The 57671-nt window shown below is 70.6% G+C and carries 51 protein-coding genes and 1 tRNA gene (2 of these 52 running past the window's edge); 13 read left to right on the plus strand and 39 right to left on the minus strand.

Features of this window, described 5'->3' with window-relative positions; genetic code table 11:
- From FBY22_RS27740 to FBY22_RS27780, 8 genes are all read right to left on the minus strand, one after another.
- Nucleotides 1–490, minus strand: partial view of a shikimate kinase gene (locus FBY22_RS27740; RefSeq protein ID WP_142150461.1) — the 5' portion only. Its footprint begins 26 nt before the window's first position; only the first 490 of its 516 coding nucleotides appear in the window; it begins with the start codon at nt 488–490; its stop codon lies off the left edge, out of view.
- Nucleotides 487–1671 (minus strand): chorismate synthase, encoded by a 1185-nt coding sequence (gene aroC, locus FBY22_RS27745; RefSeq protein WP_142150463.1) that lies wholly within the window; start codon nt 1669–1671, stop codon nt 487–489. The genes FBY22_RS27740 and aroC overlap by 4 nt, the downstream gene beginning before the upstream one ends.
- A gap of 155 nt (nt 1672–1826) precedes the next feature.
- Nucleotides 1827–2642: a shikimate dehydrogenase gene (locus FBY22_RS27750; RefSeq protein ID WP_142150465.1), complete on the minus strand. Its 816-nt coding sequence runs from the start codon at nt 2640–2642 to the stop codon at nt 1827–1829.
- On the minus strand, nt 2642–4312 hold the full coding sequence (gene mltG / locus FBY22_RS27755; RefSeq protein ID WP_142150467.1) for an endolytic transglycosylase MltG: 1671 nt from the start codon (nt 4310–4312) through the stop codon (nt 2642–2644). Before mltG ends, FBY22_RS27750 begins: the two co-directional genes overlap by 1 nt.
- 129 nt (nt 4313–4441) lie before the next feature.
- A complete protein-coding gene (ruvX, locus tag FBY22_RS27765; protein ID WP_058926501.1) occupies nt 4442–4906 on the minus strand; it encodes a Holliday junction resolvase RuvX in 465 nt (154 codons plus the stop codon).
- A gap of 35 nt (nt 4907–4941) precedes the next feature.
- Nucleotides 4942–7614, minus strand: coding sequence for an alanine--tRNA ligase (gene alaS / locus FBY22_RS27770; protein ID WP_142150469.1), 2673 nt, complete (start codon nt 7612–7614; stop codon nt 4942–4944).
- Entirely contained in the window at nt 7614–7976 is a 363-nt protein-coding gene (locus tag FBY22_RS27775; RefSeq protein WP_142150471.1) for a hypothetical protein, read from the minus strand. The genes alaS and FBY22_RS27775 overlap by 1 nt, the downstream gene beginning before the upstream one ends.
- A 9-nt stretch (nt 7977–7985) precedes the next feature.
- Entirely contained in the window at nt 7986–8429 is a 444-nt protein-coding gene (locus FBY22_RS27780; RefSeq protein WP_142150473.1) for a DUF948 domain-containing protein, read from the minus strand.
- Nucleotides 8430–8580: 151 nt separating this feature from the next.
- On the opposite strand from FBY22_RS27780, the gene FBY22_RS27785 reads away from it, so the two are divergent.
- Nucleotides 8581–10734, plus strand: coding sequence for an AAA family ATPase (locus FBY22_RS27785; RefSeq protein ID WP_174267274.1), 2154 nt, complete (start codon nt 8581–8583; stop codon nt 10732–10734).
- Between the two features lie 24 nt (nt 10735–10758).
- Here FBY22_RS27785 and rpsD read toward each other — a convergent pair whose 3' ends face one another.
- The 3 genes from rpsD to FBY22_RS27805 form a co-directional block, all read right to left on the minus strand.
- The gene (gene rpsD, locus FBY22_RS27790) at nt 10759–11373 is read right to left on the minus strand and encodes a 30S ribosomal protein S4 (protein ID WP_142150476.1); all 615 of its coding nucleotides are present in this window, start codon (nt 11371–11373) and stop codon (nt 10759–10761) included.
- 297 nt (nt 11374–11670) lie between these two features.
- Nucleotides 11671–13026, minus strand: coding sequence for a replication-associated recombination protein A (locus FBY22_RS27800; RefSeq protein WP_142150480.1), 1356 nt, complete (start codon nt 13024–13026; stop codon nt 11671–11673).
- Nucleotides 13027–13082: 56 nt separating this feature from the next.
- Nucleotides 13083–13742, minus strand: a complete 660-nt coding sequence (locus FBY22_RS27805) for a vitamin K epoxide reductase family protein (RefSeq protein WP_142150482.1) — start codon at nt 13740–13742, stop codon at nt 13083–13085.
- Between the two features lie 146 nt (nt 13743–13888).
- Here FBY22_RS27805 and FBY22_RS27810 point away from each other — a divergent pair, with 146 nt between their 5' ends.
- Genes FBY22_RS27810 through FBY22_RS27825 form a run of 4 tightly spaced genes read left to right on the plus strand, consistent with a single transcriptional unit; the run spans nt 13889 to nt 17431 of the window.
- Nucleotides 13889–14755, plus strand: a complete 867-nt coding sequence (locus FBY22_RS27810; protein WP_142150484.1) for an ABC transporter ATP-binding protein — start codon at nt 13889–13891, stop codon at nt 14753–14755.
- Complete coding sequence (locus tag FBY22_RS27815) at nt 14752–15597, plus strand: ABC transporter permease (RefSeq protein WP_142150486.1); 846 nt, start codon at nt 14752–14754, stop codon at nt 15595–15597. The genes FBY22_RS27810 and FBY22_RS27815 overlap by 4 nt, the downstream gene beginning before the upstream one ends.
- Nucleotides 15555–16811 (plus strand): sensor histidine kinase, encoded by a 1257-nt coding sequence (locus tag FBY22_RS27820; protein WP_174267275.1) that lies wholly within the window; start codon nt 15555–15557, stop codon nt 16809–16811. Before FBY22_RS27815 ends, FBY22_RS27820 begins: the two co-directional genes overlap by 43 nt.
- The gene (locus FBY22_RS27825; protein WP_142150488.1) at nt 16808–17431 is read left to right on the plus strand and encodes a response regulator transcription factor; all 624 of its coding nucleotides are present in this window, start codon (nt 16808–16810) and stop codon (nt 17429–17431) included. Before FBY22_RS27820 ends, FBY22_RS27825 begins: the two co-directional genes overlap by 4 nt.
- 43 nt (nt 17432–17474) lie before the next feature.
- Here the strand turns inward: FBY22_RS27825 and hisS are convergent, their stop codons facing one another.
- A complete protein-coding gene (hisS, locus tag FBY22_RS27830; RefSeq protein WP_142150489.1) occupies nt 17475–18737 on the minus strand; it encodes a histidine--tRNA ligase in 1263 nt (420 codons plus the stop codon).
- Nucleotides 18738–18748: 11 nt separating this feature from the next.
- On the minus strand, nt 18749–19456 hold the full coding sequence (locus tag FBY22_RS27835; RefSeq protein ID WP_142150491.1) for an MBL fold metallo-hydrolase: 708 nt from the start codon (nt 19454–19456) through the stop codon (nt 18749–18751).
- Nucleotides 19457–19645: 189 nt separating this feature from the next.
- Between FBY22_RS27835 and FBY22_RS27840 the strand changes: the two genes are divergently transcribed.
- Together FBY22_RS27840 and FBY22_RS27845 are read left to right on the plus strand one after the other, a co-directional pair.
- The gene (locus FBY22_RS27840) at nt 19646–20464 is read left to right on the plus strand and encodes a peptidylprolyl isomerase (RefSeq protein WP_142150493.1); all 819 of its coding nucleotides are present in this window, start codon (nt 19646–19648) and stop codon (nt 20462–20464) included.
- A 156-nt stretch (nt 20465–20620) separates the two neighbouring features.
- Nucleotides 20621–21850, plus strand: coding sequence for a DUF349 domain-containing protein (locus FBY22_RS27845; protein ID WP_142150495.1), 1230 nt, complete (start codon nt 20621–20623; stop codon nt 21848–21850).
- 64 nt (nt 21851–21914) lie between these two features.
- Here the strand turns inward: FBY22_RS27845 and FBY22_RS27850 are convergent, their stop codons facing one another.
- Entirely contained in the window at nt 21915–24449 is a 2535-nt protein-coding gene (locus tag FBY22_RS27850) for a bifunctional (p)ppGpp synthetase/guanosine-3',5'-bis(diphosphate) 3'-pyrophosphohydrolase (RefSeq protein WP_142150497.1), read from the minus strand.
- A 274-nt stretch (nt 24450–24723) separates the two neighbouring features.
- On the opposite strand from FBY22_RS27850, the gene FBY22_RS27860 reads away from it, so the two are divergent.
- Complete coding sequence (locus FBY22_RS27860) at nt 24724–25089, plus strand: hypothetical protein (protein WP_142150501.1); 366 nt, start codon at nt 24724–24726, stop codon at nt 25087–25089.
- 97 nt (nt 25090–25186) lie between these two features.
- Here the strand turns inward: FBY22_RS27860 and FBY22_RS27865 are convergent, their stop codons facing one another.
- From FBY22_RS27865 to pgsA, 14 genes are all read right to left on the minus strand, one after another.
- Nucleotides 25187–25726 (minus strand): adenine phosphoribosyltransferase, encoded by a 540-nt coding sequence (locus FBY22_RS27865; RefSeq protein WP_142150503.1) that lies wholly within the window; start codon nt 25724–25726, stop codon nt 25187–25189.
- Nucleotides 25723–26832, minus strand: coding sequence for a protein translocase subunit SecF (gene secF / locus FBY22_RS27870; RefSeq protein ID WP_142150505.1), 1110 nt, complete (start codon nt 26830–26832; stop codon nt 25723–25725). Before secF ends, FBY22_RS27865 begins: the two co-directional genes overlap by 4 nt.
- A 3-nt stretch (nt 26833–26835) precedes the next feature.
- Entirely contained in the window at nt 26836–28626 is a 1791-nt protein-coding gene (gene secD, locus FBY22_RS27875; protein WP_142150507.1) for a protein translocase subunit SecD, read from the minus strand.
- A gap of 133 nt (nt 28627–28759) precedes the next feature.
- The gene (gene yajC / locus FBY22_RS27880) at nt 28760–29251 is read right to left on the minus strand and encodes a preprotein translocase subunit YajC (protein WP_399212556.1); all 492 of its coding nucleotides are present in this window, start codon (nt 29249–29251) and stop codon (nt 28760–28762) included.
- Between the two features lie 187 nt (nt 29252–29438).
- Entirely contained in the window at nt 29439–30506 is a 1068-nt protein-coding gene (ruvB, locus tag FBY22_RS27885; protein WP_058926482.1) for a Holliday junction branch migration DNA helicase RuvB, read from the minus strand.
- A gap of 25 nt (nt 30507–30531) precedes the next feature.
- On the minus strand, nt 30532–31137 hold the full coding sequence (gene ruvA / locus FBY22_RS27890) for a Holliday junction branch migration protein RuvA (RefSeq protein ID WP_142150511.1): 606 nt from the start codon (nt 31135–31137) through the stop codon (nt 30532–30534).
- On the minus strand, nt 31134–31694 hold the full coding sequence (gene ruvC / locus FBY22_RS27895) for a crossover junction endodeoxyribonuclease RuvC (protein ID WP_058926480.1): 561 nt from the start codon (nt 31692–31694) through the stop codon (nt 31134–31136). The genes ruvA and ruvC overlap by 4 nt, the downstream gene beginning before the upstream one ends.
- A 126-nt stretch (nt 31695–31820) precedes the next feature.
- Nucleotides 31821–32573, minus strand: a complete 753-nt coding sequence (locus tag FBY22_RS27900; protein ID WP_142150513.1) for a YebC/PmpR family DNA-binding transcriptional regulator — start codon at nt 32571–32573, stop codon at nt 31821–31823.
- Between the two features lie 52 nt (nt 32574–32625).
- The gene (pdxT, locus tag FBY22_RS27905) at nt 32626–33228 is read right to left on the minus strand and encodes a pyridoxal 5'-phosphate synthase glutaminase subunit PdxT (RefSeq protein WP_142150515.1); all 603 of its coding nucleotides are present in this window, start codon (nt 33226–33228) and stop codon (nt 32626–32628) included.
- Between the two features lie 13 nt (nt 33229–33241).
- Nucleotides 33242–34153, minus strand: coding sequence for a pyridoxal 5'-phosphate synthase lyase subunit PdxS (gene pdxS, locus FBY22_RS27910; protein WP_058926477.1), 912 nt, complete (start codon nt 34151–34153; stop codon nt 33242–33244).
- 140 nt (nt 34154–34293) lie between these two features.
- The gene (locus FBY22_RS27915) at nt 34294–34836 is read right to left on the minus strand and encodes a LemA family protein (protein ID WP_142150517.1); all 543 of its coding nucleotides are present in this window, start codon (nt 34834–34836) and stop codon (nt 34294–34296) included.
- A 44-nt stretch (nt 34837–34880) separates the two neighbouring features.
- Entirely contained in the window at nt 34881–36050 is a 1170-nt protein-coding gene (locus FBY22_RS27920) for a glycosyltransferase family 4 protein (RefSeq protein WP_142150519.1), read from the minus strand.
- Nucleotides 36047–36967 carry a phosphatidylinositol mannoside acyltransferase gene (locus tag FBY22_RS27925; RefSeq protein WP_142150520.1) on the minus strand — a complete coding sequence of 307 codons (921 nt, stop codon included), beginning with the start codon at nt 36965–36967 and terminating at the stop codon, nt 36047–36049. Before FBY22_RS27925 ends, FBY22_RS27920 begins: the two co-directional genes overlap by 4 nt.
- Complete coding sequence (gene pgsA, locus FBY22_RS27930; RefSeq protein ID WP_142152538.1) at nt 36964–37707, minus strand: phosphatidylinositol phosphate synthase; 744 nt, start codon at nt 37705–37707, stop codon at nt 36964–36966. Before pgsA ends, FBY22_RS27925 begins: the two co-directional genes overlap by 4 nt.
- A 218-nt stretch (nt 37708–37925) precedes the next feature.
- Between pgsA and FBY22_RS27935 the strand changes: the two genes are divergently transcribed.
- Both FBY22_RS27935 and FBY22_RS27940 read left to right on the plus strand, forming a co-directional pair.
- Complete coding sequence (locus FBY22_RS27935) at nt 37926–40124, plus strand: elongation factor G-like protein EF-G2 (protein ID WP_142150522.1); 2199 nt, start codon at nt 37926–37928, stop codon at nt 40122–40124.
- Between the two features lie 297 nt (nt 40125–40421).
- On the plus strand, nt 40422–42083 hold the full coding sequence (locus FBY22_RS27940; protein ID WP_142150524.1) for a hypothetical protein: 1662 nt from the start codon (nt 40422–40424) through the stop codon (nt 42081–42083).
- 122 nt (nt 42084–42205) lie between these two features.
- Here FBY22_RS27940 and FBY22_RS27945 read toward each other — a convergent pair whose 3' ends face one another.
- Nucleotides 42206–42766, minus strand: a complete 561-nt coding sequence (locus tag FBY22_RS27945; RefSeq protein ID WP_142150526.1) for an HIT domain-containing protein — start codon at nt 42764–42766, stop codon at nt 42206–42208.
- 67 nt (nt 42767–42833) lie between these two features.
- Here FBY22_RS27945 and FBY22_RS27950 point away from each other — a divergent pair, with 67 nt between their 5' ends.
- Nucleotides 42834–43493, plus strand: a complete 660-nt coding sequence (locus FBY22_RS27950) for a potassium channel family protein (protein ID WP_142150528.1) — start codon at nt 42834–42836, stop codon at nt 43491–43493.
- 32 nt (nt 43494–43525) lie between these two features.
- On the opposite strand, the gene thrS is transcribed toward FBY22_RS27950, so the two are convergent.
- From thrS to FBY22_RS27965, 3 genes are all read right to left on the minus strand, one after another.
- The gene (gene thrS, locus FBY22_RS27955; RefSeq protein WP_142150530.1) at nt 43526–45502 is read right to left on the minus strand and encodes a threonine--tRNA ligase; all 1977 of its coding nucleotides are present in this window, start codon (nt 45500–45502) and stop codon (nt 43526–43528) included.
- Nucleotides 45503–45612: 110 nt separating this feature from the next.
- A complete protein-coding gene (locus tag FBY22_RS27960; protein ID WP_142150532.1) occupies nt 45613–46782 on the minus strand; it encodes a hypothetical protein in 1170 nt (389 codons plus the stop codon).
- A gap of 53 nt (nt 46783–46835) precedes the next feature.
- Nucleotides 46836–47402, minus strand: a complete 567-nt coding sequence (locus tag FBY22_RS27965; RefSeq protein ID WP_142150534.1) for a DUF4365 domain-containing protein — start codon at nt 47400–47402, stop codon at nt 46836–46838.
- A gap of 169 nt (nt 47403–47571) precedes the next feature.
- Between FBY22_RS27965 and FBY22_RS27970 the strand changes: the two genes are divergently transcribed.
- A complete protein-coding gene (locus tag FBY22_RS27970; RefSeq protein ID WP_142150536.1) occupies nt 47572–48297 on the plus strand; it encodes a 3'-5' exonuclease in 726 nt (241 codons plus the stop codon).
- A 38-nt stretch (nt 48298–48335) separates the two neighbouring features.
- Here FBY22_RS27970 and FBY22_RS27975 read toward each other — a convergent pair.
- Together FBY22_RS27975 and FBY22_RS27980 are read right to left on the minus strand one after the other, a co-directional pair.
- Nucleotides 48336–48407 (minus strand) — tRNA-Val (locus tag FBY22_RS27975).
- Nucleotides 48408–48446: 39 nt separating this feature from the next.
- Nucleotides 48447–48893 carry an SRPBCC family protein gene (locus FBY22_RS27980; protein ID WP_142150538.1) on the minus strand — a complete coding sequence of 149 codons (447 nt, stop codon included), beginning with the start codon at nt 48891–48893 and terminating at the stop codon, nt 48447–48449.
- 102 nt (nt 48894–48995) lie between these two features.
- Between FBY22_RS27980 and FBY22_RS27985 the strand changes: the two genes are divergently transcribed.
- A complete protein-coding gene (locus FBY22_RS27985; protein ID WP_260845185.1) occupies nt 48996–51581 on the plus strand; it encodes an SCO7613 C-terminal domain-containing membrane protein in 2586 nt (861 codons plus the stop codon).
- Between the two features lie 84 nt (nt 51582–51665).
- Here FBY22_RS27985 and FBY22_RS27990 read toward each other — a convergent pair whose 3' ends face one another.
- The 5 genes from FBY22_RS27990 to FBY22_RS28010 all read right to left on the minus strand — a co-directional run.
- On the minus strand, nt 51666–54401 hold the full coding sequence (locus FBY22_RS27990) for a Tat pathway signal sequence domain protein (RefSeq protein ID WP_142150542.1): 2736 nt from the start codon (nt 54399–54401) through the stop codon (nt 51666–51668).
- A 116-nt stretch (nt 54402–54517) separates the two neighbouring features.
- Nucleotides 54518–55108 carry a hypothetical protein gene (locus tag FBY22_RS27995; protein ID WP_142150544.1) on the minus strand — a complete coding sequence of 197 codons (591 nt, stop codon included), beginning with the start codon at nt 55106–55108 and terminating at the stop codon, nt 54518–54520.
- Between the two features lie 10 nt (nt 55109–55118).
- Nucleotides 55119–56006, minus strand: a complete 888-nt coding sequence (locus FBY22_RS28000) for a carbohydrate ABC transporter permease (protein WP_142150546.1) — start codon at nt 56004–56006, stop codon at nt 55119–55121.
- Entirely contained in the window at nt 56003–56959 is a 957-nt protein-coding gene (locus FBY22_RS28005) for a carbohydrate ABC transporter permease (RefSeq protein ID WP_142150548.1), read from the minus strand. Before FBY22_RS28005 ends, FBY22_RS28000 begins: the two co-directional genes overlap by 4 nt.
- A 32-nt stretch (nt 56960–56991) precedes the next feature.
- Nucleotides 56992–57671 carry the 3' portion of an ABC transporter substrate-binding protein gene (locus FBY22_RS28010; protein ID WP_142150550.1) on the minus strand. Its footprint extends 610 nt past the window's final position, so 680 of the gene's 1290 nt are visible here — the last part of the coding sequence; its start codon lies off the right edge, out of view; its stop codon occupies nt 56992–56994.

The following is a 57671-nucleotide window of genomic DNA, read 5'->3' on the forward strand; positions in this document are numbered from 1 at the left end:
CCAGGGCGACTTGCGCGACCTCTTCGGGGGTACGGCCGTCGGTCGCGACGACGACCGTGGCGACCTCCTCGTACAGCGAGCGCCGGGCCTCCATCAGCTCGCGCCACTGCTTGCGCGGGTTGACCGCGAGCAGCGGGCGGGCGGTGTTCAGCCCCGTGCGCTTGACGGCCTCCTCGACGTCCATCGAGAGGTAGACGACCCGGTGCCCGGCCAGCAGCGCGCGGGTGTCGGCGTCGAGGATCGAGCCGCCGCCCAGCGCCAGCACGCCCTCGTGTCCGGCCAGTGCCTCGCGCACGGCGGCCTTCTCGATCGCCCGGAAGGCCGGCTCGCCGTCGTCGACGAAGATCTCGGCGATGGTGCGGCCCTGGGCGGCGACGATGTCGTCGTCGGTGTCCCGGTAGCCCACGCCCAGGCGCTCGGCCAGCAGCCGCCCCACCGTGGACTTGCCCACGCCCATCGGTCCGACCAGGACGACCTGCGCAGCGGTCATCGGATGGCCAGGTTCTCGAGGTAGGAGCGCACGTTGCGGCGGGTCTCGGGGACGCTGTCGCCGCCGAACTTCTCCGCCACCGCGTCCGCCAGGACCAGGGCCACCATCGCCTCGGCGACAATGCCGGCGGCCGGCACCGCGGAGACGTCGGAGCGCTGGTGGTGGGCCTGGGCGGCCTCGCCGGTGGCCACGTCCACCGTCTGCAGGGCCCGCGGCACGGTCGCGATGGGCTTCATCGCCGCCCGCACCCGCAGCAGCTCACCGGTGGACAGACCGCCCTCGGTGCCGCCCGAGCGGCCGGAGACCCGTCGGATGCCCTCGTCGGTGCCGACGATCTCGTCGTGCGCCTTGGAGCCGGGGACGCGGGCGAGTTCGAAGCCGTCGCCGAGCTCGACGCCCTTGATCGCCTGGATGCCCATCAGCGCGCCGGCCAGGCGGGCGTCCAGCTTGCGGTCCCAGTGCACGTGCGAGCCCAGGCCGACCGGCACGCCGTAGGCCAGGATCTCCACCACGCCACCGAGGGTGTCGCCGTCCTTGTGGGCCTGGTCGACCTCGGCCACCATCGCCTTCGAGGCGTCCGCGTCCAGGCAGCGCAGCGGGTCGGCGTCCAGCCGCTCCACATCGGCCGGCGTCGGGTACACACCCTGCGGCGCCTTCACCGAGCACAGCTCCACGACATGGCTGACGATCTCGATGCCGGCCGTCTCCTTCAGGTACGACCGCGCCACCGCGCCGAGCGCGACACGGGCCGCGGTCTCCCGGGCCGAGGCGCGCTCCAGGATCGGGCGGGCCTCGTCGAAGCCGTACTTCTGCATGCCCGCCAGATCGGCGTGACCGGGACGGGGCCGGGTCAGCGGGGCGTTGCGGGCCAGCCCGGCGAGGATCTCCGGGTCGACCGGGTCCGCCGCCATGACCTGCTCCCACTTGGGCCACTCGGTGTTGCCCACCATGATCGCGACCGGGGAGCCGAGGGTCAGGCCGTGCCGGACGCCACCGAGGAAGGTGACCTCGTCACGCTCGAACTTCATGCGCGCACCGCGACCGTAGCCGAGCCGGCGCCGGGCCAGGTGGTCGGCCACCATCTCCGTCGTGATCGGCACGCCCGCGGGAAGGCCCTCCAGCGTCGCCACGAGTGCGGGGCCGTGGGACTCCCCCGCGGTCAGCCAGCGCAACCTGCTCAACGGTGCTCCTCAAATACTCGCGCGCCGGTACAGCCCTGCGTACGCGCGTCCTCGCGTACGGCGACGGCGCGACCGGATGCGCGGCTCCGGCCCGCCACCCCCGATCCTCCCATGTCCGGGATGCGACTCCGATCCGCGTCCGGCAAACGGACGGATCAGGCCGTCCGCGCGGCCTCGCGCATCGCGGCCAGCGGCGAACGCGGGTCCCCCGTGAACCGGCGGAACTGGAAGACCGCCTGGTGCACCAGCAGATCGAGGCCGCTGAGCACCGGGCCACCGCGGTCCTGCCAGGCGGCGGCGAGCGGCGTGGGCCACGGCTCGTAGAGGACGTCGAAGAGCGTGCCGACCCGGGCGGGGAGCCGCTCGGCGAGGTCGTCGGTGCCTCCGGCGGGCGTCGTGGAGATCACCAGGGGCGCGTCGAAGGCGCGTATCGCGTCGGCCCAGTCGGCCGGCCGGACCTGGACGCCGAGCCGTTCGCCCCACTGCCGCATCTCGTCGGCGCGCCGCTCGCTGCGCACGTACACCGTGACCTCACCGGTGCAGAGCCGGGCCAGTGCCGCCAGCGCCGACGAGGCGGTGGCGCCCGCGCCCAGGATGGCCGCCGACTCGACCTTCTCCACGCCTCGCTCCTGCAGCGCGGCGATCAGCCCGGGGATGTCGGTGTTGTCGCCGACGCGCTTGCCGTCCGCGCGGAAGACGACGGTGTTGACGGCCTCCACCGAGGCCGCCGTGTCGGTGATCTCGTCGAGCAACGGGATCACCGCCCGCTTGAGCGGCATGGTCAGGGACAGTCCCGCCCACTCGGGACCCAGCCCCTCGAGGAAGCCGGGCAGCGCGGCCTCGTCGATCTCGAACCTGTCGTACGACCAGTCGTCCAGGCCGAGCGCCCGGTAGGCCGCGTTGTGCAGCCGCGGGGACAGGGAGTGGCCGATGGGCGAGCCGAGCACGGCCGCCCTGTGGGTTGCTGCCATCAGTTCTTGTTCCTCGACGCATTGAATTCGTCGACCAGCTTGTTGTGCTCGGCGAGCGTCTTGGTGAACTTGCTGGTCTTGCCGTCCAACGAGATGAAGTAGTACCACCCGTCGTGCGTGGGGTTGAGCGCGCCCCTGAGGGCTTCCTCGCCGGGGTTGTCGATCGGGCCGGGCGGCAGGCCCTTGACGTAGTACGTGTTGTACGGGTTGTTGTACTTGCGCAGCTCGGAGATGCTCAGGTCGATCTTGCTCTGGTTCTTGATGTAGTTGTACGTCGAGTCGAACTCGAGCGAGCCGTAGGTCTCGGGGTTGCCGCGCTTGAGACGGTTGTAGACGACCTCGGCCATCTTGCGGAAGTCGTCGTGGCTGACCCCCTCGGCCTGGACCAGGCTGGCCACGGTGAGCAGCTGCCAGGGGTTGTCGAGACCGAGGCTCTTGGCCTTGTTCGCGAGGCCGAGCGCGGCGTACTTGTCGCTGGCCCGGGTGACCATGTCCTTCAGGACTTCCTCGGGCTTCTGGCCCTTGCTGGCCGCGTAGCTGGAGGGGTAGAGGAACCCTTCCAGCGGATCTTTGAGGTTGGGGTGGTTCAGCGCCCAGGACGGCAGACCGAGCTTCTTGTAGTCGTTCTTCGCGACCTTCGCCGTGGTGCCCTCGGGCACACCGAGGCGGGCGTCGAGCAGCGCGTAGACCTGCGAGTTGCGCAGGCCCTCCCGAATGATCAGGTTGTCGCGGCTCTTCGGGCTCAGCATCAGATCGACCGCGCTCGCGGCCGACATGTGCTTCTCCAGCGTGTAGACGCCGTCCTGGATCTTCTTGCCGTCGGGGTTGGACTGCTGCGCCGAGACGAACGCGTCGACGCTCTCGACGACGCCCGCCTCCTTCAGCTTCTGCCCGATCACATAGCCGCCGGCGCCCTTGGGGATGACGACGGTGACCGACTGGCCGTTGCCGTCGCCCGCGAAGTCGGGGGCCGGGCCGAAACGATCCTGGTAGAACTGCCAGCCGAAATAGCCGACGCCACCGAGGCCGCCGCCGAAGACCAGCACGAGCACGAGGCAGGCGCAGCCGTTGCGGCTCTTCTTCGGTTTCTTGCCGCCGCGCGCCTTGCGGCCCCCGGCGGGGTCGTCGTCCTCGTCCTCTTCGTCGTCACCGCCCGCGAAGAAGGCGTGCTCTCCCTGGTCGGGCCCGGGGTCCCAGTCAGTGTGCTGCGGTTCGGGCTCGGCCTGCCTGCGGCTGGGCGGCTCGGGCGGCGGGTAGGCGTCCGGGGTGCCGTAGTAGTCGGACTGGTCACCGCCGTAGGAGGCGGCGGCCTGCTGGGCGTAGGGGTCCTGCGGGTCCGTGTACCTGACGTCGGTGTACTGGGCGTGGGTGTCGGTGCCCTGGCCCCAGGCCTGCTGGTCGTACGACTGCTGCTGCTGTGTGTGACCCGCGTAGTACTGCTGGTCGTACTGCTGGTACTGCTGCGCCTGCCCGTATCCGGTCTGTTGGCCGTCGTGCCAGCCGCCGTGGTTCTGCTGCTGCTGCGGCTGCTCTGGATAGTGCTGCGGCTGGCCGCCGTAGGGGGACTGCGGGCCCACCTGGGCCTGCTGTCCACCCCATCCGTCGTCCCCGTAGTACGGGTCCTCCGGATGCCACGGTTCGGAGCCTTGGCCCCGGCCATACTCAGTCATCAAACCCCTAGAGCCGCGAGGCGGTTGATCGCGCGGCCTCGGTGGGGGCCCGCTCACGGTTCCGCCTCTTGCTGTGCACCGGCTGTTCGATTCAGCGGCGCAATCGCGCGGAACGTTACCGTATCGCGATCAGATGACCACTTCGACGCCCTCGCCGGGTGCTTTACCTGACACCCGTTCGGATTCCAGGGCCTGCTGCAGGATGATCACAGCGGCTGCCTGGTCGATGACCGAGCGGCCCTTCTTGGACTTCACGCCCGAGGCGCGCAGTCCCTGACTGGCCGTCACCGTCGTCATCCGCTCGTCCACCAGGCGGACCGGTACGGGCTTGATGCCCCTGGCCAGCTCCTGCGCGAAGGCGCGGACCTTCGCCGCGGCGGGGCCCTCGCCCCCCTTGAGGGAGCGAGGGAGGCCGACGACGACCTCGATCGGCTCGTACTCCTCGACCAGCTGCCTCAGTCGGCGGTGCGCCGCCGGAACGTCCCTGCCGGGGACGGTCTCGACGGGGGTCGCGAGGATCCCGTCGGGGTCGCAGGACGCGACCCCGATCCGGGCGTCCCCGACGTCCACGGCGAGGCGGCGGCCCCGGCGCATCACCGGGCCGCTCTCACCGGATTCCTGCCCTGCGCTCACTTGGCCGTGTCCGCCACGAGCCGCTCGACCGCGTCGACGGCCTCGCCGACGGCGGCCGGGTTCTGGCCGCCGCCCTGCGCGACGTCGGGCTTGCCGCCACCGCCGCCGCCGAGGGTCTTTGCGGCGGTGCGAACCAGGTCACCGGCCTTCAGGCCGCGCTCGCGGGCGGCCTCGTTGGTCGCGATGACCGTGAGCGGCTTGCCGTTGTTGACGGCGAAGAGGGCCACCACGGCGGCGCGTCCGCCATGGATGCGGCCGCGCACGTCGAGGACCAGCTTGCGCAGGTCGTCGGGGGTGGTGCCGTCCGGGACCTGCCCGGTGACGACCGCGATGCCGCGGACGTCCTTGGCGGTCTCGACGAGGCCGGCGGCGGCCTGCAGCACCTTCTCGGCGCGGAACTTCTCGATCTCCTTCTCGGCGTCCTTCAACTTGCCGAGCATCGAGGAGACCTTCTCCGGCAGCTCCTCCGGGCGGCCCTTGAGCAGCTCGGTCAGCTGGTTGACGACCGTGTGCTCGCGAGCCAGGAAGCTGTAGGCGTCGACGCCGACGAGGGCTTCGATACGGCGGACGCCGGAGCCGATGGAGGACTCGCCGAGCAGCTTCACCAGGCCCAGCTGGGCGGTGTTGTGCACGTGCGTGCCGCCGCACAGCTCCTTGGAGAAGTCGCCGATGGTCACGACGCGGACGCGCTCGCCGTACTTCTCGCCGAACTCGGCGATGGCGCCCTGCTTCTTGGCCTCGTCGATGCCCATGACGTCGGCACGGACGTCGAGGTCACGGGCGAGCACCTCGTTGATCTTCTGCTCTACGTCGGTCATCACGGCCGTGGGGACGGCGGACGGCGAGCCGAAGTCGAAGCGGAAGCGGCCGGGCTGGTTCTCGGAGCCGGCCTGGGCGGCCGTCGGGCCGAGCGCGTCGCGCAGCGCCTGGTGGGTGAGGTGGGTGGCCGAGTGGGCGCGGGCGATGGCCTTGCGGCGGCGGGCGTCGATCGAGGCGACGGCCTTGGCGCCGACGGTGACCTCGCCGACCTGGACGACGCCCTTGTGGACGTAGACGCCCGGGACCGGCTTCTGGCAGTCGCGGACCTCGATGACGGCGCCGGAGTCGGCCTTGATCTTGCCGGTGTCGCCGATCTGGCCGCCGCCCTCGGCGTAGAAGGGGGTGCGGTCGAGGACGATCTCGACCTCGTCGCCCTCGGTGGCGGCCGGGGAGGAGGCGCCGTCGACGAGGATGCCGACGATCGTGGACTCGCCCTCGGTGTCGCTGTAGCCGATGAAGTCGGTCTCGCCGACCTTGTCGGCGATCTCCCGGTAGGCGCCGGCGCCGGCGTGGCCGGTCTTCTTGGCCTGGGCGTCGGCCTTGGCGCGCTCCCGCTGCTCCTTCATCAGGCGGCGGAAGCCGTCCTCGTCCACGGACAGCCCCTGCTCGGCGGCCATCTCCAGGGTGAGGTCGATCGGGAAGCCCCAGGTGTCGTGGAGCAGGAACGCCTTGTCGCCGGGCAGGACGGTGCCGCCGGACTGCTTGGTCTCGGTGACGGCGGTGTCGAGGATGTTGGTGCCGGCCTTCAGCGTCTTGAGGAAGGCGTTCTCCTCGGCGACGGCGACCTTCTCGATGCGCTCGCGGTCGGTGACCAGTTCGGGGTACTGCTGCCCCATCATGCCGATCACGGTGTCGACGAGGTCCAGCACGACCGGGCCGGTGGCGCCGAGCAGGCGCATGTTGCGGATGGCGCGGCGCATGATGCGGCGCAGGACGTAGCCGCGGCCCTCGTTGCCGGGCGTGACGCCGTCGCCGATGAGCATGGTGGCGGTGCGCATGTGGTCGGTGACCACGCGCAGGGAGACGTCGGAGGCGTGGGCGGCGCCGTAGTGGACGCCGGTCAGCTCGGTGGCCTTCTTGATGACGGCCATGGAGGTGTCGATCTCGTACATGTTCTGCACGCCCTGCAGAATCATGGCGAGGCGCTCCAGGCCGAGGCCCGTGTCGATGTTCTTGCTCGGCAGGTCGCCGAGGATCTCGAAGTTGTCCTTGCCGGTGCCCTCGCCCCGCTCGAACTGCATGAAGACGAGGTTCCAGATCTCCACGTACCGCTCGTCGTTGACGGCGGGGCCGCCCTCGGCGCCGAACTCGGGGCCGCGGTCGTAGTTGATCTCGGAGCAGGGGCCGCACGGGCCGGGGACGCCCATGGACCAGAAGTTGTCCTTCATGCCCAGGCGCTGGATGCGCTCCATGGGCACGCCGACGACCTCGTGCCAGATGCGCTCGGCCTCGTCGTCGTCCTTGTAGACGGTGATCCAGAGCTTCTCCGGCTCCAGGCCGTAACCGCCCTTGTCCTGGGGGCTGGTGAGCAGCTCCCAGGCGAGCTTGATGGCGCCTTCCTTGAAGTAGTCGCCGAAGGAGAAGTTGCCGCACATCTGGAAGAAGGTGCCGTGCCGGGTGGTCTTGCCGACCTCTTCGATGTCGGGCGTGCGCACGCACTTCTGCACGCTGGTGGCGCGCGGGAAGGGCGGCTTGACCTCACCCAGGAAGTAGGGCTTGAAGGGCACCATGCCGGCCGGAACGAGGAGCAGAGTCGGGTCGTCCGCGATGAGCGACGCCGAAGGGACGACGGTGTGCCCGCGCTCCTCGAAGAAGCTCAGCCAGCGGCGGCGAATCTCGGCCGACTCCATCAGTGGTCCTCATTCCGGTTGTACGAGTTGTTCGAGTACGTCTGGTACGTCGAGCCCTCGACGTACTTCGGGTTGTTGCGGTTCTCGATGGCGGTGTGGCGCCGGGGCGCGGGGAGTTCGGGGGCCGCGTTGATGCCCAGGGCCTCCCCCAGCTCCTCCTCCCGCTGGGCCATGTTGTCGCGGACGTCGAGCGCGAAACCGACCGCGCGGTCCTTGATGCGGTGACCGGCCTCGATCGCCTTGTTGGCCGCGGCGGCGGCGAGGCTCTCGGGGGTCAGCTGCTTGAGCTTGCGGTTGACCTTGGTGGTGGCCCACACACCGGCGGCCACGCCCGTGCTGAACCAGAACGTACGGCGGAACATCGCTAGGTCTCAGTCCTTCTTCCGCTTGCCCCGCCGGGATGCCGGGACGGTCCGGCCCACGATCACGGTACGCCTCGGCTCCTTCGTGGGCATGTCGTCCCGACGGGTACCCAGGGCCCTGCGGACGCCGTAGCCGAAGGCCGCGACCTTGACCAGGGGGCCGCCGAAGGTGGAGGCGACGGTGGTGGACAGCGCCGAGGCGTTCGAGGTGACCTCCTGGACGTCGGTCGCGATCGCGTCGACCCGGTCGATCTGGGTCTGCGCGGAGCGCACCGCGGCGGAGGCGTCGGCCAGCAGCGGGACGGCCTGGTCGGTCACGTCCGCGACCAGCTTGGTTGTCGCTCTCAGCGTCTGGGCCAGCCTCGCGAGGGCCACCGCGAGGAAGGAGACCAGGATTGCCCAGAACACCGCCACCAGGATCCCGGCCACCTCACCACCGGACACCACGCGCACCCGCTCCCTCTGCTTGCCCGAACACTGGAAAGTCGTAGGCCGAGCCTATCGCGCCAGGGGTGGCGCTCCGCACCGGATTCCCTTCCACACGCTGCCGAGTTGCGCAAGGAGATTGTACGGAATGAACACGGTTCAGTACGCTCCGTATTCCATGCGGCAACATCAGCGCGACGGCGGTCCGACGGACGGCGACCTCCCTGAGGAGCTCGACGCCTTCGTGGGGCGCTCGGCCGAACTCGCCGGGCTGGCGCGGGCACTCGACGCCGCGCGGCTGGTCACGGTGACCGGCGCCGGCGGGGTCGGCAAGTCGCGGCTCGCGGCTCGGGCGGCCGCCCGGCACGCGGCGCGCGACGGCGTCCGGCGGGTGGAGCTGGCGTCGGTGCGGGATCCGCAGTTCGTGGACCACGCCGTCGCGGAAGCGCTGGGTCTGACCGATCACACGGCCCGGCCGCCGCGCGAGGCGCTGCTCGCCCATCTCGCCGAGGGTCAACTCCTGCTGGTGCTGGACGGGTTCGAGCATCTGGTGGACGCGTGTGCCGAGCTGGTGGGCGAGTTGCTGCGGTCCGTTCCCGGGCTCCGGGTGCTCGCGGCGGGGCGCCGTCCGCTGGGTGTGCCGGGAGAGCGGGTGTTCCCGCTGGCGCCGCTCGGCGAGGACGAGGCGGTGGAGCTGTTCACCGAGCGGGCCGCGCTGCACGCCGTGCCGGTCACGGAGGACCGGGACGTGCGCGCGCTGTGCCGGCGTCTGGACGGGATTCCGCTCGCGATCGAGCTGGCGGCGGGCAGGCTGCGGGCGCTGTCGCCCGGCCAGTTGCTGGAGCGGCTGGAGGACCGGTTCCGCCTGCTGACCGGCGGCGGCCGGGACGGGCTCCCCCGGCACCGGACGCTGCGTCTGGCGATCGGCTGGAGCCATGAACTGTGCACACCGCGCGAGCGGTTGCTGTGGGCGAGGCTGTCGGTGTTCGCCGGGCGCTTCGACCTGGAGGCCGTCGAGTACGTGTGCGGCGGGCACGGTCTCGACGCGGACGACGTCCTCGACGTACTGACGGAGCTGCTCGCGCAGTCGGTGATCGCGCGGGAGGAGACGCCGGCCGGGGTGCGCTACAGGATGCTGGACACCGTACGGGAGTACGGAGCCGACTGGCTGGAGGCGACGGGGGACGCAACCAGGCTGCGGCGGCGGCACCGGGACTGGTACCTGGGCCTGGCGATCTGGTGCGAGCTGGACTGGTTCTCGCCGCGCCAGGCCGAGGTGGCCGCGCGGGTGGAGGCGGAGCTGCCCAACCTGCGCTGCGCCCTGGAGCACTGCCTCACCGAGCCGGAGGAGGCCCATCTGGGCCAGTACCTCGGGGGCTCGCTGTGGTTCTGCTGGGTCGGCTGCGGGCGGCTGGCCGAGGGGCGGCACTGGCTGGAGCAGGTCGTGGAGCTGGACTCGGGCCACGACCGCTCGCGGCTGAAGGCCCTGTGGGTGCTCGGTTACGTGGCGGTCCTGCAGGGCGACCCGGTGGCCGCGCTGGCGGCGCTGGCGGAGTGCCGGGAGGCGGCGGAGCGCTGCGGGGACGCGACGGCGGTGGCGTACGCGGAGCACCGCACCGGCTGTCTGGCGCTGGTCACGGACGACATGCCGCGCGCGGAGCGACTGCTGCGCTCGGCGCTGGAACGCTACGAGGAGATCGGCGAGCTCAACAGCAATGTGCTGATGGGCCGGGTCGAGCTGGCGATGACGCGTGCCTTCCGGGGCGATCTGCCGGGCGCGGTGCGGATGTGCGAGGACGTGCGCCGGGTCTGCGAGGACCACGGCGAGCGCTGGGCGCGCACCTACGCGCTGTACGTCCTGGCGTACGCGGCCTGGGCCGACGGCGATCCGGCCCGGGCCCGCGCCCTGCTCGGCGACTGCCTCACCGCCGCCCACGCCTTCCACGACCTGCTCGGCTCGGTGCTGGCGGTCGAGCTGCTGGCCCTGGTCACGGTGGTGGAGGGCGATGCCGCCGAGGCGGCGGTGCTCCAGGGCGCGGCGGCCCGGATGTGGCCGTCGGTGGGGCTGCCGCTGTTCGGCTCGGCCCACTTCAACGCCCCGCACCAGCTGTGCGAGGCGACGGCCAGACAGCGGCTCGGCGACGAGCGGTACGAGGAGTGCGTACGGGAAGGGGCGCGGCTGGTGCGGGAGGACGCGGTGTCGCGGGCGCTGGAGCGGCCCCTGGGGGCCATGCCGTCGCCGCGGGAACCCGCGCGGTACGCCACGGCGAGCGCGCAGACGCACGAACCCGCCGCCTCCCGCACCCGGAAGGGCGGGGAGACGGCGGGCTGAGGTGGTACTGCCGCCTGCCGAGGATCAGCGGGCGTAGTACTCGACGACGAGCTGCTCGTCGCAGATGACCGGAACTTCCTTGCGGTTCGGCTCGCGGTCCAGGCGGAACGCCAGGGCCTTGAGGTTCACCTGCAGGTAGCGCGGGGTCTCGCCGTCGGGGGCGAAGCCGCCCTCACGGGCGATCTGGAAGAGGGTCTTCTCGCGGCTGCGCTCGCGGACCATCACGACGTCGTCGGGACGGACGCGGAACGACGGCTTGTCGACCTTCTGGCCGTTGACCTCGATGTGGCCGTGAACGACCATCTGACGGGCCTGGTAGATGGTGCGGGCGATGCCCGAACGCAGGACCAGGGCGTCGAGACGGCGCTCGAGCTCCACGATCAGGGCCTCACCGGTCTTGCCCTGCACCTTGGAGGCACGCTCGTAGGCACGGACCAGCTGGCGCTCGGAGACGTCGTACTGCGCGCGCAGACGCTGCTTCTCCAGCAGACGGACCTTGTAGTCCGAGTTCTGCTTGCGGCCACGGCCGTGCTCACCCGGCGGGTAGGGGCGGGCCTCGAAGTACTTGACGGCCTTCGGGGTCAGCGCGATGCCGAGGGCACGCGACTTCTTGACCTTGGGGCGGGGCTGGTTCGCCACTGTCTCTTTCTTCCTTCTGATATTCGGCTCGTCAGGGTTGAGGGAGGTCGCATCCGCAGCCGGGGAAACCCTCCGCGTCCTGGTGGACTCGGTGGGCAGCCGCTCCCCTGGTCTGGGCACATACGTGCAGCACGCGAGTGGCCCACCGACCTCTCCCGCCTCGCGACGAGTGGTGGTGGGCTGCCCGCGACACCATTCGAACGGTGCGCGACGCTCCTGGAACCCGCTGGGGGTTCCGGCCGGATGTCCCGCTCTGACTGCGCGGGACTCGGCACTCCGGCGAAGTCTACAGGGTTCTCATGGGCGCTTCCGACCGAGGTGGGTCCTGGTCCACTCCACGGCGTCCGCGTACCGTGCCTCCGCCCCGTGCCGGGTCGGGGTGTAGTACTCGCGGTCCTTGAGGGCGTCCGGGGCGTACTGCTGCTCGGCGATGCCCTCGGCCAGGTCGTGCGGGTAGACGTATCCCTGCGCGTGGCCGAGCTTGGCGGCGCCCTTGTAGTGCCCGTCGCGCAGATGCGGCGGCACGGCTCCCGCCAGTCCCTTGCGTACGTCGTCCAGGGCGGCGCCGATCGCGGTCGTCGCGGAGTTGGACTTGGGGGCCAGGGCGAGGGCGATGGTGGCATGGCTGAGGGTGAGGGCGGCCTCGGGGAAGCCGATCATGGCGACGGCCTGGGCGGCGGCCACGGCGATCGGCAGGGCGCCCGGGTCGGCCAGGCCGATGTCCTCGCTGGCGGAGATCATCAGGCGGCGGGCGATGAAGCGGGGGTCCTCGCCGGCCTCGATCATGCGGGCCAGGTAGTGCAGGGCGGCGTCGACGTCCGAGCCCCTGATGGACTTGATCAGGGCGCTGGCGACGTCGTAGTGCTGGTCGCCGTCGCGGTCGTACTTGACCGCCGCCCGGTCGACGGTCTCCTCGAGGGTGGTCAGGGAGATCTCCGTCTCGCCCTTGTCGAGGGCGGCGCCCGCGGCGGCCTCCAGGGCGGTCAGGGCCCGGCGGGCGTCGCCGCCGGCGATGCGCAGGAGGTGGTCCTCGGTGTCCTCGGGGAGGGCGACGGCGTCCTTCAGGCCGCGCTCGTCGCTCAGTGCCCGCCTGAGCAGTCCGCGGACGTCGTCGTCGGTGAGGGGTTCGAGGGTGAGCAGGAGGGAGCGGGACAGCAGCGGGGAGATCACCGAGAAGTACGGGTTCTCGGTGGTCGCCGCGATCAGCGTCACCCAGCGGTTCTCCACCGCGGGCAGCAGGGAGTCCTGCTGGGCCTTGCTGAAGCGGTGGATCTCGTCCAGGAAGAGGACGGTCTCCTTGCCGTATCCGCCGGTGGCGCGGCGGGCGCCGTCGATGACCGCGCGGACCTCCTTGACGCCCGCGGTGATCGCCGACAGTTCGACGAAGCGCTTGTCGGTGGCTTTGGAGACGACGTACGCGAGAGTCGTCTTGCCGGTGCCGGGCGGGCCCCACAGGATCACCGAGGACGGTCCGGCCGGGCCGCCCGCGCCCTCGCCGACGAGGCGGCGCAGGGGCGAGCCGGGCTTGAGCAGGTGCTGCTGGCCCACCACCTCGTCGAGGGTGCGCGGGCGCATCCGAACCGCCAGGGGGCTTCCTGCCGGATCCTTCTCCTGGCGTTCTTCTGCGGCTGCGGTGAACAGGTCGGGCTCCACGATGAAACCCTAAATCACCGCACTGACAATCCTTCCGGGCCCCGTGGGGCGCGGGGTCAGCTGGTCCAGAAGTCCCACCAGCGGGTCAGGACCAGCATGCCGATGATGCCGACGTGCAGGACGGGCAGGACCCAGGTGAACTCGCCGAAGAAGCCCTTCAGCCAGCGAGGGGCCGGCAGGAAGTCGTTGCGGACGTTGAACGAGGTCACGTACCAGAACATGGTGATCGTCGCGACCCAGGCCAGCGAGCACCACAGGCACAGCGCGTTGATGCGGTACAGCGACTGGAACTGCAGCCAGGTGCAGAAGGCCACCCCGAAGAGCGTGCCGAAGTTGAAGGTCAGCCAGTACCAGCGCGGGAAGCGGGCGCGGGCCAGCAGGCTCATGCCGACGCAGATGACGATGCCGTAGGCGACCAGGCCGAGCATCGGGTTGGGGAACCCGAACGCGGCGGCCTGCTTGGACTCCATCACGCTGCCGCAGGAGACGACCGGGTTGAGGCTGCAGCCCGGGGTGAAGGTCTTGCCCGCGACCTTGGCCTCGAGGAGCTTGAACTTGTCGATCGTGATGACCCACGCGGCGAGCAGCCCGGCCGCGCCGGTGATGATCAGCAGCAGGGCGAAGGCGCGACTGCCGCCGACCGTGCGCGTCTCGGAGGCCGCCGCGTTGCTCGGCTCGGGCTCGGTGGAGACGTCTTTGACTGTGGTCTTGCTCATCACGTCGATTCCGTCTGCTGGGGAGATGGACCTTCATCGGGCACGGGCCATTCTGCCGCACCCGGCACCCTGTCCACCGTTCGATGGACATAAGGAAGTACGCACGGTCGTCCCTGAGCGTTCGGTTCCGGACGAGGCTCGACGGCATGACGGCACACGTGAACGAACTCGCGGTGGATGTTCGGGGGCTGCGCAAGCGGTACGGGGACGTGACCGCGGTGGACGGCATCGACCTCGGCATCCGGCGCGGTGAGGTGTTCGGCCTGCTCGGACCCAATGGCGCGGGCAAGAGCACCACCGTGGAGATCCTCCAGGGAAACCGCGGCCGGGACGCGGGCGAGGTGTCGGTGCTCGGGTCCGATCCGGCGACCGGCACGCGCGTGTGGAGGTCGCGTGTGGGAATCGTCTGGCAGGACGAATCGGCGCCCGCTGAGTTGACGGTCCACGAGACGGTGCGGCATTTCGCGCGCTACTACCCCGCGCCGCGCGACCCCGAGGAGGTCATCGCCCTGGTGGGCCTGGAGGCGAAGGCGGGCAGCCGGATCAAGGCGCTGTCGGGCGGCCAGCGCCGCCGTCTCGACGTGGCCCTGGGGGTGATCGGCGATCCGGAACTGCTGCTCCTGGACGAGCCGACGACCGGCTTCGACCCGGCCGCCCGCCGCATGTTCTGGGACCTGATCCGGCTGCTGGCCGGCGAGGGCACGACGATCGTGCTGACCACGCACTACCTGGAGGAGGCGGAGGCCCTGGCCGACCGGCTCGCGGTGGTCGCCCGGGGCCGCGTGGTGGCCGAGGGCGAGCCCGCCGCCCTCCGGGAGCGGTACGGCACCGGGGCCACGGTCGAGTGGACGGAGGCCGACGGCACCGCCCGCCGCGAGCGCACCGACACCCCGACCAGGACGGTCTCCGAGCTCATGCGCCGCTTCGACGGCGAGATCCCGGGGCTGCTGGTGACCCGCCCCACCCTGGAGGACGTCTACCTCCAGCTGACCGGACAGGAGGACGCGCGATGACCACGACCGCCGTGGCGGCCCGGGCCGGGGCTCGGACCGGGCGGCTGCCCGGGGCGTGGGCCCTGGGGCTGAGCCGTGGGGCGCTGGAGATCAGGCAGTTCTTCCGCCAGCGCGACCAGGTCGTCTTCACCTTCTCCTTCCCTGTCGTCTTCCTGTTCCTGTTCGCGGCGATCTTCCACGACGACGTACGCGGCTCGGGTGTGAACGCCTCCCAGCTGTACGTCCCCGCGATGATGGCCTCGGGCATCATGTCGACCAGCTTCCAGTCGCTGGGCATCTCGATCGCCGTGGAACGCGACGAGAAGGTACTGCGCCGGCTGCGGGGCACGCCGATGCCGCCGGCCGCGTACTTCCTGGGCAAGATCTGGCTGGTTCTGTTCACCGGTGTCGTGGAGACGGCGATCCTGCTGTTCGCCGGCACCGCCTTCTACGGGGTGCGGCTGCCGTCGGACGCGTCCCGCTGGTTCGACTTCGGCTGGATCTTCGTGCTCGGGCTGACGGGCTGCTCGCTGCTCGGCATCGCGATCAGCTCGGTGCCCGGGTCGGCGAAGAGCGCGAGCTCGGTGGTCGTACTGCCCTTCCTGGTCCTGCAGTTCGTCTCCGGGGTGTACATCTCCATCGACACGATCCCCGAGTGGATGCTGAACGTCGGTGCCCTGTTCCCGCTGAAATGGCTGTGCCAGGGTCTTCGGGGCGTCTTCCTGCCGGACTCGGCACAGGTCCTGGAGCAGGCCGGGAGCTGGGAGTTCGGGAAGGTCGCCCTGGTACTGGCGGCCTGGTGCGTCGGAGGATTGGTGCTGTGTCTGCTGACCTTTCGCTGGAAGGAGCGGCGCGACGGCTGACCGGCCGTGGCGCGGCCCGCGGCGACCACGCCTGGGACCGCACGATCCGGCTCTGGGACGCCTACTTCGCCATCGCCTGGGCCGCCACCTTGACCTTCGTTCTCGTCGGCGGGGGGTCGCAGGGGCCGGTGCGCTCGGTCGCCGCCGGGCTGCTCGTGCCCCTCGTGCCCTGGTACATCGCCCTGGGGCGTGCCCTGTTGCAGGAGGCGCAGCCGGACGAGCGCCGGGCGCTGCGGTATCTGAGCGGGACGATGGCGCTGTTCCTGCCGTCGGCGGTGCTGGCCGGCGAGACGCGGTTGATGGCGTTCGCGCTCGTACCTCAGTGCTTCATGGCGCTGCGGATGCGCCGGGCGCTCGTCGCCGTCACCCTGATCAATGTCGCGCCGGTCGTCGGCTGGGCGCTGCTGTGGCACCCGGGCGGCAGGGACCTGCTGGGCAACTCGCTGTCCGTGCTGGTCAGTTTGGGCTTCTCGACACTGGTGGGCAGTTGGATCATCCGGATCATCGAGCAGAGTGAGGAGCGGGCCGAGCTGATCGCCGAACTCGACGCCAGTCGGCACGAGATCTCCCGTCTGTCCGCCGCGCACGGCGCCCTGGCCGAGCGGGAGCGGATGGCCCGGGAGATCCACGACACCCTGGCACAGGGCTTCACGAGCCTGCTGATGCTGGTCCAGGCGGTGGAGGCGGAACTGGACCACGACCTGCCCGAGGCCCGCCGTCACCTCGCCCTGATGGACGAGACGGCCCGGCAGAACCTCGCCGAGGCGCGCGCCCTGGTCGCCGGCGCCGCACCGGCCGACCTCGACGGTGCCTCCCTCCCGGACGCCCTGCGCCGCCTGGCGGCCCGCCACGAGGCGGCGCTCCGGGTGCGCGGTCCCGTGCGCACGCTGCCGGCCGGCCCCGAGGTGGTGGCCCTGCGCGCCTGCCAGGAGGCGCTGGCCAACGCCCGTAAGCACGCCGGGAGTTCGGCCACGGTGAGCATCGAGCTGACATACGCCGACGACGCGCTCACGCTTCTGGTACGCGACGACGGCCGCGGCTTCGACCCGGGTGCCCCCTGCGACGGTTACGGCCTGTCGGGGCTGCGGGCCCGGGCCACCGAGGTCGGCGGCACGGCACGGATCGACAGCGCGCCGGGGTTCGGCACGACGGTGACGGTCAGCCTGCCCCTATCTGCGTCGGCGTCTGCGTCTGCTGTGAGGAGTCACCCGTGATCCGTATCGTCCTCGCCGACGACCATCCCGTCGTGCGCGAAGGTCTGCGGGCGATGCTCAGCGCCGAACCGGACCTCGACGTGGTCGCCGACGCGGCGAACGGCCCGCAGGCGGAGGCGCTCGCGGCTGAACTGCGGCCCGACATCGTCCTGATGGACCTCCGGATGCCGGGCGGCGGGGGCGTCGACTCGATCGTGCGGATGAGTGAGGCGGGCCTGGCCTGCCGGGTGGTCGTCCTGACGACGTACGAGACGGACCGGGACATCCTGCGGGCCGTGGAGGCCGGGGCCGCCGGCTACCTGCTCAAGGACATGCCACGCGGTGAACTGGCGGAGGCGGTACGGGCGGCCGCGCGCGGCGAGACCGTACTGGCCCCGTCGGTCGCGGCACGACTGGTGGACCAGCTGCGGACGAAACCGGAGCGCCCCCGCCTGTCGGAGCGCGAGACGGCGGTGCTGCGCCTGGTGGCGGAAGGCTGCACGAACGCGGAGATCGGCCGCCGCCTGTTCATAGGCGAGTCCACGGTGAAAACCCATCTGCTGCGTGTCTTCGGCAAATTGGGCGTCGACGACCGCACGGCCGCGGTGACGAGCGCGATGCGGTTCGGGTTGTTGGAGTAGCGCGGGGGCGCCGGAGCGAGGCTCCGGCGCCCTGTCGCCGTTCTCAGCCGAGCCGTGACTCCAGCTCCGCCACGATCTCGTTCACGCCGATGGCCATCTGCTCGCCGGACTCCATGTCCTTGAGCTGGACGACGCCCTCGGCGAGGTCGCGTTCGCCGGCCACGATCGCGTAGCGGGCGCCGCTGCGGTTGGCGTTCTTCATCGCGCCCTTGAGGCCCTTGCCGCCGAAGGAGAAGTCCGCGGCGACGCCGACCTTGCGCAGTTCGGTGACCTTCGCGAAGAGGACCCGGCGGGCCTCCTCGCCGAGCGGCACCGCGAACACGCTGGTGGTGGAGGGCAGTTCGAGCTCGACGCCCTCCGCCTCCAGGGCCAGGACCGTGCGGTCGACGCCGAGGGCCCAGCCGACGGACGGCAGCGCGGGGCCGCCGATCATCTCCGACAGTCCGTCGTAGCGGCCGCCGCCGCCCACCGCGGACTGGGAGCCCAGACCGTCGTGCACGAACTCGAAGGTCGTACGGGTGTAGTAGTCCAGGCCGCGCACCAGCTTGGGGTCGTCCTCGAAGGCCACGCCCGCCGCCGTGATCAGCTCGCGAACCTCTTCGTGGTACGCCTTGCAGGCGTCGCAGAGGTAGTCGCGCAGCAGCGGCGCGTCGCCGAGCTGCTTCTGCACCGACTCGCGCTTGTCGTCCAGGACGCGCAGCGGGTTGATCTCGGCGCGGCGCAGGGTGTCCTCGTCGAGGTCGAGCCCGCGCAGGAAGTCCTGCAGCGCGGCCCGGTAGACCGGACGGCACTCCTTGTCGCCGAGGCTGTTGAGCAGGATGCGGAAGTCGCTGAGGCCCAGCGAGCGGTACGCCTGGTCGGCCAGGATGATCAGCTCGGCGTCGAGCGCGGGGTCCTCCGCGCCGATCGCCTCGGCGCCGACCTGCGAGAAGTGGCGGTAACGGCCCTTCTGCGGGCGCTCGTAGCGGTAGTACGAGCCGGAGTACCAGAGCTTGACCGGGAGGTTGCCCGTCTTGTGCAGGTTGGCTTCCAGGGCCGCGCGCAGCACGGAGGCGGTGCCCTCGGGGCGCAGGGCGAGCCTGTCGCCGCCCTTGGTCTCGAAGGCGTACATCTCCTTCGTCACGATGTCGGTGGACTCGCCGACACCGCGCGCGAAGAGTTCGACGTTCTCGAAGCCGGGGGTCTCGATGTAGCCGTAGCCGGCGGCGCGCAGCGGGGCGGCGATCGCCTCGCGCACCGCCAGGAACTTCGCGGAGTCCGGCGGGATCAGGTCGTACGTGCCCTTGGGGGCCTGAAAGGTGCTCACGAAGTCTCTCGTCACATTCCTCGTCGGGGAGCCTCGGCGGCTCCCTGGCCGGCGGCCACCTGCCGCAGATACGGGTTGGTGGCGCGCTCCTGGCCGATGGTCGTCTGGGGGCCGTGGCCGGACAGCACCACGGTCGAGTCGTCGAGCGGCAGGCACACGCGGGCCAGCGAGTCGAGCATCTCGGCCATGTCACCGCCGGGCAGGTCGGTGCGTCCGATGGAGCCGGCGAAGAGCAGATCCCCGGAGAAGAACACCGACGGGACGTCGGTCGTCTCGGGCATCCGGAAAGTCACCGACCCCTTGGTATGGCCCGGCGCGTGCGCGACGGAGAACTCCAGTCCCGCCAGCGCCAGTTGCGCACCGTCGGCCAGCTCCCTGACGTCGTCCGGCTCCCCCACGGTGAGCTCGCCCATGAGCGGCATCCCGATGGAACGGCCGAGCGCCTTCTCGGGGTCCGCCATCATGTAGCGGTCCTCGGGGTGGATCCAGGCGGGCACGTCGTGCGCGCCGCACACCGGGACGACCGAGGCCACATGGTCGATGTGGCCATGGGTGAGGACGACGGCGACGGGCTTGAGCCGATGCTTCTTCAGCGCTTCCTCGACTCCTTCGGCGGCCTGATGGCCCGGGTCGATGATCACGCACTCCTCACCGGCGGCGGGGGCGACGAGATAACAGTTCGTCCCCCAGGCCCCGGCGGGGAACCCGGCAATGAGCACGATCGTCCTTCGTTGTGTCGGTACGGGCGGCTGCGGTGGCCGGAACGAACGGCCGCAGCCACTGCCAGAGCCTACCGGCGCTGCCGAATCCTCAGCGAACCCATATACGGTACGGGGCACACGCAGGCGGTCGGCTCACAAGACGCACGCGTCCCAGTCGGCGTACGAGACGCATGAGGAGAAAACCCGGTGGTCAGCCAGGAACAGCGGAAGCGGCAGCTCGCGCGCGAGAAGTTTCTGCGGCAGCAGCAGCGGCGTACGGAGGCGCGGCGCAAGGCACGCATGCGCAACTCGGTGATCGCGTCGGTGCTCGGCGTGATCCTGATCGGCAGCGTGGCCCTGTACACGACCGGGGTGATGAAGGGCGACGACAAGGCCAACGCCAGCTCGCAGACCACCCCGAGCGCCACGCCCACCAGCAAGGCGCCGGACCCGTGCGAGAAGGCCGCCAAGGGCTCCGTGGAGAAGCTCAGCTGGAAGAAGGAGCCGGCGATGACGATCGACAAGTCGGCGAAGTACACGATGAAGCTCGCCACGACGTGCGGTGACATAGACATCGCGCTGAAGACGTCGGCGGCCCCGCACACCGTGAACTCCTTCGACTTCCTCGCCTCGAAGGGCTTCTTCGACCACACGAAGTGCCACCGGCTCACCACCAACGGCATCTACGTGCTGCAGTGCGGCGACCCGACGGGCAGTGGCAGCGGCGGTCCCGGCTACACGATCCCGGACGAGAACCTGAAGGACAAAAGCCTGAAGGGCGGTGTCTACCCGGCGGGCACGGTCGCGATGGCGAACACCGGGCAGAAGCACACCGGCGGCAGCCAGTTCTTCCTCGTCTACCAGGACAGTCAGTTGCCGCCCAGCTACACACCGTTCGGTACCGTGTCCGCGTCGGGCATGAAGGTTCTCAAGAAGATCGCCGCCGCGGGCGAGAGCACGGGTCAGGGCGACGGCGCGCCGAACGCCACGGTCGTGATCAACAAGGCCACGGTCACCAAGTCCTGAGTCTTTGAGCACCTCATCCCGACCCCGAGGTGCGAAATTTCGGTCGTGCGGGTGCGGACAGGCCGCCCGCACGTCGCCTATGTTGGCCGTGACGAAACTGTGGACGATGCCCGGGGGCAGTGAGGCCCCTCGCAGGCATCATGTGGAGGAGGCGCTGTGAGCAGCGACCCGTGGGGCCGCGTCGACGAGACGGGGACCGTGTACGTGCGTACGGCCGACGGCGAGCAGGTCGTCGGCTCCTGGCAGGCCGGCTCCCCCGAGGAGGCGCTGGCCTACTTCGAGCGCAAGTACGAGGGCCTGGTTGTGGAGATCGGCCTCCTCGAGAAGCGGGTGAAGACCACCGATCTGTCCGCGAAGGACGCCCAGGCGGCCATCGACCACATCCGCGAGCAGGTCGACGCCCACCACGCGGTGGGCGACCTGGACGCGCTGCGGCAGCGGCTGGACAAGCTCGTACAGACCGTCGAGGCCCGCCGGGAGGAGCGCAAGCAGCAGCGGGCCAAGCAGTCCGACCAGGCGCGGCACGCCAAGGAGGAGCTGGTCGCCGAGGCGGAGCAGCTGGCGCAGTCCGACCAGTGGCGGGCCGCCGGTGAGCGGCTGCGGGCACTGGTGGACACCTGGAAGGGCCTGCCGCGGCTGGACCGCAAGTCGGACGACGAGCTGTGGCATCGCTTCTCGCACGCCCGTTCGGCGTTCTCCAAGCGACGCAAGTCGCACTTCGCGGCGCTGGACGCGCAGCGCGAGGAGGCCCGCCGGACCAAGGAACGGCTGGTCTCCGAGGCGGAGGCGCTGTCGGGTTCGACGGACTGGGGTCCGACGGCGGCCCGCTACCGCGAGCTGATGGCCGAGTGGAAGGCCGCGGGTCGGGCGCAGCGCGAGCACGAGGACGACCTGTGGAACCGCTTCCGCGGCGCCCAGGACGTGTTCTTCGCCGCCCGCAGCTCGGTCTTCGCCGAGCGCGACGCGGAGCAGTCGGAGAACCTGAAGCTGAAGGAGGAGCTGGCCGAGGAGGCCGAGAAGATCCTCCCGGTGACGGACCTCCGGGCCGCGCGGGCCGCGTTCCGCTCGGTCAACGAGCGCTGGGAGGCCATCGGCCACGTGCCGCGCGACGCCCGCCCGAAGGTCGAGGGCCGGATGCACGCGGTCGAGCGCGCCATCCAGGAGGCCGAGGAGGCCGAGTGGCGCCGGACCAACCCGGAGGCGCGCGCGCGTGCCGAGGGTCTGACCGGCCAGCTCCAGGCCGCGGTGGACAAGCTCCGGGGCCAGATCGAGCAGGCGCGCGCCCAGGGCAACACCGCCAAGGCCGACAAGCTCGAGCGTGAGCTGGAGGGCCGCCAGGCCCTGCTGGACCAGGCGCTCAAGGGCCTGCAGGAGTTCGGCGGCTAGTCCCCAGGCCGCTACAAGACGAGAAGGGCCCCGTACATCGCGTACGGGGCCCTTCTCGTGCTCTCTAGGAGCGGTTGCGCGCCGAGGTCACCCGGTACACGTCGTAGACGCCCTCGACGCCTCGTACGGCCTTCAGGACGTGGCCAAGGTGCTTGGGGTCGCCCATCTCGAAGGTGAAGCGCGAGGTGGCGACGCGGTCGCGGGAGGTCTGGACGGCCGCCGAGAGGATGTTGACGTGCTGGTCGGACAGGACGCGGGTGACGTCGGACAGCAGCCGGGAGCGGTCCAGGGCCTCGACCTGGATGGCGACCAGGAAGACCGAGGACTGGGTGGGCGCCCACTCGACCTCGAGGATGCGCTCGGGCTCGCGGGACAGTGACTCCACGTTGACGCAGTCGCTGCGGTGAACCGATACGCCACTACCCCGGGTGACGAAACCGATGATCGGGTCGCCGGGGACGGGCGTGCAGCACCGGGCCAGTTTGACCCACACGTCCTCGACGCCCTTGACGATGACGCCGGGGTCGGCGCTGGAGCGGCGCTTGCGGCGGCTTCGGGTCGGCGGGACCGACTCGTCGATCTCCTCGGTGGCCGCCTCCTCGCCGCCGAGCGCCGAGACGAGCTTCTGCACGATGTTCTGCGCGGAGACATGGCCCTCGCCGATCGCCGCGTACAGGGCGGAGATGTCGGAGTAGCGCATCTCGTGGGCGAGCGTGACCAGCGAGTCGCCGGTGAGGATGCGCTGGATCGGCAGGTTCTGCTTGCGCATCGCGCGGACGATGGCGTCCTTGCCCTGCTCGATCGCCTCGTCGCGGCGCTCCTTGGAGAACCACGCCCGGATCTTGTTGCGGGCGCGCGGCGACTTGACGAAGCCCAGCCAGTCGCGGGACGGGCCGGCGCCGGCCGCCTTGGAGGTGAAGACCTCCACCAGGTCGCCGTTGTCGAGCGTCGACTCGAGCGGTACGAGCCTGCCGTTGACCCGCGCTCCTATCGTCCGGTGGCCGACCTCCGTGTGGACCGCGTACGCGAAGTCAACCGGGGTGGCACCCGCCGGGAGGGCTATGACGTCGCCCTTGGGGGTGAAGACGAAGACCTCGTTGCGGGACAGGTCGAAGCGCAGGGACTCCAGGAACTCGCCCGGGTCCTCGGTCTCCTTCTGCCAGTCCAGCAGCTGGCGCAGCCACGCCATGTCGTTGAGGTGGTCGTCCTTCTTGCCCGCCTTGGGCACGTCGGTGCGCACCTTGGAGGCACCGGCGACGGCCTCCTGCTTGTACTTCCAGTGCGCGGCGATGCCGTACTCGGCGCGGCGGTGCATGTCGAAGGTGCGGATCTGCAGCTCGACCGGCTTGCCGTTGGGGCCGATGACCGTCGTGTGCAGCGACTGGTACATGTTGAACTTCGGCATCGCGATGTAGTCCTTGAACCGGCCGGGGACCGGGTTCCATCGCGCATGCACGGTGCCGAGGGCCGCGTAGCAGTCGCGGACGGTGTCCACGAGGACGCGGATGCCGACCAGGTCGTAGATCTCCGCGAAGTCACGGCCGCGGACGATCATCTTCTGGTAGACGCTGTAGTAGTGCTTCGGTCGCCCGGTGACAGTCGCCTTGATCCGGGCCGCGCGCAGGTCCTGCTGCACCTCGTCGGTCACTATGGCCAGGTACTCGTCACGCTTCGGCGCCCGCTCGGCCACCAGCCGTACGATCTCGTCGTACATCTTGGGATAGAGGATCGCGAAGGCGAGGTCCTCCAGCTCCCACTTGATGGTGTTCATGCCGAGCCGGTGGGCCAGGGGCGCGTAGATCTCCAGCGTCTCGCGCGCCTTCTTCTCCTGCTTCTCGCGCTTGAGGTAGCGCATGGTGCGCATGTTGTGCAGGCGGTCGGCGAGCTTGATGACCAGGACGCGCGGGTCCTTGGCCATCGCCACGACCATCTTGCGCACGGTCTCGGCCTGCGCGGCCTCGCCGAACTTGACCTTGTCCAGCTTCGTGACGCCGTCGACGAGCAGCGCGACGGAGTCGCCGAAGTCGCGGCGGAGCTGGTCGAGGCCGTACTCGGTGTCCTCGACGGTGTCGTGCAGCAGGCCCGCCATCAGCGTGGCCGGATCCATGCCCAGCTCGGCGAGGATCGTGGTCACCGCGAGGGGGTGCGTGATGTACGGGTCGCCGCTCTTGCGCTTCTGGCCGCGGTGCCAGCGCTCGGCGACCTGGTAGGCCGTCTCGATCTTGCGGAGCGTGGCCGTCTCGATCTTCGGGTCGTTGCTGCGCACTATCCGCAGCAGCGGCTCGAGCACCGGGTTGTACGGGTTGGAGCGCTGGACGCCGAGTCGGGCGAGGCGGGCGCGGACGCGGTTGGAGGAGCCGGAGCGGGCGGGCTGACCGGTGTTCGGGCGCACCGCCGGGGCCGTGGGCACCGGGCTGTCGGACGGGGCCGGCTTGGGGCGGGACTCTTCGGCCGACTTGTCGACGGGCGCCGACTGGGCGTGCTCGACCGGCCCGCGGGTGTCGTTCTTGGCGACCGGTTCGGTCGGCGCGGGCTTGGCCGCGGCAGCCGAGGCGGACTCGGGCTTGGCGGCGGTCAGGTGCTGGGCCTCGTCTGGCAAGAGGACTCCTCGTGCGCGATCCGGGTCCCCCGGTCAGGCTCCGGAGGACCCATGGTAGCGATCCCGGGCCTCAGGATCGCCTTCAGGCCGATGTGACGGTGGTCTACACGCGTAACACGGGCGGGCGCCGCCGCATTCCACGAGCCTGCAAAGGAATCGGAAAGCTTTTCCCGGAAAGTCACTAATTGGACAGAGCGGAAAAACCAGAGAAATTAATTCTGTTGACTCGGGCATCGGGCGCCGCATAAGATCCACTTCGACCCAGAAGCGGAATATGACCAATTCCGCTTCTAAAGAAAAAAGAAACGGGATGAGCATGAGAATGCTTGGCAAGACAGTGGCGGCTGCGGCTCTGGCGGTCGGTATGAGTGCGGCCTTCGCACTCCCCGCCCAGGCGGCGACGGCGGCCCCCATGTCGACGCATCGGGGGACCTCGGGGTGCTTCAACTGGTCCTGGGCCGACGGGACCACGACGACCACCATCTACTACCACAACACGTGCAGCACGACGAAGCACCTGTGTGTCTGGTGGAAGGACGGCCAGGTGAACTCCCTGCACCGCATCACCGCCGGAGGCGATGAGAAGGGTCACCTCAAGAAGCCCGGCACCATCATAAGCAACGACATCGAAGACTGCTGATTTAGCCGTCAACCGATTTCGGCAATAGCAGGGAACACGAAGCGGCCCCGAGTGCGACAAGCGCGCACTCGGGGCCGCATCGTTTCCGGAACCCGACTCAGAGGGTGAGTACGGCCTCCAGCGGAGCACCCTTGAGGGCGGGCTCCAGGCGAGCACGGCCGCCCAGGAATCCCAGCTCCATGAGGACGGCCAGACCCGCGACCTCGGCGCCCGCCCGGCGGATCAGCCGGATCGAGGCCTCGGCGGTCCCGCCGGTGGCGAGGACGTCGTCGATGATGAGGATCCGGTCGTCGGCCGACAGGTCCTCCGCGTGGACCTCGATCTCCGCCGAGCCGTACTCCAGGTCGTACGCCTGGGCAAGGGTCGCTCCGGGGAGCTTGCCCGCCTTGCGCACGGGGATGAAGCCGAGGCCGGCCCGGACGGCGACCGGGGCGCCGAGGATGAAGCCGCGGGCCTCCAGGCCGACGACCTTGGTGGCGCCCGTGTTCGCCGCGACCTCGGCGAGCGCGTCGGTGAGCGCCGTGAAAGCCGCCGGGTCCGCCAGGAGCGGCGTGATGTCCTTGAACATCACGCCCGGCTCCGGATAGTCCGCGACATCGCGGATACGGCTGAGCAGCAGCTCCTGGATGTCGGTCATCGGCGCTTCCCCGAAGGACGGCCACGGCCGCGGCCGCGGGACGCGGGCTGGTGGCGCGGGCCGACGACCGCCGCGGCGGCGTCCTCGGGCTCGTCGGCGTAGCCTTCGTCCACCGTGCCCGGCTGCTCGTCCTGAGCGGCGGCCTGGGCGCGCTTGGCCAGGACGCGCTTCTTGAGCGCCTTCATCTGCGGCTCGCGCTCCTTGAGGTCGGCGACGAGCGGCGTGGCGATGAAGATCGAGGAGTACGCACCGGCCGCGAGGCCGACGAACAGCGACAGCGAGATGTCGTTGAGGGTTCCCGCGCCGAGGAAGCCACCGCCGATGAACAGCAGGCCCGCGACCGGCAGCAGCGCGACGACCGTCGTGTTGATCGAGCGGACGAGGGTGCCGTTGATCGACCTGTTGGCGATGTCGCTGTAGGTGAACCGGGTCTGCTTGGTGATGTCCTTGGTCTGCTCCTTGAGGCTGTCGAAGACGACGACCGTGTCGTAGAGCGAGTAACCGAGGATCGTCAGCAGACCGATGACCGTGCCGGGCGTGACCTCGAAGCCGACCAGGGCGTAGATACCGGTCGTGATGGTGATGTCGTGGATCAGCGCGACCAGGGCCGCGAGCGCCATCCGCCACTCGAAGGCGATCGCCAGGTAGATCACCACGAGGACCATGAAGATGCCCAGGCCCTCCCAGGCCTTGTTGGCGATCTGGTCACCCCAGCTCGGGCCGACCAGGTCGGCGGCGATGGACTCGGGGGACATCTTCATGTCCTTGGCCAGCTCGGCCTTGGTGGCGTCCGACTTCTCGGTGTCCATGCCCGCGATCTGGATGCGCAGGCCGCCGGTGCCGAGCTTCTGCACCACCGCGTCATGGCCGGCCGCGCGAGCCGCGTAGGTCTCCGCCTGCGCCACCGAGACACTGGTCTTGCCGGTGGTGAAGACGGCGCCGCCCTGGAAGTCGATGCCCATGTTCAGGCCACGCACCGCCAGGCCGACGATGGCCGTGATGGTGATCAGGATGGAGATGCCGTACCAGATCTTGCGCTTGCCGACGAAGTCGTAGCTGATCTCGCCGCGGTGGAGTCGGGCGCCGAGGTTGCCGAGTTTCGACATCGCTCACGCTTCCTTCGGGTCGACAGGGCCCGCGACGGGGCCGGAGGGACGGCGGGTGCGGCGCAGGGGGGCCTTGGCGCCCAGGCCCTTCGGGTCGAGTCCCGACCACTTGTGGCCGCTCGCGAAGAACTTGCGTCGGGCGAGGAGCGTCATCAGCGGCTTGGTGAAGAAGAAGACGACGACCACGTCGAGCACGGTGGTCAGACCGAGCGTGAACGCGAAGCCCTGCACCTTGCCGACGGTCACGATGAAGAGCACCGCGGCGGCCAGGAACGACACGAAGTCGGAAACCAGGATGGTGCGCCGGGCCCGCGGCCAGGCCCGCTCGACGGCGGGACGCAGGGTGCGGCCCTCGCGGATCTCGTCCCGGATGCGTTCGAAGAACACGATGAACGAGTCCGCGGTGATACCGATGGCGACGATGGCGCCGCAGACGGCCGGCAGGTTCAGCGCGAAGTGGATCGTGGGGCCGAGCAGCGACATGATCACGTAGGTGAGGATCGCGGACACCAGCAGCGAGGGAATCGCGACGATCGACAGCCCGCGGTAGAAGGCGAGCAGGTAGATGATGACCAGACCCAGGCCGATCGCGCCCGCGATCAGACCGGCGTGCAGCTGCTCACCGCCGAGCGCGGCCGTCACGGTGGTCACGCTCTGCTCCTTGAAGGAGAGCGGGAGCGCGCCGTAGGACAGCATGTTGGCGAGGCCCTGGGCCTCCTGCTGGCTGAAGCTGCCGGTGATCTCCGCGCTGCCGCCGGTCAGCGCCTCCGAGACACGCGGGTCGGAGACGACGTTGCCGTCGAGGACGATCGCGAACTGGTTCTGCGGGGGCTGGTTCTTGGCCAGCTGACCGGTGATGTCACCGAACTTCTTGGCGCCCTTGGAGGTGAACTCCATGGTGACGGTCCAGCCGGCGCTGCTCTGGGTGTTGAAGACGGCCTGGGCCTTCTTCACGTCCGTGCCGTCGACGGCGGCGGGGCCGAGGATGTACTTCTGCCACTGGCCCGAGGAGTTCTTGCCGCAGGCCACGGTGGACTCGGTGGCCTTGGCGTTCTTGCCGGCGGTGGTCTGAGCCGCCTTCTTGGTGCAGTCGAGGGCGGCGTACTGCGCCTGCAGCTTGGCGACCGCGTCGCTCGCGGCCGAGCTGCCGCTCGCCGACGGGGTGGGACTGGCGGACGACTTCGAGCCGGAGGAGGCGGTGGCGCTCGGCGTCGGACTCGCCTTGAGGGCGTCGGTGACGACGCGGCCCTGCGAGGTGGCCGTGGCCGACGGGCTCGCGGAGGACGAGGGGGTCGACGTGCCGGTGGCCTTCTGACCCTTGGCGGTGGCCTTGGCCGAGGGGCTGCCGGAGGCGCTGGGCGACGGGCTGGCCGTCGCGGAGCCGCCGGAGACCTCGGTGGTGAGCACCGGACGGAAGTACAGCTTGGCGGTGGTGCCGACCTGGTCGCGCGCTTCCTTGGAGTTCGTGCCCCGGGGGATGTTGACGATGATGTTGCTGCTGCCCTGGGTCTGCACCTCCGTCTCGGACACGCCCAGACCGTTGACACGGCGGTTCATGATGGCGACCGCGGTGTCCATGTTGGTCTTGTTGATCGCGTTGGGCTGGCCCGGCTCGTTCACCGCCTGAAGGGTGATGCTCGTACCACCGGCCAGGTCGATGCCGAGGCGCGGAGTGGTGTTCCCGGAGGCGAACATTCCACCGGTGAGCGCCACGATGGCGATCAGAATGAGGGCCAGCGAGCGTCCTGGCTTGCTCTGGGCGCTCGCGCTTCGGCCCTTTTTAGGTGCTGCCACCTTCTCGTACTCCCTCTCGGGCCGCTCCGCGCCGGGTCAGCGCGGTGTCGGCCATGACATGGTGTCGGGATCCCCGTGTGCGAGACGACACGTCCCGGGGCGCGCGAGGTCGGCCGCGCGCCCCGGGACATGACTACTTCGCGTCGGAGTCGCCGTCGGTCTTCTTCGTCTCCTCGTCCGACTTCGTCTCCGTGGCGGCGGTCTCGTCGGCCGGCTCCTCGGTCGCGTCCTTCTTGCCGAGGTCGACGGACTTGTCGTCGGAGGCGGCGGCAGCTTCGTCGGCGGAGTCGTCGGTCTCGGTGAGGGAGGAGGCGTCGTCCGGGACGACGTCGGTGTCGGACTTCAGGTCGTGCTCGATGCCGTGCACGATGCGGTTGTACTCGTCATCGCTGAGCACGGAACCGATGGCGTTCTTCGCGAAGAGGAGGTCGACGCCCGGGCCGGCGTCGAGGAGGACCGTGTCCTCGTTGACCTCCTTGACCGTCGCGTACATGCCCCCGATCGTGCGGACGCCGCTGCCGGGCTGCATCTCGTTCCGCATCTGCTGGGCCTGCTGCTGCTTGCGCTTGGCCGAACGGGTCATGAGGAACATGGCCCCGATGAGCACGATGAACGGGAGGAGCATGGTGATATTCACGGGACGGAGTTTCCTTCGCACGACCGCGATGGAGAGCGGCCTCATGGATGGGGGTATGTATACCGCCGACAAAGGCGGCATCGGCGGAGTCTAAGCGAGTCCGCGCGCATGGAACAACGCTCAGCATGGCACCTGGGTTCCTTACCCGGCCAATGCCGACGCCGTCACAATGGCATCACGTCCCGAACAGGTCCTGTTGTCCGTTTCCCGCAGTGGCGGAGCGGGGCGGGGTGAGGCCGAGATGCGCCCATGCGGCGGGCGTGGCCACCCGGCCGCGCGGGGTGCGGGCCAGCAGCCCCTCCCGTACGAGGAAGGGCTCGGCGACCTCTTCGACGGTCTCGCGCTCCTCCCCCACCGCTACGGCGAGCGTGGACAGGCCGACCGGTCCGCCGCCGAACAGCTTCAGCAGCGCCTCCAGTACACCGCGGTCGAGGCGGTCCAGGCCCCGGGCGTCAACTTCGTACACCGCGAGGGCCGCGGCCGCGATGTCCCGTGTGATGAGCCCGTCGGCCTTGACCTGGGCGTAGTCCCGGACGCGGCGCAGCAGGCGGTTGGCGATGCGGGGCGTGCCGCGGGAGCGGCCGGCGATCTCGGCGGCGCCGTCGGCCTGGATCTCGACGTCCAGCAGGTTCGCGGAGCGGTGGATGACGCGCTCCAGCTCGGCGGGCTCGTAGAACTCCATGTGCGCGGTGAAGCCGAAGCGGTCGCGCAGCGGGGGCGGCAGCAGACCCGCGCGGGTGGTGGCGCCGACCAGGGTGAAGGGGGGCAGTTCGAGCGGGATCGCGGTGGCGCCGGGGCCCTTGCCGACGATGACGTCGACGCGGAAGTCCTCCATGGCCATGTACAGCATCTCCTCGGCGGGCCGGGACATGCGGTGGATCTCGTCGAGGAAGAGGACCTCGCCCTCCTGGAGGGAGGACAGGATCGCGGCCAGGTCGCCGGCGTGCTGGATGGCGGGTCCGCTGGTGATGCGGATGGGGGCGCCCATCTCCGCCGCGATGATCATCGAGAGGGTGGTCTTGCCGAGGCCGGGGGCGCCGGAGAGGAGCACGTGGTCGGCGGTGGCGCCGCGCGCGCGGGCGGCGCGCAGCACCAGGTCGAGCTGCTCACGGACCTTCTCCTGGCCGATGAACTCGCCCAGGTCCTTGGGGCGCAGGGCGGCCTCGACGGCCTGGTCCTCACGGTCGGCGGACGCACCGACGAGCCGCTCGGCGGAGGTGTCGGTGGTGTCGTCCCAGTTCATGTGGTGTGCCTCGGGTTCGGGGTGGTCAGCGGGCGCGGTTGAGGGTCTGCAGGGCCGCCTTCAGCAACTGGCCGACCTGCGGGGTGCCCTCGGCCGCCTCGGCCTGCGGCGCCACGGCGGTCACGGCCTCGTCGGCCTCGCGGGTGGCGTATCCCAGGCCGATGAGCGCGGCGTGCAGCTGGTCGCGCCAGCCCTGGGTGACGGGGGCGCCGACCGCGGGGGCGCCGACCGGTTCGCCGAGCCGGTCCTTGAGTTCCAGCAGCAGCTTCTGGGCGCCCTTCTTGCCGATGCCGGGGACGGCGGTCAGGGCTTTTTCGTCACTGGTGGCGATGGCACGGCGCAGAGCGTCCGGGCTGTGCACGGCCAGCATCGCCTGGGCGAGGCGGGGGCCGACCCCGCTCGCCGTCTGCAGCAGCTCGAAGACCTGGCGTTCGTCGTCGTCCACGAAGCCGTACAGGGTGAGGGAGTCCTCCCGTACCACCAGGGAGGTGGCGAGCTTGGTCTGCTGGCCCATGCGCAGCCCGGAGAGGGTGTTGGGCGTGCACTGGACGGCGATGCCGATCCCGCCCACCTCGACCACGGCGGAGTCGGGCGCGAGGGCGGCGACCGGGCCGCTGACGAACGCGATCATGCGATACGGCCTTTCGATGATGCCTGGGCCGCCTTGGCCGCCTGGGCTGCGTGCAGGGCCACGGCCTGCTGGAGTCGGTTCTGCGCGGGGGCGCGCCAGATGTGGCAGATGGCGAGAGCGAGGGCGTCCGCGGCGTCGGCGGGCTTGGGGGGCGCATCGAGCCGTAGGAGCCGGGTGACCATGGCGCCGACCTGGGCCTTGTCGGCGCGTCCGCTGCCGGTGACGGCCGCCTTGACCTCGCTGGGGGTGTGCAGGGCGACGGGGATGCCGCGGCGGGCGGCGCAGAGCATGGCGACGGCGCTGGCCTGGGCGGTGCCCATCACGGTCCGTACGTTGTGCTGGCTGAACACCCGCTCCACGGCGACGAATTCGGGCCGGTGTTCGTCCAGCCAGGCCTCGATGCCCTGCTCGATCGCGACGAGACGGTGCCCCAGTTCGGCGTCCGCGGGCGTGCGTACGACACCCACGCCGACCATGGTGAGGGGCCGGCCGGCCACCCCCTCGACGACGCCGACTCCGCATCGGGTCAGGCCGGGGTCCACCCCGAGTACGCGCACCGCGCCCCTCCCCTCTCTGCGGTGATCACTGACTGCCGCAAGGCTATCCGCTGCCACTGACAACAGCGGCGGGCCGGTGGGACGTGTCCCATCGGCCCGCCGATGTCCGCTCGGTTCGCGGCAGCGCTACGCGTCGACCTTCTCCATGACCTCGTCGCTGACGTCGAAGTTGGCGAAGACGTTCTGCACGTCGTCGCTGTCCTCGAGCGCGTCGATCAGCTTGAAGATCTTCTTGGCGCCCTCCTCGTCCAGCTCGACCTGCATGGTCGGGACGAAGTTGGCCTCGGCGGAGTCGTAGTCGATCCCGGCGTCCTGCAGGGCGGTGCGGACCGCGACCAGGTCGGTGGCCTCGCTGAGCACCTCGAAGGACTCGCCCAGGTCGTTGACCTCCTCGGCACCCGCGTCCAGGACGGCGGCGAGGACGTCGTCCTCGGACAGCTCGCCCTTGGGGACGATCACGACGCCCTTGCGGTTGAAGAGGTACGACACCGAGCCCGGGTCGGCCATGGAACCGCCGTTGCGGGTCATGGCGACGCGGACGTCGGAGGCGGCGCGGTTGCGGTTGTCGGTGAGGCACTCGATGAGCACCGCGACGCCGTTCGGGCCGTAGCCCTCGTACATGATCGTCTCGTAGTCGGCGCCGCCGGCCTCGAGTCCACCGCCGCGCTTGATCGCGGAGTCGATGTTCTTGTTCGGGACCGACGACTTCTTGGCCTTCTGGACGGCGTCGTAGAGCGTCGGGTTGCCGTCGAGGTCCACGCCGCCCATGCGCGCCGCGACCTCGATGTTCTTGATCAGCTTCGCGAAGAGCTTGCCGCGCTTGGCGTCGATCACGGCCTTCTTGTGCTTCGTCGTGGCCCATTTAGAGTGGCCGGACATCTGCCTGTCTCCTTCGCGTAACCCATCTCTGCAACGAACGCCAGGAATCCTACTAGGACTCCGTCGCCCGGTTCGCGTGCACCATGTCGACGAACAGGGAGTGCACGCGGTGGTCGCCGGTCAGTTCCGGGTGGAACGACGTGGCGAGCGCGTTGCCCTGGCGGACCGCGACGATGTGGCCTTCGTGCTCGGCGAGCACCTCGGTCTCGGCGCCGACGGACTCGACCCAGGGGGCGCGGATGAAGACGCCTTCTACAGGATCGCCCTCGACGCCCTTGACGTCGACCGCCGCTTCGAAGGACTCGTTCTGCCGGCCGAACGCGTTGCGGCGCACGATCATGTCGATGCCGCCGAAGGTCTCCTGGCCCGAGCGCGGGTCGAGGATCTTGTCGGCGAGCATGATCATGCCGGCGCAGGTGCCGTAGACGGGCATGCCGGCACGCACGCGTGCGCGGAGGGGCTCCATCACGCCGAAGAGGACGGCGAGCTTGGAGATGGTGGTGGACTCGCCGCCGGGGATGACGAGGCCGTCCACCTCGGCGAGTTCTTCGGGGCGCCTGACCGGCCTGGCCACGGCGTCGGCCGCGGCCAGGGCGATGAGGTGCTCCCGTACGTCGCCCTGGAGGGCCAGGACGCCTATGACGGGGGTGTTCATGTGATCCGGTGCCTTACCAGCCGCGGTTGGCGTAGCGCTCGGCCTCGGGCAGGGTGTCGCAGTTGATGCCGACCATGGCCTCGCCGAGGTTGCGGGACGCGTCCGCGATGATCTTCGGGTCGTCGTAGAAGGTGGTGGCCTTGACGATGGCGGCGGCGCGCTTGGCCGGGTCGCCCGACTTGAAGATGCCGGAGCCGACGAAGACGCCCTCGGCGCCGAGCTGGCGCATCAGGGCCGCGTCGGCCGGGGTGGCCACGCCGCCGGCGGAGAACAGCACCACGGGGAGCTTGCCGAGCTCGGCGACCTCCTTGACCAGCTCGTACGGGGCGCGCAGCTCCTTGGCGGCGGCGTACAGCTCGTGGTTGTCGTAGCCGCGCAGGCGGGCGATCTCGTTCTTGATCTGGCGCAGGTGGCGGACGGCCTCGACGACGTTGCCGGTGCCGGCCTCGCCCTTGGAGCGGATCATGGCCGCGCCCTCGGCGATGCGGCGCAGGGCCTCGCCGAGGTTGGTGGCGCCGCAGACGAAGGGGGTGGTGAAGGCCCACTTGTCGGAGTGGTTGACCTCGTCGGCCGGGGTGAGGACCTCGGACTCGTCGATGTAGTCGACGCCGAGGGACTGCAGGACCTGGGCCTCGACGAAGTGGCCGATGCGGGACTTGGCCATGACCGGGATGGAGACGGCCTCGATGATGCCCTCGATCATGTCCGGGTCGGACATGCGGGCCACGCCGCCGTCCTTGCGGATGTCGGCCGGGACCCGCTCCAGGGCCATGACGGCGACGGCGCCCGCGTCCTCGGCGATCTTCGCCTGCTCCGGCGTGACGACGTCCATGATCACGCCACCCTTGAGCTGCTCGGCCATGCCGCGCTTCACGCGCGCGGTGCCGGTCTCGGGGGCCTGGTTTTCGGAGAGGGTGCTGGACACGGATGACCTCACTGAAGGGAAAGAGGGTTTCTGCAATCACCGAGGAAACGTGAGCGCACCAGTCCACGGCAAGGGCCAATGGCAACCCGGTGGATCGTTTTGCCGCGGAGCCGCCCGTGCCGGACGGCGCGTGCGGCGTCTCAGGCCACCCGGTCCGCCAGGTCGGCCGGCGGCTCGTCGTCCATCTCGAAGGCCATGGGGGCGGGGGCGTGACCGGCCAGGCGGAACCAGCGGACCTTGCGGTGTTCGCGCAGCCGGTGGGCCGCGCCGACGGCGTCGTTGTGGAAGCGGCGGGCCATCGGGACGCGGCGTACCGCCTCCGCGAGCTCGTGGGTGGCCGCCTCCCCGCCGGGGGCCTCGCGCACCACCTCCACCTGGGCCGGTTCGGCGAACACCGCCCGCAGCGCCTGGCTCAGCTCGCTCTCGGCGACCTCCCGCTGCTCCTCCTCGGCCTGCCGGGCGGCGTGCGCGGCCTCGTACAGGACGATCGACGCGGCCGGGTCGAGGACGCCCGAGGTGGCCAGTTCCTGGGCCACCGAGGCCCTGCGCAGCAGCTGCGCGTCGAGGGCGGCGCGGGCGGCGTCGATCCGGGCGTGCAGCCGGTCCAGACGGCCCGCGGTCCAGCTCAGGTACAGGCCGAACGCGACGAGGGCGACGAGGATCCAGATCAGGGTTGCGGTCACGGGCGCTCACGTTACCGGGCACCTCACGGCGCCCGGAGGGGGCATCAGTCGCGCGCCAGCCCGAGCCGCGCCCGCAGCCCCGGCGCCCGGTCGTCCTCCGCCGCCGCGACCGCCGTCGTCCCGTCCGTGACCGTCTCGTACACCGACAGGATGTCCGCCCCGACCGTCGACCAGTCGAAGCGCCGTACGTGCGCGCTGCCCCGCTCGCGGAGTTCGGCCCGGCGCCCGGGGTCCCCGAGCAGCCGCACCGCCGCCTCCGCCAGCGCGTCGGAGTCCTCGTTGGCGAACAGTTCTCCGGCCGCTCCCTGGTCCAGCACCTGCGCGAAGGCGTCCAGGTCCGAGGCGAGGACCGGCGCGCCCGCCGACATGGCCTCGACGAGGATGATGCCGAAGCTCTCGCCGCCGGTGTTGGGGGCGACGTAGAGGTCGACGCTGCGCAGGAAGCGGGCCTTGTCCTCGTCGCTGATCATGCCCAGGAACTCGACGCGGGAGCGCAGTTCGGCGGGCAGCGACTCGACCGCCTCCTCCTCGTCGCCGCGGCCCGCTACCAGCAGTCGCGTCTGCGGCCGGGCCGCGAGGATCTTCGGCAGGGCCCGCATCAGCACCGGCAGGCCCTTGCGCGGCTCGTCGATGCGGCCGATGAAGCCGATCGTGTCGCCCTGCCAGGCGGGGTTGGGCTCGGCCTTGGCGAAGAAGTCGACGTCCACGCCGTTCGGGATGACCACCGCGTCGCCGCCCAGGTGCTCGACCAGGGTGCGGCGGGCGTACTCGCTCACCGCGATCCGCGCGCTGATCTTCTCCAGGGCCGCCTGGAGGATCGCGTACGCGGCGATCATGGCCTTGGAGCGCGGGTTGGAGGTGTGGAAGGTGGCCACGATCGGGCCCGACGCCGCCCAGCAGGTCAGCAGGCCCAGCGACGGCGAGGTCGGCTCGTGGATGTGCACGACGTCGAAGTGGCCGTCGTGCAGCCAGCGGCGCACCCGGGCCGCCGAGAGGAAACCGAAGTTCAGCCGGGCCACCGAGCCGTTGTACGGCACCGGCACCGCGCGGCCCGCCGAGACGACGTACGGCGGCAGCGGGGTGTCGTCGTCGGCGGGGGCCAGCACGGACACCTCGTGACCGAGCCGGATGAAGTACTCGGCGAGGTCGCGGATGTGGAACTGGACGCCGCCCGGTACGTCCCAGGAGTACGGGCAGACGATGCCGATCCTCACGAAGCCCCCTTGGCGGGATCACGTGCGGGGTCGAGGTCCTTGAGCCACAGACGCTGCAGCATGTGCCAGTCCTCCGGATGGTCGGCGATCCCGGTGGCGAAGGCGTCGGCCAGCGCCTGTGTCATGACAGACGTCTTCTCGGCCCGGTTGCCTGTCCCGGGGACCTCGATCGGCGGATGGACACGTCCCTGCATCACGGGCGAGTCGTCGTACCAGAGCGTGACCGGCAGCAGGAGCGCGCCGGTCTGCTGGGCCAGGAGGGCCGGACCGGCCGGCATCCGAGTGGCCTCGCCGAAGAACCGGACCTCCACGCCCGAGGCCGACAGGTCGCGCTCGGCGACCAGGCAGACCAGGCCGCCGTCGCGCAGCCGGCGGGCCAGGGTGCCGAAGGCGGTGCCGCCGCTGTGCGGCAGGACCTCCATGCCGAGGCCCTCGCGGTAGGCGACGAAACGGTCGTAGAGGCTCTCGGGCTTGAGGCGCTCGGCGACCGTGGTGAACGGCGTCTGAAGCGCCGTGGTGACCCAGGCGCCGGCCAGGTCCCAGTTGGCCATGTGCGGCAACGCGAGGACGACGCCCCTGCCGGAGGCGATGCCGTCGGTGAGGTGGTGCAGGTCCTTGGGGTCGAAGCCCGTCCGCACGCGCTCGGCGCTCCACGCCGGCAGCCGGAACGACTCCATCCAGTAGCGCAGGTAGGAGCGCATCCCCGCACGCGAGAGCTCGGCGAGACGCTCGGGGCTCGCGTCCGGCACCACGCGCGCGTAGTTGGCCTCCAGTCGCTGCACGCCCTTGCCGCGCCGCTTCCAGGCGAGGTCGGCGATGCTCCGGCCGAGCCGTACGGCGGCCGGCTCCGGAAGCTTCTTGACCGTGCTCCAGCCCAGGCCGTACAGCCCGTCGGTCAGCTGATCCCGCACGCTCACTTCGCCGCCTCACTCCCCTGGGAGGCATTCTCGCTCTCCTGGGCGGCGGCCGCCGCCTCGGCCTCGGCCGATTCGCGGCGGACCGTGACGACGCGCTGGACGAGGGTGACGAGGCTGCCGACGGCGACGATCCACAGGGCGACGGGCAGCAGGTACTGGATCCCCGGCACGCCGAACTTGTGCAGCCCGGCGAGACCGGCCGCGACCAGCGAGATGACCAGGCGCTCGGCCCGCTCGACGAGGCCGTTCACCGCGACCGGCAGGCCGATCGACTCGCCCCGGGCCTTGGTGTACGACACCACCTGGCCGCTGGCCAGGCAGAAGATGGAGACGGCGCACAGGACGTTGTCGTTGCCGTGGCCCGCGTACCAGAGGGCGAATCCGCCGAAGATCGCGCCGTCGGCGACGCGGTCGAGGGTGGAGTCGAGGAACGCGCCCCAGCGGCTGCTGCGCCCGAGCTGGCGGGCCATGTTGCCGTCGACCAGGTCGGAGAAGACGAACAGCGTGATGACGACGGTGCCCCAGAAGAACTCGCCCATGGGGTAGAAGACCAGGGCGCCGGCGACCACGCCCGCGGTGCCCAGCAGCGTGACCGTGTCAGGGCTGACGCCCCGGCGGATGAGAAACGCGGCGAACGGTGTGAGGACACGCGTGAAGAATGCACGCGCGTACTTGTTCAGCATGGCCTTCCCGACGGTCGGTGTGACCGGCTCGGCCCCTGTGGCCACCGGCGGGCCCATCGTAGCCACGCGCGCGTGTGTGCGACCGCCGGGCACTGTCGGACGGGACCAGTGGCCGTCGGCGGGGGGACCTACGGGCACGATCACGTCCTCCGTATGGACGCACCGTGACGGGAGTGGAAAGCTCGAAGAACCGCGGGCGTCATCGGAGCCGTCACCGCACGCGGCCCCGTACGCCCGCGCCCACAGTGACCTCACCGTGCACGGGAGGCAGGATCATGGGCGACAAGGCGAACACACACCCCGGAGCCGCCGGCAGGGCAACAGCGGCCGACCACCCCGCGTCCGTACGGAATGTGGTGCTGGTCGGCCACTCCGGATCGGGCAAGACGACGTTGGTGGAGGCCCTCGCGCTGACGGCGGGGGCGGTGAACCGGGCGGGCCGCGTGGAGGACGGCGGCACCGTCTCCGACTACGACGAGATCGAGCACCGGCAGAACCGTTCGGTGCAGCTCTCCCTGGTGCCGGTCGAATGGGACGGCATCAAGGTCAACCTTCTGGACACCCCCGGATACGCCGACTTCGTCGGTGAGCTCAGGGCCGGTCTGCGAGCGGCGGACGCGGCCCTTTTCGTCGTCTCCGCCTCCGACGGCGTGGACGGCTCGACGCGCATGGTGTGGGAGGAGTGCGCGGCCGTCGGCATGCCCCGGGCGATCGTCGTCACGCACCTGGAGGCGGCCAGGGCCGACTTCGAGGAGATGACGCGCACCTGCGCCGAGGCCTTCGGCGGTGACGACCCGGACGCCGTGCTCCCGCTCTACACGCCGCTGCACGGTCCCCAGGGCCCCGACGGGCACGCGCCCGTGACCGGGCTCGTCGGGCTGCTGTCGCAGAAGCTGTTCGACTACTCGACCGGCGAGCGCAAGGAGTCGGAGCCGGGTGAGGACCAGCTGCCGCAGATCGAGGAGGCCCGCAACCGGCTGATCGAGGGGATCATCTCGGAGAGCGAGGACGAGACCCTCATGGACCGCTACCTGGGCGGCGAGCAGATCGACGTCAAGACGCTCATCGAGGACCTGGAGCGGGCCGTGGCGCGCGGGGTGTTCTTCCCCGTCCTGGCCGCCGCCCCGGCGGGCGAGGGCGCCAAGCAGGGGCTCGGCACGGTGGAGCTGCTGGAACTGATCACCGGCGGTTTCCCGACACCGTTCGAGCACCCCACGCCCGGGGTCACGACCATCGACGGCAAGCCCCGCGAGATCAAGGCCTGCGACACCGAGGGCCCGCTGGTCGCCGAGGTCGTCAAGACGGCCTCCGACCCCTACGTCGGCCGGGTCTCCCTGGTCCGCGTCTTCTCCGGCACCCTGCGCCCCGACCAGACGGTGCACGTCTCCGGGCACGGACTGTCCGACCGCGGGCACGAGGACCACGACGTCGACGAGCGCATCGGCGCGCTGTCCACGCCGTTCGGCAAGCAGCAGCGGCCCGTGACGCACGGCATCGCGGGCGACCTGGTGTGCGTGGCCAAGCTGGGCCGCGCCGAGACCGGCGACACGCTCTCGGCCAAGGAGGACCCGCTTCTGATGGAGCCGTGGGAGATGCCCGACCCGCTGCTGCCGCTCGCCATCGAGGCGCACAGCAAGGCGGACGAGGACAAGCTCTCGCAGGGCCTGTCCCGGCTGGTCGCCGAGGACCCGACGATGCGGCTCGAACAGAACCAGGACACCCACCAGGTGGTCCTGTGGTGCCTGGGCGAGGCACACGCGGACGTGGCGCTGGAGAGGCTGCGCAACCGCTACGGCGTCCAGGTCGACGTCGTACCGCACCGGGTCTCCCTGCGGGAGACGTTCGCGACCAAGTCGGGCGGGCGCGGCCGGCACGTGAAGCAGTCCGGCGGGCACGGGCAGTACGCCATCTGCGAGATCGACGTGGAGCCGCTGCCCGGCGGCTCGGGCATCGAGTTCGTGGACAAGGTGGTCGGCGGCGCGGTGCCGCGGCAGTTCATCCCGTCGGTCGAGAAGGGCGTGCGCGCCCAGGCGGCCAAGGGAGTCGCGGCCGGTTACCCGCTGATCGACGTCCGGGTGACGCTGCTCGACGGCAAGGCGCACTCCGTGGACTCCTCGGACGCCGCCTTCCAGACGGCGGGCGCGCTGGCGCTGCGGGAGGCCGCGGCCGACGTGAAGATCCACCTGCTGGAGCCGGTCGCCGAGGTGAGCGTGCTGGTCGGCGACGACTACGTGGGCGCCGTGATGAGCGACCTGTCCGGGCGGCGGGGCCGGGTGCTGGGCACGGAGCAGACCAGCGGCGGCCGCACCGTCGTACGGGCCGAGGTGCCCGAGATCGAGATCGGACGGTACGCCGTGGACCTGCGCTCCCTCTCGCACGGCACCGCGCGGTTCAACCGTTCCTACGCGCGGCACGAGCCGATGCCGTCGCAGATCGCGGAAAGGATTCGTGAAGAGGCGCGTCAGGCCTCGTAGTTGGCACCGGGTGCTCCGCAAGTGGCGTGCGGGGGGCACGCGGACGGCTTTCGCGGAAGGCTCCCCTCCGCGTCGGCGGGCGGCTTCGGCCGTCCGCCGACGATTGTCGGTGGCTGCGGATACGCTGATGACAAGCTGATCAAGTTTCCGCGCGGGAGCGTTCGTCGGTCGACTCGTCGTCGAATCAACTCGTGGTCGAATCAACGCATCTGCGCGATGACCTGATCAACAGGTGTGCGGAGCAAGGAAGTCGGGAAGAGCCGCAGAGGCGGTATCGGGCGGCGATCGGGGGCGGGAATGACCGTTGAGAGCGGCTACGGGGACATCTTCGGTCCACAGGTGCCGCGTACGGGCGACGAGAGCCAGACGGCGACGTTCGCGCTGGCCTCCGCGGCCTACCGGGACAACCCGGTGCTGGACATCAAGAAGGCCGACAACGAGTGGCACCAGACCGAGGTCAAGCCGGGGCGCTCCTGGGCAGGAATATTCCGGCCCAACCTGGGCGAGGCCTTCTCCCGGGCGATCGTCGACCGCATGCTGGGCCCGGGCCGGAAGCCGCTCATCCAGTCCTTCGGCTCCGAGCCGCAGGTCGCCGTGGAGCACGCCCTCGCGGCGAACAACATCCGCAAGGCCCGCGACCAGATGCTGTCCATCGTGATGGTGCTGTGCGGGGTGCTGTTCCTGCCCGGCCTGCTCGTCTGGCTCCTGGTCTTCCAGATCCGCATGGCCGTCTCCCGCACCGCGGACCGGCGGGCCGGCGCGATGGGCACGACGCTCCTGGTGGCCGTGGGCGCCCTCGCGGTGATCTTCCTGATCCGTATGCCGTTCAGCGGGTTCTGGGCCTGGTACGCGCGCGCGTGCGTCGTGATGCCCGTCGTCGGCTGGTTCTGGGCCAAGCAGATCTGCGAGCGCACGGCGAAGGACCTGCGCGGGCGCTGGGACAGCCTGCTCGCCGGCAGCAGCGTCGGCGCCAAGGTGCCCGAGGCGGTGCCCACCAGCCCCGGTGAGACGAAGGCGGACGCGCTGCGCCAGGCACTGGCCAGGCTCGCCGCCGAGCAGCAGTCCAACTCCGTGTTCTACGCCGGGCCCAAGGGCATCCTCGGCATGGGCACGCGCTGGGGCAGCTGGCAGCTCGCCGAGGACCTGGTTCCGGCCGACCCCAGCCGCGAGATCCACCCCTTCCGCAGCTGGGACGTGATCAGGGCGATCCACGACGACCTGCGCATGCTGGAGCGGAACACCATCAACACCGGTGGCTTCCCGACCCCGTCCGTGCGGCACTGGGTCGTCACGCCGATCGCGGAGGGCGCCAAGGCCGTCTCGCGGCCCGAGGGCACGGACGTGGACGCCTTCCAGGTCAAGACGCACGCCATACAGGACATCTGCAACAAGCAGCAGTTCGGCGCGGGCGACCGGCACTATCTGGGCGTGCAGTGGACGCTGTGGGACGGCCAGCTGGTCATCACCATGATGATCACGGTGACGGTGCTGCACCAGACGCTGCGCATCGAGGTCACCGGCCATGCGCTCGGCCCCGTCAACGGCCTGTTCACCAGCAAGCCCGAGGCACCCTCCAAGGAGGTCCAGAAGTCGTTCAAGCCGTGGGAGACCCGCAAGGTGGCGCTTCCGCTGGTCGACACCGACGAGGTCGTACGGCTGGCCGTGCGCGCCCCGCTCTCCTGGTACCCCCCGCTGCTGAACTGGCTCGGCGGCACGATAGCCCTGCCCGAGCCGTTCGGCCTGCGGCACGCGTGGGCCGATCAGCCCTGGCGGCACCGCTTCATGGCCGACGACGCGCTGCGCGCGGCCACGCCGGTGCTGCGGGTGGTGCACTCGGCGGCGATACGGGTGTTGCAGGAGAACGGCGTGGACACGGAGCAGTTCGGCACGAGGTCGGCGTTCCTGAGCACGCAGGTGCAGGATCCGACGCCTCGGAAGGCCGACGTGTACGACGCGTGAGCCTCCGGCGGTTCGGCGGAGGCTGGGTGCGCGTCTCTGGGGGCTGCGCCCCAGGCCCCCCTTCGGCCTTCGGCCTCGTCCTCAAACGCCGGACGGGCTCAATGGTGCCGGACGCGGCTTGATCAGGTCGTCGGCCACGCCTCCGCCAGCATCTTCCTGGTGTCCGCGAGGAGCTGGGGCAGGACGCGGGTGTGGCCCACCACGGGCATGAAGTTCGTGTCGCCGCCCCAGCGGGGCACGATGTGCTGGTGGAGGTGGGCCGCGATGCCGGCGCCCGCGACCGTGCCCTGGTTCATGCCGATGTTGAAGCCGTGGGCGCCGGAGGCCGTGCGCAGGGCCGTCATCGCCTGCTTGGTGAGGGCGGCCAGCTCGATCGTCTCGGCGTCCGTGAGGTCCGTGTAGTCGGCGACGTGCCGGTAGGGCACCACCATGAGGTGGCCGCCGTTGTACGGGTAGAGGTTGAGGACGGCGTAGACCTGCTCGCCGCGCCTGACGATCAGCCCGTCCTCGTCGGACTTGGCCGGAATCGAGCAGAAGGGGCAGCCGTCGTCGGCCCCGGGGCCGGTCGGCTTGTTCTCGCCCTGGATGTAGGCCATCCGATGGGGCGTCCACAGACGCTGGAAGGCGTCCTGGGTGCCCACTCCCCACTGCTGCTCCGGCTCACTCGTCATGCAGTGCAGCATATGGCGTCGCCCGTTCGCGGCGTGTCGGCGGGGTTGTGGGAAAAGCCCGCCGCGCCAAGCTGGGCTCGTGGACGATGACACTCGCAGAGAAAAACGCTGGGAGCAGCGCACCGAGCTGCCGCTCGCCGTCGCCTCGCTGGCCTTCCTCGCCTGCTACGCGGTCCGCGTCCTGGCGCCCGGTCTGAGGGACCCGCTGCAGGATCTGGCCTTCGCGGTGCTGCTGGCGTCCTGGGTGCTGTTCGCCGTCAACTTCGCGGTGATGTGGCGCCTGAGCGGCCAAGGACTGGGCTACATCCGCAGGCATCCGCTGGACGCGGTGGTGGTGATCCTGCCGCTGCTGCGCCCGCTGCGGGTGGTCAAGGTCTACGAGGCCGTCCAGCGCCGGCACGGCAAGCCGCGGCTGGCTCTGCACGCGCGCGTGATCGCCTACTCGGGGCTCGCCACCGTCCTGCTCGGCTTCGCCGGAGCCCTCGCCGTCTACCAGCAGGAGCGCGGGGCGCCGGACGCGTCCATGAAGTCGTTCGGGGACGCGGTCTGGTGGGCCTGTGCCACCCTCACGACCGTCGGCTACGGCGACATCACCCCGGTGACACCGCTGGGCCGGGTGATCGCGGTCGGGATGATGGTCATCGGGCTGGCGCTGCTGGGTGCGGTGACCGGCACGTTCGCCTCCTGGCTGCTGCAGGTGTTCGCGCGGGAGGACGACGAGAGGCCCCCGGGAGGCTGAGCTCCCGAGGGCCTGCGCGGGCCTGCGAACGATCAGACCTGCGCCCGCTCCTCCACGACCTTCACGATCTTCGCGATGGCCTCGTCGAACGGGATGCCGTTCTCCTGCGAGCCGTCGCGGTAGCGGAAGGACACCGAGCCGCCCGCCATGTCCTCGTCGCCCGCGATGACCATGAAGGGCACCTTCTGCTTCTGGGCGTTGCGGATCTTCTTCTGCATGCGGTCGGAGGAGGAGTCGACCTCGACGCGCAGGCCCTTCTTCTTCGCCTCGGCGGCGAACTTCTGCAGGTACTCCACGTGCCCGTCGCCGATCGGGATGCCGACCGCCTGCACCGGGGCCAGCCAGGCCGGGAAGGCACCCGCGTAGTGCTCCAGGAGCACCGCGAAGAACCGCTCGATGGAACCGAACAGGGCGCGGTGGATCATGACCGGGCGCTGCTTGGAACCGTCCGGGCCGGTGTACTCCAGGTCGAACCGCTCGGGGAGGTTGAAGTCGAGCTGGATCGTCGACATCTGCCAGGTGCGGCCGATGGCGTCCTTGGTCTGGACGGAGATCTTCGGACCGTAGAAGGCGGCGCCGCCCGGGTCGGGCACCAGGGGAAGGCCCTGCTTCTCGGCGACCTGGCGGAGGGTCTCCGTGGCCTCCTCCCAGGCCTCGTCGGAGCCGACGAACTTCTCCGGGTCCTTCGTCGACAGCTCCAGGTAGAAGTCGGTCAGGCCGTAGTCGCGCAGCAGGCCGAGGACGAAGGTGAGGGTCTTGTCGAGCTCCTCCGACATCTGCTCGCGGGTGCAGTAGATGTGCGCGTCGTCCTGGGTGAAGCCCCGCGCGCGGGTCAGGCCGTGCACGACGCCCGACTTCTCGTACCGGTACACGGTCCCGAACTCGAAGAGGCGCAGCGGCAGTTCACGGTACGAGCGGCCGCGCGCGTCGAAGATCAGGTTGTGCATCGGGCAGTTCATGGGCTTGAGGTAGTAGTCCACGCCCTCGTCGAGCTGCATGGGCGGGTACATGCCGTCGGCGTACCAGTCCAGGTGCCCGGACGTCTCGAAGAGCTTCCCCTTCGTCGCGTGCGGGGTGTAGACGAACTCGTAGCCCTCCTCCTCGTGCCGGCGGCGCGAGTAGTCCTCCATGACGCGGCGGATGATGCCGCCCTTGGGGTGGAAGACGGCGAGGCCGGAGCCGATCTGCTCCGGGATGGAGAACAGGTCGAGTTCGCTGCCCAGCTTGCGGTGGTCGCGCTTCTCGGCCTCGGTGAGGAAGTCGAGGTAGCCCTTCAGCTCGTCCTTGGACGGCCAGGCGGTGCCGTAGATGCGCTGGAGCATGGGGTTCTTCTCGCTGCCGCGCCAGTAGGCGGCCGCGTTGCGCATCAGCTTGAACGCCGGGATGAGGCGGGTGGAGGGCAGGTGCGGACCGCGGCAGAGGTCCTTCCAGCACAGCTCGCCGGTCTTGGCGTCCAGGTTGTCGTAGATCGTCAGCTCGCCGGCGCCGACCTCGACGTCCGCGCCGTCGTCGCTGGAGGCGGAGCCCTTGAGGCCGATGAGTTCGAGCTTGTACGGCTCGTTCGCCAGCTCCTCGCGGGCCGCCTCGTCGGTCACCGCACGGCGCGAGAAGCGCTGCCCGCGCTTCTGGATCTCCTGCATCTTCTTCTCGATGGCCTTGAGATCCTCGGGCGTGAACGGCTTCTCGACGTCGAAGTCGTAGTAGAAGCCGTCCTTGACAGGCGGGCCGATGCCCAGCTTGGCCTCGGGGAAGAGCTCCTGCACGGCCTGCGCCATGACGTGCGCGGTGGAGTGGCGCAGGATGTTCAGGCCGTCCTCGGAGGAGAGCTCGACACCCTCGACGGTCTCGCCGTCCCGGACCTCGTACGCGAGGTCCTTCAGGTCCCCGGCCACGCGTGCGGCGATGATCGAGCGCTCGCCGGCGAAGAGCTCGGCGGCCGTAGTGCCCGTCGTCACCACGCGCTCTTCCCGCTCGGAATCGCGTTGGATGATCACACGGACGTCTGACACCGGTCTCTCCTGACTGAAGGTGGGTGCGGCGCCATACCAGGAGCGCGCGCATTAGGGGATCGTACCGACCCCGGCCCACCGACCGCGAAACGGTCACCGGCGCAGGGCGCTCAGTCGCACTCCTCGCCGCCGCACGCCTCCTCGAAGAAGTCGAGGTTCTCGTGCAGCGCCTTCATCAGCCGGTCCCGTTCGGCGTCGTCCACCTGCACCGGTACGACGCCCTCGGCGCCGGTCAGCCGCCGGAAGCCGCCCCGGCTCTCCAGCCGCCCGCGCACCCGCACCGGCAGTCCCACGAGGTGGGCGTGCCCGGCGATGCGGTAGTCCTCCTCGTCCAGGGTGACGCGGACGTGCGGTATGTCGGCGCCGGCGAGCACCCGCAGCCGTACGCTGCCCTCGCCGCGCGGCCCCGACCTGCGCATCCGGATCACGGCTCCGGTGACGTGGACCGGCACGGACGGCTCGTCGCGCAGGAAGCGGGCTCCTGCCTCGCGCAGCACGGGCAGGTCACCCGGCGAGAACTCCACGGGCTCGACACCCGCGACGCAGTCCTCGGGCACCCCGGCGGCGGGCGCCCACTCGACGGCGATCCGGGCGCCCTCGGTGCCGCGCACGAGGGCGATCAGCGCCTCGGTGAGCTCGCGGCTGACGCCCGCCTCCACGGCCCCGTCGAAGGCGTCCATGCCGCCGGTGGCCCGTCGGTAGTCGACGGCCTCCCGGGCCGCGTACAGGGCCTGCTGGAGGCGCACGGCGAGGCGTCGGCCGGTGCCGACGGGCACGAAGGCGGTGAGCCGGCCGCCGCCGGTCGCGGGGCCGACGAGGATGCTCTCCAGCAGGGCGGCGGCGGCACGGCGGTGCCGGGCGCCGTAGTAGCCGGCACGCGCGCGTGTGGCGAGCGCGGCGGCGAGCAGCATCTGGCGGGCGGCGGAACGCAGCTGTTCCTCGACCACCCAGGGCGCGGCGTCGGCGGGGCCGGCGGGGACGTCGCGGCACCAGCGGACCTCGTCGCTGGGCACGGCGAGGCCGACCAGGATCTCCCGTGCGGAGGGGGTACCGCTGCGGGTGAGGGCATCGAGGGCCTCGCCGAGCAGGTCGTCGCTGTCGGGAAAGGCGCGGCTCTCGGGCACCAGGAGGCTCGTGCCGCTGCCGCCGGGCCCGGGCGGGGTCCAGCGGCCGTAGCGTCCGGCGGCACCGCCCCGGCGCTGCCAGCCGTGCCGGTGCAGCAGAGCCCCGAGCACGGCGGGGTCGACCTCGCCGGGCTCGGGCGGAGGCTGCCAGGCCACATCCACAGGGTGCGGCCGCACCTGTCGGGCCGGCTCCTGAAGGGGGCGGTGCGTCATGGTCTGCCTCCCGTCCCGACCCGCGTCATGATCTCGCACAGCGCTCGGTCGTCGAAGATGCGTGAGGTCGGAACGCGGACGGTGGTGCGGGTGCGGCCGGTGACCGGGTGGCCGGCGAGGTTGACCCAGTAGCAGCAGTGCCGCAGGTCGAGGCGGTCGTGGCTGGCCCTGAGCCAGTCGTCCTGGGTCCTCGGGACGAGCATCACGACGAGGATCTTGTGCACCGAGACCGGGGTGCGCGCGAGCTTGCGCAGATGGCCGTTGTCGAGCGTGAAGGAGAAGAAGCGGCCCGGTGGGTTCGGCGGGACCTGGTAGGTGCACTTCAGCTGCACCTTGATGGTCACCTCGTCGTCGACGGTGTGCCCGGGCGAGCCGTGACTGACGTGCCAGTCGATGCCGTCGTCCGGAAACGGTTGCGACAGCGAGCAGCCGGCCGCCGCGGCGACGGCGTGCAGATAGCCCACCTGCAGTGTCTCCATGCACGCGGTGGTGGCGAGTGTGCCGCGAAGGGGGCCCGTGCGTTCGGGCAGCAGCCCGCTCCGCTCGGGCTGCGCTATCGCCATGACCGAACAGCCTTCCAAGCCGAGTGATTCCCCGTAGCGGGCCGCTGAACTGCAAAGACCCGTACTTCTGTTGTGTCCTTCCGGCGTAGTGCGCAAACAGCCCGGGTATCACCAAACGGGCAGAAGACGGGTCGTCAGCTGCCGGGCGTGATGGAGGAGTTGGGTAGGCATGACGTGCTGGTACGAGGGGCCCCTCGCGGCCTTCGACACGGAGACCACGGGCGTCGACGTGGAGACCGACCGGATCGTGTCGGCCGCCGTCGTCGTCCAGGACGCGCCGGGCAGCCGGCCCCGGGTGACCCGTTGGCTGGTCAACCCCGGTGTGCCGGTGCCCGAGGCGGCGACGGCGGTGCACGGTCTGACGGACGAACACCTGCAGCGCAACGGCCGCTGGCCGGCGCCGGTGGTGTACGAGATAGCGGAGGCGCTGGCCGAACAGGCGGCGATGAACCGGCCGTTGGTCGTGATGAACGCGCCCTTCGACCTGACGCTGCTGGACCGCGAGCTGCGCCGGCACCGCGCCTCGTCGCTGGACCGCTGGCTGCAGGCCTCGGCGCTGCGGGTGCTGGATCCGCGGGTCCTGGACAAGCACCTGGACCGCTACCGCAAGGGCCGTCGCACCCTGACGGATCTGTGCGCGCACTACGAGGTGACGCTGGACGGCGCGCACGACGCGGCCGCGGACGCGCTGGCCGCGCTGGACGTCGTACGGGCGCTCGGGCGCCGTTTCGCGGCCCGGCTGGAGCGCCTCTCCCCCGCCGAGCTGCACTCGCTGCAGGCGACCTGGCACGCGGCGCAGGCCCGCGGGCTGCAGGCGTGGTTCGCCCACAGCGGCACCGACGAGATCGTGGACACCTCGTGGCCGCTGCGTCCGGACCTGCCGGCGGCGGCATGAAAAAAGCCGGTCCGCTGCTGCGGACCGGCCTTCCCCGGTGGGCGATACTGGGTTCGAACCAGTGACCTCTTCGGTGTGAACGAAGCGCTCTCCCACTGAGCTAATCGCCCGGGAACGCACTGAACCATACAGGTCTCCACGGGTTTCCTTCAAACCGCTTCCAGGTGGGCGGCCAGCCCGCGCCGTCCGGAGCGCATCATGATCCGGTGGTTGGCCCTGAACACCGGCCGCCCCGGGATCGCGAACCGCCTGAGCAGGGGCTTGTTCACGTCGACGACCTGCTCGTAGCGGGCGAGGGTGCCGGTGCCGTCCGCCGTGAGCGTCCAGCGCGCCCAACCCTCGAGGTCGCCGGTCATGGAGATCTCCAGGACGCCGGCCCCGGGGTCGCGGCGCGCCTCGCGTGCGGTGAACCACAGGTCGTACGGGAGGACGGAGCGGATCCGGATGATGCCGCTGGTGTCGTCGAGCCGGGTGACCTCACGGATCTGCGGCCACCACCGGGGGTAGTCGTCGGCCCGCTCGAGCGCCTCGTACACGACGGCGGGCGGCGCGGTCAGCCGCCACAGGCTGCGGAAGCGGTAGTGCGACCAGTCCATGGGAGGAGTCTGCCCGCACCTGGTGCTTTCGTGCGGGATCTGAGTAGCCACTGAGTACCTGCGCTCATGTCCTACGGCGTGACCGGGACCACACTTCGTGGCATGACGCATGTTCCGCCCCCGGCCGAGGAGTTGCGGCTCCTCGACGCCGAGCTGTGGCAGCTCGACAACCGCCGGGCCCAGTTGCTCGCACGCCGCGCCTGGCTGGTCGCGGCCCTGCAGGCGGTACCGCAGCCGCCCGGCGCTCCGGCGCCGCACGCCATGCCGGCCCGGCCCGAGACGGACGCACCGCGCGTACAGAACGTGCTGCTCCTTCTCGGCGGTGTGCTGCTCACCGTCGCCGCCATGGTGTTCACGCTGGTCAGCTGGGGGCACCTGGGGATCGCCGGGCGCGCCGCGGTGCTCGGCGTGCTCACGCTCGGCGTCCTCGCGGCGCCGGTGCCGCTGCTGCGGCGCGGGCTGCGCTCGACCGCCGAGTCGGTGGCCGGGCTCGGGCTGGCGCTGACGGCGCTGGACGCGTACGCCCTGCACGAGACCGTGTTCGCGGGTACGGACGGCACGGCCTACGCGGCCGCGTCCACGGCGACGCTCGCGGTCCTGTGGGTGGTGTACGGCCTGCTGCCGCGCACGTCCACCCTGCGGCTGCCGGTCCCGGCGGCGCTGGCCGCCGCCCAACTCCCGCTGCTGCTCTGGGCCCTGGCCGCCGAGACCGGACCGTACGGCTGCGCCGCCGCGCTGCTGGTGACGGCCGGACTCGACGCGGTGGTGGCCCTTCGCCCGAGCCCCGTGCCCGTACGTCTCACGGCCGCCGTCGGCGCGTACGGCATGGGCGGCTGGGGTGTCCTGACGGCCGGCTGGCTCTCCTGGACCGCAGCCGGCCCGAGCGCCGCCGCCCGTGCGGCGGCGCTCCTCCTCCTCGCGGCGGGAATCACGGTGGGGGCGTCGTGGCGACTCGCCACGCAGGCCGCGGCCGGGATCGGGGCGGATGCCGCCGGTGCGGCCTCCGGTGGCCCGACCACCGGCGAGGCGGCCCAGGCGGGTGTCGAGCCTCAGGCCGGGGCGGATGCAGCGGCGGCGGCCGGCGAAACGACGCAGACGGCTGCCGCCCAGGCGGGTGCCGGGACGTCTGCCGTCGGCGTCGGTGCCGCGTGGCGTGGTGGAGCCGCTGGTCGGGCGTCGTCCGACCTTGTCGGCGGGGCGGTCGGTCATGCGGTGCTCGGGGCGCTGCTCCTGGTATTGGCCGGTGGCGGCCTGCTGCGGGTGCCGCTGCCCGGAGAGTGGACCGTGCCCGCTTATCTGGCCTGCGGGGTCGCGTTGCTCGCGGCGTTGCGGGGGCCGCTGCCGATGGCCGTCCGGCACGGTTTCGTGTGGGCCTCCGGCGCGGTGCAGGCGATCGCCGCCGTGTGTGCGCTGCCGCTGGTCGTCGTCGCGCTCCTCGGTCCGCTGGGCTGGGCGCGGGAGCCCTGGTCCGGGGTTCCCTCGGACGCGCGGGCGGCGGTGACCGTCCACACGCCCTGGCCGGCCTTCCCGACCCAGGTGCTCCTCGCCCCCGTGGTCGTGGCCGTCGTACTCGCTCTGCTGGTGCGCGAGGGGACCTGGCGGCCGAGGGCGCTGACCGGTGCGACGGTCCTCGCGTGGGTGACCGTCATGACGGTCCCGTCCGCTTTTGAACTCCCCTACCTCGTCGCCCTGTTGGTGCCGGGCCTCGTCACCGCCGCCGCCCTGGCGGTGGCAGCTTCCCGCCCGCATCCCTGGATCACGCTCGCCGTCGGCACCTCCGTCCCCCTCGTCTTCCTCGCCCTCCCCTCCCAGTCGGCCACCCTCGCCGTGCTGTCCGCCCTGACCCTGCTGTTCGCTGCCGCGTCCCTGCGCCCGCGGCTGACGCCGGTGACCGCGCCGACCGCCCTCGTCCACGCCACCGCGCTGGCCTGCGCGACGGGCGCGGCGGCGGACTGGGCCCCGCAGCACACGGCCCTGCTGGTCCTGGCGGTGCCGACGGCCGCGGCCCTGCTCGCCGCACGCCTCGGCGATCCGCGCGCCACCGTGCCGGTCGAGGCGTCGGGCATCGCCGCCGCCGTACTCGCGATCGGTCTCGCGAGCCCGGACCGGCCGATGCTCGCGCTGGTGCTGGCCCTGTGCGGGGTGCTCGCCGCCGGTACGGCCGTACGCCCGGACCGCCGTCCCGTCGGCTACGCGGCCGCCGCCCTGTTCGTGCTGGCCGCCTGGGTGCGGCTGGCGGCCTGGGACGTCGGCACCGTGGAGGCGTACACCCTGCCGGTGACCGTCCCGGCGCTGGTCGTGGGCGCGATGCGCAGGCGCCGCGATGCCCGTGCCTCGTCGTGGACGGCGTACGGTCCCGGCCTGGCCACCACGCTGCTGCCGAGTCTCGCCGCGGCCTGGGCCGACCCGCACTGGGTGCGCCCGCTCCTGCTGGCGGCGGCGGCCCTGCTGACCACCCTGCTCGGCGCCCGGCACCGTCTCCAGGCCCCGCTCGTCCTCGGCGGCTCGGTGCTGGTCCTGGACGCCCTGCACGAACTGACGCCCTATCTGGTCCAGTTGACCGGAGCGCTCCCCCGCTGGGCCCCGTTCGCCCTGGCCGGCCTCCTCCTGCTCACCCTGGGCGCCACCTACGAACGCCGCCTGAGCCAGGCCCGCCAACTCCGCCAATTCCTGGGAGGCATGCACTGAAACACGCCCCGAAAGGGGCGGCGGGGAACTGCGCGACCAGCCACAACGGTCCCGCAGTTCCCCACAGCCATTCCCTGAACGGCGCTACGGCATCTTGTCCCCCAGCAACGCCAGATTCTCGATCGCGGCGAGCCCGTACAACGCCGTGTCGTTCGACGACACCCAACTCGCCTCGCTGCCCGCGACCAGTGCCATCGGCCCGCTCACCGCCTCCGTCTTCCACGGCGAGGACTCCGTGTACCCGTCGGAGCCGTAGAACTTCGTCCACGCCCGCTTCGCCAGCGCGGCGTCCCCCGTCTGCACGGCGGCGTACGCGTCCAGCCGCGAATGCCCCTGGAAGAGCAGGAGCGTGCCGAAGTCGGAGCCGTAACGGGCCTTCTGCTCGGCCTTGGTGGCGTTGAAGTACCGGCAGTAGTCGAAGTAGGCGTCGTTGAACTTCGGCATGTCGATCAGATCGATCAGCTCGGCGCACAGCTCGTTGAGGCCGAAGACCGCGGACAGGTGGGACACCGACACCACCGGCGTCGAGGCGACCGCGAATCTGCCGGTGTCGAGGTCGTACAGTCCGCTGCCCTGGACGAATCCATTGGGCTGGGCGGCGATGCCCTCCATCGTCGACAGCACGCGCGCCTTGGCCTTCTCCCACTTGGGTCCCTTGCGCTCCCACTCGGTCAGCCAGGCGGACACCAGCCCGCTCCAGTCCGTGCCGAAGCCGATGGACAGGGCGTGCCGGTCGGGCGTGTAGGGATCGGTGCGCACCTTGCGCTGCGGGTCGAGGACGAGGAAGGTCTCGTCGGAGTCGACGTTGGCGTGCATGAGGTCGCCGACCCGCTCGTCGGCGGTGAGGAAGTAGTAGAAGCGCCGGTACGTGGTGTTGGCGATGCGCTGCTGCTTGGCGCTGTCGGCGTAGTGCTGGACGCCGTGCCGGGTGCCCAGGCCCGCCCACTTGCCGAGGTGATAGACGTCGACTTCGCCGGTGTGCCGGGTCATGGCCTCGGCGAAGCGGAAGATGTCCGCCCGGCCGCTCCTCAGATACGCGTACCAGAGCCACAGGTCGGGCGACAGCTCGGAGTTGTCCCAGGCGTAGCCGCCGATGTCGTAGCGCCACACGTGCCGCACGGTGTCGTACGTGTGCATGATGTCGCCGTAGTCCCAGAACCCGTACCAACGGCGTTGCTCCACCTGGTCCTTGTAGTAGGTGAAGAGGAAGTCGAGGTGGTCCTCGATCTTCGCCTTGGCCGGGGTGGAGCGGTCCGGCTCGGAGTACAGGCCGGGGCCGAAGACCTTGGCCTTGATGAGCTGCCTGGGCGGGGCGACGAGCTGGGGCAACGTCCGTACGACCTCGACCTGTTGGGCGAGGGCGTCCGCGGAGGGTGTCGACTCGTTGGCCCAGAAGAGCAGTTCCGAGGTGCGGGCGATGCCGTAGGGGGTGCCGAACTCGGGCTCGTAGTCCTCGTAGGTGATGTTGAGGCCTTCGAGTTGCTTGGCGTAGGTGTCCTGGCCCATGCCGTCGTGGTAGAAGCGCAGGTCCATGGGTTGCGCCTCTGGCGACCACAGCCAAAGAGTGACCTCGGCCTCGTCGGTGTGGGCGTCGCGGATGTCGAGCTGGGCGGGGTGCTTCTCCCAGAAGTCCCTCAGACCGAAGGAGAATCCGCCGCTCGCGCCGCCGACGTACCCGAAGCCGGAGGCCCGCTTGCCGCCGCCGGCGCCGATCCAGCCGTACCCCTTCTTGGTGCGCTTGCGCAGCGTGAACCCGTCGGCGGAGAGCTGGGCGAGGGTGTAGTCGCCCCACTCCGGGATGTACTGCAGCCTGGTGGTGACCCGCTGGTCCCAGGTGGCGGGGTCGGGCAGTTTCCGCCCCGCGTACTGGGCGGCCTGGACGGCGGCACCGGGGTCGCGGCGCAGGCCGGTGATGCCCTTGACGGCCTCCCGCAGCAGGCCCTTGCCCTCGCCTCCGATGCGGATGTGCCGGTCGTAGGCGGCGTCCCGCATGGGTACGGAGAAGCGGACGCCCAGCCCGCGGATGAAGTCACCGCTCGCCTTGCCGGGCTCCTGCGTTCCGTCGTAGGTGATGGTGTGGACCATGCGGAAGGAGTCGGCACCGGCGTAGAAGTACAGACGGATGGAGAACGGCAGCCAACTCCGGCTGCCCTTGCGGTGCTTGCCGTCGATTCGGACGACGGCGCGGACCGGCCCGTCCTGCTCCACCGTCACCTCTCCGATGGCGCCGTCGAAGCGCTCGGTCCTGACGGTGCCCTGGTCCTCGTCCTCGATCTCCGGCTGGCGGATGAGCACGAGCCGGCCGTTCCTGGCGATCTCGGTGGAGCCGCGCCGGACCGACTTGACGAGGGTGGAGCCGTCCTTGCCGATCTTCACGGTGATGACGCCGGTGGAGACGTCGACCGTGCCGCCGCTCCTGTCGACGGTGACCTTCTTGTCGGGCGCGGCCGCGTCACCGGCGGCGAGGGTGAGCTTGCCGGAACCCGAACTGACGGCGTGCGCGGTCCACTTGAGGGACCCGTCGGGCCAGTACGCGAGCGGCCAGGTCTGTACGGGGACTGCCTTGCCGTCGGCGTCCGTGAGCGCGAAGGTCTGGTCGGCCTCGTACGCGCCCTTCGGCCAGGGGACACCGACCGTGGAGCCCGGCGCGGCGCCGAGGCCGCCGTCCTCCAGCCAGTCCAGGGTCACCGGATCGGCGTCGGCGGTCTCGGCTCTGGGCGCGGCCTGCGCGTCCTTGGCGCCCAGCGCCCAGCTGAACTGTGCGGCGGCTCCGGCGACGGCGGCCGCCTTGAGGAGGGACCTGCGGGGGATGGGAGACATGAGGCTTCAGCCTTTCCTTTCCGTGCGGGAAGCGTGCGTTCCTTGCATCTGGTCAGGGGCATGACAGAGAGAGGTGCGGCACCGATGGCTCCGACCTTGTGCGCGGGCACCGCCCGTCAGCGGTGCCGGTACCGCTCCTCCACGGCGACGGCGGCCGCGGCGACGGCCCCCAGGACGGGGACCGCCAGCGGCACGACGAACCAGGCGGACAGGGCGACCAGCGCCAGCCCGCCGATGAGCAGGAAGGAACCGGCGGGATCGAGGACGGTACGGCGGACGGCGGCGCCGAGCAGGGTCCGCCAGCTCTCGCCCGGTGCCCAGACCGCCGACGCCCGCAGCCCGGCGACGGGGGCGCCGATCAGCGCGAACAGGCCGACGGCACCGACCAGCGGCCCGCCGGGAATCCCTGCGCGTACCGCCTGGACGTCCACCCAGACCACCGCCGCCGCGGCCCCGCCAGCGAGCCCCACGGCCCAGCCGCCGCGCAGGGCCGTACGGAAGTCGTCCGTGAACTCCCGCAGGCCGCCGCCCCGGTGGGCGGTGCGGCGCCGCAGATGCCGTGCACCGGCCGCGAACGCCGCCGGGTAGGTGACCACACCGAGCGAGGCCACCGCGATCCACACACCGGTGAGCAGGCACTCGGCGAACACGGCGAACCGCTCGGCGAGGACGGACTCCTTACGTGCCTTCACGCGCGCCTGGACCATGGTGACCGCCTCAGCCCTTCAGTCCGGAGGTCGCCATTCCGTCGATCAGATAGCGCTGGAAGGCGAGGAAGAAGAGCAGCACGGGCAGGAGCGCCACCAGCGACATCGCGATGAGGCCGCCGTAGTTGGCGGCGACGCCGTCGGAGTCGCGGAACATCATCATGCCGAGGGAGACGGTGTACTTGCCGGGCTCGTTGAGGTAGATCAGCGGGCCCATGAAGTCGTTCCAGGCGTTGATGAAGGTGAAGATGGCGCTGGTGATCAGCGCGGGCCGGCACAGCGGCATGACGATCGACCAGTAGATGCGCAGGTGCCCGCAGCCGTCGATCCGCGCCGCCTCGTCCAGTTCCCTCGGCAGGTTGCGCATGAACTGCACCATCAGGAAGACGAAGAAGGCCTCGGTGGCCAGGTACTTGCCCAGCAGCAGCGGCACATACGTGTTGATGAGCTCCAGCTTCTGGAACATCACGTACTGCGGGATGAGCAGCACGTGGTACGGCAGCAGGAGCGTGCCGATCATCAGGGAGAACAGCAGGTTCCGTCCGGCGAACCTGATCTTGGCGAAGGCGTACGCGGTGAGCGAGCAGGAGATGAGGATGCCGACGACGGCCCCGCCCGCGTAGAACAGGGAGTTCTGGAAGAAGGTCCAGATGGAGATGTCGGCTATGCCGTCGGCCAGGCCCTTGAAGTTGCCGAGGACCGGGTGGGACGGGAACAGCTGCAGGCTGTTGATGATGTCCTTGCTCGGCTTGAACGAGGCGCCGATGACCCACAGCACGGGGTACAGGATGACCGCGAGGATCAGCAGCGCCCCGATGTGCCAGGCCAGGGAGCCGGTCCGCCTGTGGCCCAGGGCCGGCGGTTTCGTGACGGCGGGCTCGGTCGTGGTCGCGCTCATCGGGCGTCCTCCTCGTAGTGCACCCACTTCTTCTGCGACCAGAACAGGACGGCGGTCACCAGGGCGACGGCGAGCAGCAGCATCCAGGCCATCGCGGAGGCGAAGCCCATCTGGGCGTTCTTGAAGCCCTGCTGGTAGAGGTAGCAGGTGTAGACGAGCGTGGCGTCGGCCGGACCGCAGTAGGTGTTGGAGACGACGTAGGCCGAGCCGAAGATCTGGAACGAGTGGATGGTCTCCAGCAGGACGTTGAAGAACAGCACCGGGGAGATCATCGGGAGCGTGATGCTCCAGAACTTGCGCAGGGCCCCCGCGCCGTCCAGTTCGGCGGCCTCGTAGAGCTCCCTCGGCACCTGCTTGAGACCGGCCAGGAAAATGACCATGGGAGCGCCGAACTGCCACACGGTGAGCGCGACCAGGCAGTACAGGATCCAGTCGGGGTTGCCGACCCAGCCGCCGGCGTGGATGCCGACGATGGACAGGGCGCGGTCCACGATGGCGTTGTCGGAGAAGATCGAGCGCCAGACGAAGGCCACGGAGACGCTCGCGCCGATGAGCGAGGGGGCGTAGAAGGCGGCCCGGTAGAAGGCCTGGCCCCGGCGGCTCTGCGCGAGCAGGAGGGCGACCCCGAGCGCGAGCAGCAGCTTGAGCGGAGTGCCGATGATGACGTACTTGGCGGTCACCTCGACCGACTTCTGCCACCGCGGGTCGTCGAACATCTTGGTGAAGTTGTCGAGCCCCACCCACTTCGGGGTGTTGAAGAGGTTGTAGTCGGTGAACGCGAAGTACAGCGAGGCCACCATGGGGCCCGCGGTCAGGAGCAGGAAGCCCGCGATCCACGGGGACATGAACAGATAGCCGGCCAGGTTCTCCCGGCGGCCCCGCCGCTTCTCGGCGGCGGGGGCGACGGAGCGGACCTTGCGGGCGGTGGGCGGTGAGTCCTTGACGAGCGTCACGGTGCTTCCCAATCGGTTCCGGTGCGGTCCGGTCAGGCCTGGAAGGCGGCCTGCGACTCGTCGAAGAACTGCTTCACCGCGGCGGAGACCGACGACTTGCCGAGAGCGAGGTCGCCGCCGATGCGCAGGAAGGCCGCCTCGATGGTGTCGGCGCCGGAGGGGTGCGGGGTGATCGTGCCGAGTACGCCCGCCTTGGCGGTGTCGGCCTCGTACTGCGCGATCTCCTTGTTGACGGCGTCCGTCGGCTTGAACGCGTCGTACTGCTCGGTGGAGGCGAGGATGCCCCGGTCGTAGCCCATGATCCTGCCGACCTCGGGGTCGTGGACCATGAAGTCGATGAACTGGGCGACCTCCTTGGGGTGCTGGGTGCGCGCGGAGGCGCTCAGCATCAGGGAGGCGAGGTACTGGCCGGTGTGCTTGCCGTCGGTCGTCGGGATCGGGGCGAGGCCGTACTCGCTGTCGCCCTCGGCGGTGTAGCGGACGGTGAAGTTGTCCCAGGTGAACTCCGAGGCGCCGTGCCCGGCGGAGAGGGATGACTTGGGCCGGTCCTGCGCGACGATCTTCGGGCTGGTGATGATGCCGGCCTTCGTGCGGTTGTAGCCGTCCTGCCACCACTCCGTCAGGTCGGCCTTGTCGAAGCCGAGTCCGTCCTTGGTGTAGAACGCCTTCCCGTTCTGGCGCAGGTACAGGTCGTACAGATACATGATGCTGA

Source organism: Streptomyces sp. SLBN-31 (genome assembly GCF_006715395.1).
Taxonomy (GTDB): domain Bacteria; phylum Actinomycetota; class Actinomycetes; order Streptomycetales; family Streptomycetaceae; genus Streptomyces.

Coding starts and splice junctions, on each gene's coding strand:
- FBY22_RS27860 (WP_142150501.1), top strand. CDS start 24,724: ATGACCAATTCCGCTTCTAAAGAAAAAAGAAACGGGATGAGCATGAGA.
- FBY22_RS27965 (WP_142150534.1), bottom strand. CDS start 47,402: ATGGCGATAGCGCAGCCCGAGCGGAGCGGGCTGCTGCCCGAACGCACG.
- ruvA (WP_142150511.1), bottom strand. CDS start 31,137: ATGATCGCGTTCGTCAGCGGCCCGGTCGCCGCCCTCGCGCCCGACTCC.
- FBY22_RS27810 (WP_142150484.1), top strand. CDS start 13,889: ATGACGGCACACGTGAACGAACTCGCGGTGGATGTTCGGGGGCTGCGC.
- FBY22_RS27995 (WP_142150544.1), bottom strand. CDS start 55,108: ATGGTCCAGGCGCGCGTGAAGGCACGTAAGGAGTCCGTCCTCGCCGAG.
- FBY22_RS27775 (WP_142150471.1), bottom strand. CDS start 7,976: ATGTTCCGCCGTACGTTCTGGTTCAGCACGGGCGTGGCCGCCGGTGTG.
- secF (WP_142150505.1), bottom strand. CDS start 26,832: ATGTCGAAACTCGGCAACCTCGGCGCCCGACTCCACCGCGGCGAGATC.
- FBY22_RS27985 (WP_260845185.1), top strand. CDS start 48,996: ATGACGCATGTTCCGCCCCCGGCCGAGGAGTTGCGGCTCCTCGACGCC.
- FBY22_RS27940 (WP_142150524.1), top strand. CDS start 40,422: ATGACCGTTGAGAGCGGCTACGGGGACATCTTCGGTCCACAGGTGCCG.
- FBY22_RS27990 (WP_142150542.1), bottom strand. CDS start 54,401: ATGTCTCCCATCCCCCGCAGGTCCCTCCTCAAGGCGGCCGCCGTCGCC.
- FBY22_RS27865 (WP_142150503.1), bottom strand. CDS start 25,726: ATGACCGACATCCAGGAGCTGCTGCTCAGCCGTATCCGCGATGTCGCG.
- yajC (WP_399212556.1), bottom strand. CDS start 29,251: ATGCTCCTCCCGTTCATCGTGCTCATCGGGGCCATGTTCCTCATGACC.
- FBY22_RS27980 (WP_142150538.1), bottom strand. CDS start 48,893: ATGGACTGGTCGCACTACCGCTTCCGCAGCCTGTGGCGGCTGACCGCG.
- FBY22_RS27945 (WP_142150526.1), bottom strand. CDS start 42,766: ATGCTGCACTGCATGACGAGTGAGCCGGAGCAGCAGTGGGGAGTGGGC.
- ruvB (WP_058926482.1), bottom strand. CDS start 30,506: ATGAACTGGGACGACACCACCGACACCTCCGCCGAGCGGCTCGTCGGT.
- FBY22_RS27970 (WP_142150536.1), top strand. CDS start 47,572: ATGACGTGCTGGTACGAGGGGCCCCTCGCGGCCTTCGACACGGAGACC.
- FBY22_RS27900 (WP_142150513.1), bottom strand. CDS start 32,573: ATGTCCGGCCACTCTAAATGGGCCACGACGAAGCACAAGAAGGCCGTG.
- FBY22_RS27785 (WP_174267274.1), top strand. CDS start 8,581: ATGCGGCAACATCAGCGCGACGGCGGTCCGACGGACGGCGACCTCCCT.
- FBY22_RS27815 (WP_142150486.1), top strand. CDS start 14,752: ATGACCACGACCGCCGTGGCGGCCCGGGCCGGGGCTCGGACCGGGCGG.
- FBY22_RS27935 (WP_142150522.1), top strand. CDS start 37,926: ATGGGCGACAAGGCGAACACACACCCCGGAGCCGCCGGCAGGGCAACA.
- pgsA (WP_142152538.1), bottom strand. CDS start 37,707: ATGGGCCCGCCGGTGGCCACAGGGGCCGAGCCGGTCACACCGACCGTC.
- mltG (WP_142150467.1), bottom strand. CDS start 4,312: ATGACTGAGTATGGCCGGGGCCAAGGCTCCGAACCGTGGCATCCGGAG.
- FBY22_RS28000 (WP_142150546.1), bottom strand. CDS start 56,006: ATGAGCGCGACCACGACCGAGCCCGCCGTCACGAAACCGCCGGCCCTG.
- FBY22_RS27750 (WP_142150465.1), bottom strand. CDS start 2,642: ATGGCAGCAACCCACAGGGCGGCCGTGCTCGGCTCGCCCATCGGCCAC.
- ruvX (WP_058926501.1), bottom strand. CDS start 4,906: ATGCGCCGGGGCCGCCGCCTCGCCGTGGACGTCGGGGACGCCCGGATC.
- alaS (WP_142150469.1), bottom strand. CDS start 7,614: ATGGAGTCGGCCGAGATTCGCCGCCGCTGGCTGAGCTTCTTCGAGGAG.
- FBY22_RS27805 (WP_142150482.1), bottom strand. CDS start 13,742: ATGAGCAAGACCACAGTCAAAGACGTCTCCACCGAGCCCGAGCCGAGC.
- pdxT (WP_142150515.1), bottom strand. CDS start 33,228: ATGAACACCCCCGTCATAGGCGTCCTGGCCCTCCAGGGCGACGTACGG.